This window comes from Burkholderia sp. Ac-20344 (assembly GCF_017104975.1).
Taxonomy (GTDB): domain Bacteria; phylum Pseudomonadota; class Gammaproteobacteria; order Burkholderiales; family Burkholderiaceae; genus Burkholderia.
Map to the genome: position 1 here is coordinate 1 of NZ_JAAGPP010000009.1, position 54,340 is coordinate 54,340.

The window sequence follows — 54,340 nt, forward strand, 5'->3', positions numbered from 1 at the left end:
CGGCGGCAGCGCCCGCACGCGGCGCCAAGAACAGGTAGGCCGACGCGGCAGCCGACGCGACGAACGCGGCCAGCACGAGATACGACACGGCCGAGGCCCGCAACGCAAAGCGCTGCGGACGCCCGGCCGGAGCATCGAATGGACTCGTCAAGCGATTGCGGCGTCAGACGCGCTTGAACACCAGCGTGCCGTTGGTGCCGCCGAAGCCGAAGTTGTTCTTCACGGCGACGTCGATCTTCATGTCACGCGCGGTGTTCGCGCAGTAATCGAGATCGCACTCCGGGTCCTGGTTGAAGATGTTGATGGTCGGCGGCGACACGCTGTTGTGCAGCGCCAGCACCGTGAACACCGATTCGAGGCCGCCCGCGCCACCCAGCAGGTGGCCCGTCATCGACTTCGTCGAGTTCACGACGAGCTTGTACGCATGCTCGCCGAAGGCCGCCTTCACCGCGTCGGACTCGTTCTTGTCGCCCAGCGGCGTCGACGTGCCGTGCGCGTTCAGGTACTGGACCTCGTCGGCATTCACGCCGGCGTCGCGCAGTGCCGCGACCATGCAGCGGCGCGGGCCGTCCATGTTCGGCGCGGTCATGTGGTACGCGTCGCCCGTCATGCCGAAGCCCGAGACTTCCGCGTAGATCTTCGCGCCGCGGGCCTTCGCCGCTTCGTACTCCTCGAGCACCATCACGCCGGCGCCCTCGCCCAGCACGAAGCCGTCGCGGTCCTTGTCCCACGGACGGGATGCGGTGGCCGGATCGTCGTTGCGGGTCGACAGCGCACGCGCTGCCGCGAAACCGCCGATGCCGAGCGGCGACACCGTCGATTCGGCACCGCCCGCGACCATCACGTCGGCATCGCCGGCCTGGATCAGGCGCGCCGCGAGGCCGATGCTGTGCAGGCCGGTCGTGCAGGCCGTGACGGCGGCAAGGTTCGGGCCCTTCAGGCCGAACATGATGCTCAGGTGACCCGAGATCATGTTGATGATCGAACCCGGCACGAAGAACGGCGAAATCCGGCGCGCGCCGCGATCGACGTAGGTCTGGTGCGTATCTTCGATCATCGGCAGGCCGCCGATGCCGGAACCGACCAGCACGCCGATGCGTTCCGCATTGGCTTCGTTCACTTCCAGCCCGCTGTCCCGGATGGCCTGGACACCGGCGGCGATGCCGTAATGGATAAACGTATCCATGTTCCGGGCCTCCTTCGCCGGGATGTACTCCTCGGCGCTGAAACCCTTCACTTCGCCCGCGAAATGGCAGGCGAGGTTCGACGCATCGAACTTCGCGACGGTGGCAATACCGGACTTGCCGGCGACGAGATTGGCCCAGCCGTCGGCAACATTATTGCCAACAGGCGAAATCAGCCCCAGGCCTGTAACAACAACACGACGGCGGCTCACGGTAACCTCTTTTCCATTATTGGATGACAAAAGCAAAAGCCACAGTGGCCACAGGAACCAGCCCTGCGAGCCCTGTGGCTGTTAGTCCGTCCGGCGCGAAGCCGGCAGGATGGCGCGTCAATCGCGAAGATCGCGGCGACGTGGCGGACAAGCGCGAAAGGCGCTCGTTACGCCTTGACGTTTGCGCGAGCGTAATCGATCGCTTGCTGAACGGTCGTGATCTTCTCTGCTTCTTCGTCCGGGATTTCCATGCCGAACTCGTCTTCCAGAGCCATCACCAGTTCGACGGTGTCGAGCGAGTCGGCGCCCAGGTCGTTCACGAACGAAGCTTCGTTCTTGATCTCGGCTTCCGCGACGCCCAGTTGTTCAGCGACGATCTTCTTGACACGTTGTTCGATGTTGTCCATTACCCCTCCGAGGGAAAGTTCAGATTTACAAGTGCGCGCATTTTATCAGGTTTGCTGACGCCAAAACGCACGTTGGCTTGATGGTCGATCAAGCGCCGATCCGCCTGAAAAACGGGATACGGCGCGGATGGTAAACGAAAATCGTTACGACATGTACATGCCGCCGTTCACGTGCAGCGTCGTACCGGTGATGTAACCGGCCTGCGGCGATGCAAGGAACGCGACGGCATGGGCGATGTCTTCCGGGCTGCCGAGGCGGCCGAGCGGAATCTGGGTCTTGAGCGCGGCCTGCTGTTCTTCCGGCAGCGTCTTCGTCATGTCGGTGTCGATGAAGCCCGGCGCCACGCAGTTCACGGTGATACCGCGGCTGCCGATTTCGCGCGCGAGCGCACGCGTCATGCCCGCCACGCCGGCCTTTGCGGCCGCGTAGTTGACCTGGCCGGGATTGCCGGCCGAGCCGACCACCGACGTGATGTTGATGATGCGGCCGCCGCGTGCCTTCATCATCGGGCGCAGCACCGCGCGCGACAGACGGAACACCGACTTCAGGTTGGTGTCGATCACCGCGTCCCAGTCCTCGTCCTTCATCCGCATCGCGAGCTGGTCCTGCGTGATGCCCGCGTTGTTGACGAGCACGTTCAGCGCGCCGAATTCCTTCACGGTCGCGTCGATCAGCGCCTCGGCGGCTGCCGCGTCGTTGACGTTCAGCACCGCGCCGCGGCCCGTGACGCCCGCTTCCGCGAACGCCGCGGTGATCGCGGCGGCGCCCGATTCGCTCGTCGCCGTGCCGATCACCGTCGCGCCCAGGCGCGCGAGTTCGAGCGCGATCGAACGGCCGATGCCGCGCGACGCGCCGGTGACGATCGCAACCTGTTTATCGAGAGTCTTGTCCATGAATCGAATATCCGTCTCTTGGGAAAAGGCGCCGCGTCAGGCGGTCACCAGCTTGAGCGCTTCGTCGAGCGACGCCGGATCGAACACCGACGCACCCGTCAGGTTGCCGTCGATGCGCTTCGTCAGGCCGGCGAGCACCTTGCCCGGACCGCATTCGATCACGTGCGTGACGCCCGTGCCGGCGATGTGCTGCACGCACTCGACCCAGCGCACCGGGCCTGCGGCCTGGCGCACCAGCGCATCCTTGATCGCAGCCGGATCGCTGACCACGGCGACGTCGATGTTGTTGACGACCGGAATCTGCGGCGCCTTGACGTCGACGTTCGCAAGATAGTCGCGCAGCTGGTCCGACGCCGGCTTCAGCAGCGACGAATGGAACGGCGCCGAAACCGGCAGCGGCAGCGCGCGCTTCGCACCCTTCGCCTTCGCGATCTCGCAGGCCTTTTCGACCGCGGCCTTGTTGCCTGCGATAACGACCTGTGCGGGTGCATTGAAGTTCACGGCTTCGACGACGCCTGCTTCCGCGGCTTCGGCGCATACGGCGCGCACCGTGTCGTCATCGAGGCCCAGGATCGCGGCCATGCCGCCCTGGCCCACCGGCACGGCGGTCTGCATCGCCTGAGCGCGGAAGCGCACGAGCGGCACCGCGTCCTTGAACGCGAGCGCGCCGGCCGCGACGAGCGCCGTGTATTCACCGAGGCTGTGGCCGGCGACGATCGACGGCGCCGGGCCGCCTGCCTGCTGCCACGCGCGGTAGCACGCATAGGCTGCGGTCAGCATCACGGGCTGCGTGTTGGTGGTGAGACTCAGCTCTTCGGCCGGGCCTTCGGCGATCAGCTTGCCGAGATCCTGATTGAGTGCATCGGACGCTTCCTGGAGCGTCTCGCGCACGACGGCCAGATCGGCGAATGCGTTGAGCATGCCGACCGCCTGCGAGCCCTGCCCCGGAAATACGAATGCAAATTTCATATCGTCCCCAATTGAATCGATTCGGACGGCGCGCACGAACGGCGCGCCGGCGGGATCCGCGCGCGGCAGTTGCGCGCCGCGGATCAGTAGCGGAAGACCGACGCGCCCCAGGTGAAGCCGCCACCAACGCCTTCGATCAGCACGTGCTGGCCACGCTGGATGCGACCGTCGCGCACCGCGGTGTCGAGCGCCAGCGGGATCGACGCAGCCGACGTATTGCCGTGCTGGTCGACCGTCACGACCATGCGCTCCTGCGGCAGGCCGAGCTTGCGGCAGGTGCTGGTCATGATGCGGATGTTGGCCTGGTGCGGAATCAGCCAGTCGATCTGCTCGGGCGCGAGATTCGCCTTCGCGAGCGCCTCGATCGCGACCTTCTCGAGCACGTTGACCGCGAGCTTGAACACGGCCTGCCCGTCCATGTACAGGAACGCGCTGCCTTCGATCACGCCGCGATTGACGTTGCCCGGGGTGCAGAGGATATGCGAATAGCTGCCGTCCGCGTGCAGCGCGCTGCCGAGCACGCCCGGCTCTTCCGACGCGGACAGGATCACCGCGCCCGCGCCGTCGCCGAACAACACGCAGGTCGTCCGGTCCTTGAAGTCCAGAATGCGCGAGAACGTCTCCGCGCCGACCACGAGCGCGGTGCGGTGCTGGCCGCTGCGGATGAAGCTGTCGGCCGTCGCCATCGCGTATGCGAAGCCCGAACACACGGCCTGCACGTCGAATGCCGCGCCGCCGTTCTTGATGCCGAGCTTGTTCTGCAGCAGGCACGCGGTGCTCGGGAACACGAAATCGGGGGTCGAAGTCGCGACGATGATCAGGTCGATCGACTGCGGATCGATGCCGGCGGCTTCGATCGCGCGACGCGACGCCTCGAGCGCGAGGTCGCTGGTCGTGACGTCCGGTGCGGCGAAATGGCGCGCATGGATGCCCGTGCGCGCAACGATCCATTCATCGCTCGTCTCGATGCCTTCCTGCGCGAGACGATCGGTCAACTGCTGGTTCGTGACGCGGTCAGGCGGCAGGTAGCTGCCCGTGCCGAGCACGCGGGAATAGAGAGTCGATTGGGCCATTTATGCTTTAGAGGATTGCGCAGCGGAAGGTTCGGCGTGATGGCCTGCGGCAGGGCTTGCATGGCCCGCGCCGCCCGCGTCGTGTTCGCCTTCGCCGAGCGACACTGAATTATCCGCCATCGCGCGCGCGAGGCGCTCCAGCACGCCGTTTTTGACGGCATCATACCCGCGTTTGATCGCCCACTCAAACGCGTAGGCGTCGGCCGAACCGTGGCTCTTGATCACGAGGCTCTTCAGCCCCAGCAGCGCCGCGCCGTTGTACTGGCGGTGGTCGACGCGCTTCTTGAAACGAATCAGGACAGGCGCCGCGAGCAGCGCCATCAGCTTCGACATCAGCGAACGGCCGAACTCCTCGCGGATGATGTCTGCCAGCATTTGCGCGAGCCCCTCGGACGTCTTCAGCGCGACGTTGCCGACGAAGCCGTCGCACACGATCACGTCGACCGTGCCCTTATAGATGTCGTTGCCTTCCACGTTGCCGCGGAAATTGAGCGTGCTGGCGCGCAGCAGTTCACCTGCGCGCTTGATCGTCTCGTTGCCCTTGATCATCTCTTCGCCGATGTTCAGCAGGCCGATCGTCGGGCGCTCCTTGCCTTCGAGCGCGGCCACGAGCGCGTGCCCCATCTCCGCGAACTGCAGCAGGTGCTGCGGCTCGCAGTCGACGTTCGCACCGAGGTCCAGCATCATCGTGTAGCCGGTCGGGTTCGGCAGCGCGAACGCGATCGCAGGCCGCTCGATGCCGGGCAGCGTCTTGAGTACGTAACGGGAAACGGCCATCAGCGCGCCGGTATTGCCGGCGGAGATACAGGCCTGCGCCTCGCCCTCCTTGACGCGGTTGAGCGCGACGCGCATCGAAGAATCCTTCTTCTTGCGCAGCGCCACTTCGACAGGGTCGTCCATCGCCACGACTTCGGTGGCGGGAACGATGGTCAGCGCGGGATCGTCGAGAGCTTTCAGCTTCTTCAGCTGAGCGCGGATCGCGCTTTCGATGCCGACGAGCATCAGGTGCGCATCGGGATGCGCGCGGACGAACTTGACTGCCGCGGGAACGGTCACGGACGGGCCGTGGTCGCCTCCCATGCAATCGATTGTGAGCTTTACGGTCATGGAATGCGACGAATTTCAGGCACAAAAAAGCGGCAGTTGAATGCCGCCTTCTTGTTGAGCCAGGAAAGTGTCAAGCGAACCAGTTGTCACGCGAACGGCAAGCGTAGCGCGCAACGCGTGACTTGACGCTTAGTCGTTCTTCGTCTTGACGACTTTCTTGCCGCGGTAGTAGCCGTTCGGGCTGACGTGGTGACGCAGATGCACTTCACCCGTGCTCGGCTCGACTGCCAGCGGCGCTGCCGTCAGGAAATCGTGCGAACGATGCATGCCGCGCTTCGACGGCGACTTCTTGTTTTGCTGGACTGCCATGACTAACTCCTAAATAATTTTCCGGATTCTAACACAGCCCGATCCGGCGCTTAACTACCCTGGCCCAAAGCCTTTACGCCTTCCCGCGCCACAACTGCTTAGTGTTTCTTGGTGCCGTCACCGTCCTTCTTCAACGCTTCCAGCGCTGCGAACGGATTCGGCCGTTTGCCTTCGTCCCCGGCTTCGTCGGACTCTTCGTCCGCCTCTTCCTCGGGACCGCTCGCACCCGACACGAGGCTTTCGTGAACTGCCGGGCAAACCTCGTGCTTGGGCACGAGCGGCAACGAAAGCAGCAATTCCTCTTCGATCAAGTCGACGAGATCGAACTGGCGTGAGCCCACGATCACATCGGCTTCATCGTCGTCGAGCGGAAATTCTTCAGCTTCTTCTTCGGTCGCGACGACCCGGTACGTCATGTCGACGTCGAACGTCTGGTCGTACGGGGTCATGCAGCGCTGGCACGTGAGCCACGCATGGCCGTGCACCGCAAGGCGCAGATACGGCTGCTGCCCGTCGGCGCCATCGTCCTGCAATTCCTTCTGGGTGAACCCTTCCGCCTGCCATGTGAAGACCGTGTCGCGATCGGGCGCGTCCGCGGGCACTTCGTTTAACATGCGCGGCAGTTGCGAGAGGCGCACCGCCCCTGCTGCCTGCCGCCCGCTGCGGGCGAACTCGAACAGGTCGATCGCGTGCGGATCAAGCGCCGCCGCAGGTTTGCCAGAAGAAGTGTTCATGTGCGCTCCTGCCTACAGGCTGACTTGCGGATCCGGCTTGGTACCGCTCGCGTACGGCTCATCCGCAGATGACGTACTTTACTTCCGAAGACCCGGCAGGCACCACTACAACGGAAGCCTGCCGACGAAAAGCGGGAAAGCATACCTGTTTTACCTTTTGCGGTCAATCACTTAAGCTTGCGTCCGCGCCACGCTGCGCAATACCCGACGACTCACCGATCCAACCGACCATGCCGGATACCGTTTGCCGCCCGCCGCGGCTGATTCTTGCCTCCAGTTCACGCTACCGCCGCGCGCTCCTCGAGCGCCTCGGCATCTCCTTCGACGTCGTGTCACCCGACCTCGACGAAACCCCGCACGACGGCGAAACGCCGGCCGCGACCGCCCTGCGCCTCGCCGGCGCGAAAGCGCGCGCCGTCGCCGCGACGATCGACGCGCCAGACGGCGTGCTCGTGATCGGGTCGGACCAGGTCGCGACCTTCGACGGGCTCCAGATCGGCAAGCCCGGCTCACATGAGCGCGCGCTCGCGCAACTCGTGTCGATGCAGGGCCGCGAAGTCGAATTCCACAGCGCGCTCTGCCTGTACGACAGCCGCACGGGCGAAGCGCAGGTCGAGGACATCGTCACGCGCGTGCGCTTCCGCTCGCTGCCCGAAGCCGAACTCGACGCGTACCTGCGCGCGGAAACGCCTTACGACGTCGCCGGCAGCGCGAAGTCCGAAGGGCTCGGCATCGCACTGCTCGACGCGATCGACTCGAACGACCCGACGGCGCTCGTCGGCCTGCCGCTGATCGCGCTCACGCGCATGTTGCGCGCCGCAGAATATCCGCTCTTTGCAACCACCCGTGGAGACCGCGCATGACCGCCGGCACGCTTTATCTCGTTCCGAACACACTCGGCGAAGGCGACGAATCGATGCTCGCGGCCGTACTGCCCGCAGCCGTGCAGGCGCGCGCCGGCACGCTCGGCTATTACATCGGCGAGAACGCGAAGACGACGCGCGCGTTTCTGAAGAAGATCGGCACGACCCGCCCGATCCAGGAAATCGAGATCAGCGAGCTCAACGTCAATACACCGGCCGGCGCAATCGACCGGCTCCTCGCGCCCGTGCTGGCCGGTGCCGACGCCGGCCTCGTGTCCGAAGCCGGCTGCCCGGCCGTCGCCGACCCCGGCGCATTACTGGTGCGCCGCGCGCACGAGCGCGGCGTAAAGGTCGTGCCGCTCGTCGGGCCGAGCTCGATCCTGCTCGCGCTGATGGCATCGGGCCTGAACGGCCAGAGCTTCGCGTTCAACGGCTACCTGCCGGTCGACGCGGCCGCGCGCGCGAAACGCCTGCGCGAACTCGAGCAACTGTCACGCAAGGCGCGCCAGACGCAGATCTTCATCGAAACGCCGTACCGGAATCACGCGATGCTCGACACGCTCGTCGCGACTTGCGCACCGTCGACGCAGATCTGCGTCGCGGCCGACCTGACCCTCGCGACCGAGACGATCGCGAGCCGCACCGTGGCGGACTGGAAAAAGGCGCCTGCGCCGAATCTGCACAAGCGCCCTGCGATCTTCCTGCTGCTGGCCAACTGAAGCCTCTCGGCAGGCGGACTGCCCAAGCGACCGGCGGGCCATCGCGGCCCCGCCCGCTTCCTGTCAGCGCAAGCTGACCGACGCGCCGCCGGCCGTCAGCGCCTTCATCGCGGCGCCGCCGACGGCCGCGCCGAACTTGCGCGCGACACGGTTCGTCAGGCTTTCCTTCACCGTATAGTCGACGAGATCGGGCGCCTTCAGCACGTCGCGCGCGACCGTGTCGGTCGTGCCGTAGCCGTCTGCAAGCCCGAGCTCGACGCTCTTCTCGCCGGTCCAGAACAGGCCCGAGAACATGTCGGGCGTCTCGTGCAGCCGCTTGCCGCGACCATCCTTCACGGCCTTGATGAACTGCGCGTGCACCTGGTCGAGCAATGCCTGCGCATGCGCGTCCATCTTCTGCGTTTCCGGCGAGAACGGATCGTAGAAGCCCTTGTTTTCACCCGATGTATGCAGGCGCCGCTCGACGCCGAGCTTGCCCATCAGGCCGGTGAAGCCGAAACCGTCCATCAGCACGCCGATCGACCCGACGATGCTCGCCTTGTCGACGAAGATCTTGTCGGCCGCGGCCGCGATGTAATAGCCGCCCGACGCGCACATGTCGGTCACGACGACGTACAGCGGCTTGTCCGGATGTTTCGCGCGCAGCCGCCGGATCTCGTCGTAGACCATCCCGGCCTGCACCGGGCTGCCGCCCGGGCTGTTGATCCGCAGCACGACGCCGGCCGTGCCGTCGTCGTCGAACGCGGCGTCGAGCGCCGTGTTGATGTCGTCGGCGTTCGCGTTGACGCCGGCCGCGATCTCGCCGTCGATCGTCACGAGTGCCGTATGCCGCCCGCTCGACGAGAACTTCGAATCGCTCGAGAAATCGATCAGCGCGAACGCAAACAGCACGGACACGCCGAGGAACGCGAAGCGGAAGAAGATCTTCCAGCGCCGCGCCGCGCGCTGCTCCTTGACGGCCGCGAGCGCGATCCGCTCGAGCGCCGCACGCTCCCAGTTCGGCTCACGGCTGTCGGGACGGGAGGAGGAATCCGGGGAATTCGGTTGGTCGGCCATGCAATATTGTCGTTAGTCGGTCGTGGCGGAAACGGCGGGACGCAGGTCGGCGTCGGGCACCCAGAATACCGCACGCCCGTCGGACGTGTCGCGCTCGTCGACCTCGACCGGCCGCAGGCGGCCGCCACGGCACGGGCCGCCGACGCATTTGCCGGTGTTCGGCTCGTAGATCGCGCCATGCGTCGCGCACATCAGGTAGAGGCCCGACGATTCGAAGAACTGCCCTTCGGCCCAGTCGAGCTCCATCGGCACATGCGCGCAGCGGTTCAGGTAACCGTATGCGCGGCCTTCGTAGCGCACGAAGAACACGACGGCCTGCTCGCCGCGCAGCGTCGCGTCGACGCGCACGCCGGCGCCGCCGTCCGCCAGCGCATCCGATGCGCACACGCGCACGGCGTCCGGCGCCGCGCTCATGCGTACTCCCGCAGCCACGCGGCCAGTGCGCCGACGTCCGGCGCGACGAAGCGCGGCGTGAGCGCAGCCAGCGCATCGGCCGTGTGCGCACCGTACGCGACGCCGACGCCGGCCGCCCCGGCACTCGCGGCCATCTGCAGGTCGTGCGTCGTGTCGCCGATCATTACTGTGCGCGACAGGTCCTGCCCCAATTCCCGGGACAGCTCCTGCAGCATCGCCGGATGGGGTTTCGAGAAGGTCTCGTCTGCACAGCGCGTCGCATCGAACTGGCTCGTCAGCTTCGACTGGTCGAGCACGCGGTTCAGCCCGACCCGCCCCTTGCCGGTTGCAACGGCGAGCAGATAGCCCGTATCGCGCAGTTCGGCGAGCAGTTCGCGCACGCCGGCGAACAGCTCGATGCGCTGGTCGTCGAGCAGATAGTGATAGCGGTAGCGCTCGGCGAGCCGCGAATAGTCGGACGGATCGAGGGTCGGAGCCGTAATCTGCAGCGCATCGCGCAGGCCGAGGCCGATCACGTAGCGCGACGCCTCGTCGGACGGCGTAGGCAGGCCGAGATCGCGGCATGCGGCCTGGATGCTGTGCGCGATATGCGCAGTCGAATCCATCAGCGTGCCGTCCCAGTCGAAGACGATCAGGTCAAATTGCTGTCGAGCCATGCGGTTCAGGCGGTATCGCGCAGTGCGCTGAGTTGGTCGAGGAAGCGCCGGCATTCGTCCGGCAGCGGCGCATCGAACTGCAGTGCCTCGCCGGTCAGCGGGTGGGCGAGCCGCAGCCGGTACGCATGCAGGAACATCCGTTTCAACGACGGCTGCGCATTCGCGCGCGCCAGCGCCTTGTTCAGTGCGAAATCGCCATACTTGGCGTCGCCGGCGATCGGCAGGCCGAGATGCGCGAGGTGTACACGGATCTGATGGGTCCGACCCGTTTTGAGTTCCGCTTCGACGAGCGCGTACTCGGGCCAGCGGTCGACGAGGTTGAACACCGTATGCGACGGCAGCCCGTCGTCCTGCACGCGCACGCGGCGCTCGCCTTCCGGGGTCGAATACTTGAACAGCGGCGCCTTCACCGCACGGCGGCGGCCCCAGTCGGGTTGCCATTCGCCGTGGACGCACGCGAAGTAGCGCTTGTCCATCTTGTTCTCGCGAATCTGTTCGTGCAGGCCCACGAGCGCCGTGCGCTTCTTTGCGAGCATCAGGATCCCGGACGTCTCGCGGTCGAGCCGGTGCACGAGCTCGAGGAATTTCGCGCGCGGGCGCGCCTGGCGCATCTGCTCGATCACGCCGAACGCGACACCGCTGCCGCCGTGGACGGCGACCCCGGCCGGCTTGTCGATGACGAGCATCGCGTCGTCCTCGAACAGCACGTTGAAATTCGCGGGCGGCACGACGGGCGTGTCGGCGCGCGCGAGGTCCGCCGCCGCCACGCGCACGGGCGGCACGCGGACGACGTCGCCATGGGCAAGCCGATACTGCGCGTCGACCCGCCCCTTGTTGACGCGCACTTCGCCGCTGCGGAGGATCCGGTAAATATGGCTTTTCGGCACGCCTTTACAGACGCGCAACAGGAAGTTATCGATTCGCTGACCGGCCGAGTTTTCGTCGATCTCGATCATCGATACCTGGCCGCTTGCGACCGAATTCTGGGATATTTTGCCTAACTCGTTCATACTGAATATAATTTTGCCCAGCCTGACGTTGCGGGCGGCCTCACCGGCCGGCCCGGACTGAGCGGGCAAGGCGCAAGCGCAAACCGTTATTTTACTTGCGCCGGGGGTCTGCTGCTCGCCCCTAATCAAAGAGATGCAGCAAGTTGCACGCACGGCGCCGCCCGTCGGCAAGGATCGCGCCCACAGGCGGATTCGGTCGGCAAGGCGCCGCGGTAACGGAAAGTTGGTTGAAAAGAATTTGATCGGCAGCCCGACGGCGCGAAGTGCGTCCGCGCAGGCTGCCGGTTGCGAAAATTACGGCGTTGCGCCCGATTTGGCTCCGCGAAGCGTGCGGGGCCTGGCGACGTCAAACCAGGGAAGTACACCCCAGGCGGGAAAGTCGGGCTGGATTCGATACTCCCCGCTGCGGCCCAAGCCGCAGCATCTGCCGCCCGTTGGCACGCGCGACGCATGACGACGCGCCCCGCGGCAGTGCCCGGCCTCAGGCTTAGCGCGCTCTGACAGCGTGCGGTGTGTGGACGCCGTGCTTTGAAGCCGTGTTCGCAGGTGCCCTATGGCCGCCGGCCCCGTCTTTCGGGCCCAAGCGCCTCTTCAGGCAATTCTCCCCGCCATCGTTCCCGCTCCAGCGTGCTTGTGACAACACAACAAGGCGCGGCCTGCCGTCGTTCCCGCCCTCGCGACTGACAACCGCGAGGCGCCGCCAGCAGAGCCGCCTGGAGTCGTTCATGAAACGCATGCTGTTCAATGCGACGCAGCAGGAGGAGCTGCGCGTCGCCATCGTCGATGGGCAGAAGCTCATCGACATCGACATCGAGACAGCCGGGCGCGAACAGCGCAAAGGCAATATCTACAAAGGTGTCATCACCCGTATCGAGCCGTCGCTCGAAGCGTGCTTCGTCAACTACGGCGAAGACCGCCACGGCTTCCTGCCGTTCAAGGAAGTCGCCCGCCAGTACTTCAAGGAAGGCATCGACATGCGCTCCGCGCGCATCCAGGATGCCCTGCGCGAAGGCCAGGAGCTGATCGTCCAGGTCGAGAAGGAGGAGCGTGGCAACAAGGGCGCCGCCCTCACCACCTTCATCTCGCTCGCCGGCCGTTACCTGGTGCTGATGCCGAACAACCCGCGCGGCGGCGGCGTGTCGCGCCGGATCGAAGGCGACGAGCGCCAGGAACTGCGCGAGACGATGGCGCAACTGCAGATCCCGGACGGCATGAGCATGATTGCCCGTACCGCGGGCATCGGCCGCAGCGCCGAGGAACTGCAGTGGGACCTGAACTACCTGCTGCAACTGTGGCGCGCGATCGAAGCGGCGTCGCAAAGCGGCAACGCCGGCCAGCCGATGCTGATCTACCTGGAATCGAGCCTCGTGATCCGCGCGATCCGGGACTATTTCCAGCCCGATATCGGCGAAATCCTGATCGATACGAACGAAATCCACGATCAGGCCCGCGCATTCATGGATATCGTGATGCCGGACAACGTCGCGAAGGTAAAGCGCTACCACGACGACGTGCCCCTCTTCTCCCGCTTCCAGATCGAGCACCAGATCGAGACTGCGTACTCGCGCACGGTGCCGCTGCCGTCGGGCGGCGCGATCGTGATCGACCACACCGAAGCGCTCGTCGCAATCGACGTGAACTCGGCGCGCGCGACCAAGGGTGCGGACATCGAGGAAACGGCGACCCGCACGAACCTCGAAGCAGCCGACGAAGTGGCCCGTCAGCTCCGCCTGCGCGACCTCGGCGGCCTGATCGTGATCGATTTCATCGACATGGAATCGGCGAAGAGCCAGCGTGAAGTCGAGCAGCGCCTGAAAGACGCGCTCAAGCATGACCGCGCGCGCGTCCAGATGGGCAAGATCTCCCGTTTCGGCCTGATGGAACTGTCGCGTCAGCGCCTGCGTCCGGCCCTGTCGGAAGGCAGCCACGTGACCTGCCCGCGTTGTAACGGCACCGGTCACATCCGCGACACCGAATCGTCCGCGCTGCAGGTCCTGCGGATCATTCAGGAAGAAGCAATGAAGGAAAACACCGCGGCGATCCACTGCCAGGTGCCGGTCGAGGTGACCGCCTTCCTGCTCAACGAAAAGCGTCAGGAAATCAACAAGATCGAGTCGCGCTTCAAGGTCGGCATCGTGCTGATCCCGAACAAGCACCTCGATACGCCGCACTACAAGCTCGAGCGCCTGCGCCACGACGACGCCCGTCTCGACGATCCGCGTGCGTCCTGGAAGATGGCCGAGGAAGCGGCCCGCGAACTCGAGTCGGAAACCGGCTACAGCAAGCGCGCAGCGGAAGTGAAGCCGAAGCAGGAAGCCGCGGTCAAGGGCATCACGCCCGAGCGTCCGGCACCGAGCCCGGCACCGCAGCGCCCGGTCGAACCCGTTGTCGCACCCGCGCCTGTCGCACCGGCAAGCGGCGGTTTCATCGGCTGGCTGAAGGGCCTGTTCGGCGTGTCGCCGGCGCCGGCGCCCGCACCGGTTGCTCCGGCACCGGCGAAGGAGCAGGCAGCCCGTCCGGCTCGCGGCGAACGCACCGAGAAGTCCGAGCAACGCGGCGAACGCGGCGGCGATCGTAACCGCAACCGTCGCGGCGGCGCCCAGCAGGCACAAGGCGGTCGCGACCAGGCAGCAGCAGGCCGTGGCCAGCCGCAACGCCAGGAACGCGAAGGCAAGGAAGCACGCGAACCGCGTGAGGCTCGTGAGCCGCGTGAAGGCCGCGAACCGCGCGAGGGTCGTGAACCGCGCGAGGGTCGTGAACCGCGTGAGGGCCGTGAACCGCGTGAAGGTCGCGAGAACCGAGAAGGCCGTGAGGGTCGCGAGGGCCGTGGCCCGCGCGAAGGCCGCGAGCCGCGTGAAAGCCGTGAGCCGCGCGAACCGCGTGAGAACCGCGAACCGCGCGAGCGTGCCGAGCAGCCGGAAGGCGTCGAAGCAGCCGGTCGCGGCGAGCGCCAGGAACGCGGCGAACGGCGCGAGCGCGGCGAGCGCCGCAAGCCGACCCAGCATGCGGCTACGCTCGAAACCGTCACCCGTGGTGAAACCCATCCGGAACCGGAAGCCGAAAAGGACGTCGCAGAAGCCCTGCCCGGCGCCGAACTGGCAACCGATGCGGAAGCCGGCGCACGTGACGGCGAGGAACGTCGCCGTCGCCGCCGCGGTCGTCGCGGCGGTCGTCGCGAGCGCGAGGAAGACGGCGCAGGCGTCGACCACGCCGAGCAAGACGCCGAGGGTGAAGTCACCCTGCAAGCCGTGACGCCGGAAGCACCGGCTGCTGCCGAACCGGCAGTCGTCGTGGCCGCGGCTGCGGCAAGCGCCGCCGTCGTCGAAGCAGCGGTCGAGCACCATGCTGCCCTGGTCGCACCGGCCGCAGTCGAGCCGCAACCGGCACCGGTTCACGTCGAAGCAGCTCCGGCCGCTCCGGTCGAGCCCGCGGTTGTCGCCCACGCAGCAGAACCGGCACCGGTCGCACCGGCCGTCGATACGGAAGCCGGCCCGGCTCCGGTCGCGGTTTCGCCGACCGACGCGTTCGAAGTGCCGGTAGCGCCTGCCGCTGTCGAGGCACCGCAGCCTGCCGTCGTCGAGCAAGCCGCACCGGCCGTGACGACCGAAGCCGCTCCGGTGGCTGTCGAGCCGGCCCATGTCGAAGCAGCGCCGGTCGAGGCCGTCGCAGCACCGGCACCAGCTCCCGCACAACCGGCCGCCGCGCCCGCTTCGGCGAGCCTGGATGTCGTGCTGGAGCAAGCCGGTCTCGTCTGGGTGAACACGGACGCCGGCAAGTTCGCTGCTGCGCAGGAAGCCGCGTCGCAACTCCCGCGCCCGGCCCGCGTGCCGCGCGAACGCAAGGTGCTGCCGCCGGCCGATACGGCCCCGATGCAGCAGGTCGAAACGACGCACCACTAAGTCGCATCGACTGACCAGGAAAAGCCCGCCTCCGGCGGGCTTTTTCATGTTCGCGCTGCGGGTTTCCGCCCACCGGACCGGCCGGCCGCTTGCGGCTAAAATAGAGGCCTGGTTCGCACTTCTTTCAACATGTCCCGACGCATCATTCCTCTCGCCGACGTCAGCGGGATGCCGGACGTCTCCGGCGTCGCGCACGCCCCGGACGGCACACTGGCCGACACGTTCGCCAGGCCGCTTCGCGACCTGCGCATTTCGGTGACGGATCGCTGCAACTTCCGCTGCGTGTATTGCATGCCGCGCGCCGTATTCGACAAGGACTACCCGTTCCTGCCGCACAGCGCGCTGCTCACGCACGAGGAAATCGAACGCGTGGCGCGACTCTTTGTCGCACACGGCGTCGAGAAGATCCGCATCACGGGCGGCGAGCCGCTGCTGCGCAAGAATCTCGAGTTCCTGATCGAGCGCCTCGCACGCCTGACCACGCATGACGGCCGCCCGCTCGACCTGACGCTCACGACCAACGGTTCGCTGCTCGCGCGCAAGGCGCGCGCGCTGAAGGACGCCGGGCTCACGCGCGTGACGGTCAGCCTCGACGCGCTCGACGATACGTTGTTCAAGCGCATGAACGATGCCGAGTTCGCGAGCGCCGACGTGCTCGACGGCATCTTCGCCGCCCAGGCCGCGGGCCTCGCGCCGGTCAAGGTCAACATGGTCGTGAAGCGCGGCACCAACGACAGCGAGATCCTGCCGATGGCCGAGCGTTTCCGCGGCACCGGCGTGATCCTGCGCTTCATCGAATACATGGACGTCGGCACGTCGAACGGCTGGAACATGACCGAGGTACTGCCATCGGCGGACGTTATCGCACGGATCGCCGAACACTTCCCGCTCGTGCCGCTCGAGCCGCACACGGCGGCGGAAACCGCGCAGCGCTGGAGCTATGCGGACGGCAGCGGCGAGATCGGCGTGATTTCGAGCGTCACGCAGGCCTTCTGCGGCGACTGCACGCGCGCGCGGCTGTCGACCGAAGGCAAGCTGTACCTGTGCCTGTTCGCGTCGACGGGCCACGACCTGCGCGCGCTCGTGCGCGGCGGCGCGAGCGACGCCGAGATTGCGACCGCGATCGCCCGCATCTGGCAGGCCCGCACCGACCGTTATTCGCAACTGCGCGGCAGCGCGTCTGCCGACGCCTTGCCCGACGGCGGCGGAAAACGGGTCGAGATGTCATATATCGGCGGCTGACGCGCGCTGCCCTTCCCGGCCCTCTCACGATGCCCGCTTCCGTCTCTCCCTCGATCGCCGGCCTGCTGCTCGCAGGCGGGCGCGCCACGCGCATGGACGGCGTCGACAAGGGCCTGCAGTTGCTCGACGGCACGCCGCTCGCGCTGCATGTGCTGCGCCGGCTTTCGCCGCAGGTCGACGAGACGCTGATCAGCGCGAATCGCCATGCCGATCGCTATGCCGAACTCGGTGCGCCGTTCGACGCGCGCATCGTCGCGGACGAAACGCCCGACTTCCCCGGCCCGCTCGCAGGCCTGCTCGCCGGCATGCGGGCGGCACGCGCGCCACTCGTCGCGTGCTCGCCATGCGATACGCCCTATCTGCCCGCCGACCTCGTCGCACGGCTGCAGGCGGCGCTCGACGCGCAGCAGGCCGACATCGCGATGGCGGTGACCGTCGACGCGCAGCAGGCGCGCTCGCCGCAGCCGACGTTCGCGCTACTGCGCACGTCGCTGGCCGACGATCTCGCCGCCCGGCTCGCGGCCGGCGACCGCAAGGTGCGTGCGTGGTACGCACGCCACAAGACGGTCGAAGTCGAGTTTCGCGACGAGCGTGCGTTTTACAATGCCAACTCCTGGCAGGAACTCGCCGCGCTGGCCCGCCGCTGACGGTGCCCGTGCGGTTCCCGCCCGCCGCACGCGACACCCGCGCCCAGGCACCCTCCTCGCGCCACCGGCCACGAACCCGATACGCCTTGCGGCGCAGTCCGACTGATGATCACGCAATCCTCGCCCGCCTCCCGAACCGCACCCGATTCCGACGCCCCGCTGTCGCTCGCCGATGCGCAGGCGCTCGCGTGCCGCTTCGCGGTGCCTGTCGAGGCCTGTGACACGGTGACACTGCGCGATGCGCTCGACCGCGTGCTCGCGGCCGACGTGAACGCGCCGTTCGACATCCCCGCATACGACAACTCGGCGATGGACGGCTATGCATTCGACGGCAGCGCCGGCACGCACGCGTCGCCAGCCGACGTCGCGCTGACGGTCGCCGGCACCGCGCTCGCCGGCCATCCGTTCGACGGCGCCGTGTCAGCCGGATCGTGCGTGCGCATCATGACGGGCGCGCCGATGCCGGCGGGCTGCGACACGGTGATTCCGCAGGAACGCGTGCGCGTCGACGGCGACATGATCCACTTCGCCGCTCACGACATCGCGCGCGGCGCGAACTGCCGCAAGGCCGGCGAGGATCTCGCGCGCGGCACCTGCGCGCTCGCCGCGGGCCGCATCCTGCGACCGTCCGATCTCGGCCTGCTTGCGTCGTTCGGTATCACCGAGGTCACGGTGCGCCGCCGCGTGCGCGTCGCCGTGTTCTCCACCGGCGACGAACTGCGCGAGCCCGGCGAGCCGCTCGGCCCCGGCGCACTGTACGACAGCAATCGCGGGATGCTGATCGCGATGCTCGAAAGGCTGCATGTCGATGCGGTCGATCTCGGGATCGTCCACGACGACCCGGCTGCGCTCGAAGCCGCATTGCGCGACGCCGTCGCTGCACGGGCCGACGCGGTGATCACGTCGGGCGGCGTATCGGTCGGCGAAGCCGACTTCACGCGCGACGTCATGGCACGGCTCGGTGACGTGACGTTCGCCAGCCTCGCGTTACGTCCCGGCCGGCCACTCGCGTGCGGCACGCTCGCACGCGCGGCCGATGGTGCCGGTCACACACTGTTCTTCGGGCTGCCCGGCAATCCGGTCGCGTCCGCCGTGACGTTCTACGCGATCGTGCGCCCCGCGCTGCTGACGCTGGCCGGCGCGCAGGCCCAGCCGCCGGCCATGCATACGGCACTCAGCACGCAAGCACTCAAGACGCGCCCGGGCCGCACCGACTACCTGCGCGGTATCGCGACACGCGCCGCCGACGGCCACTGGCACGTCGTACCGGCCGGCTCGCAGAGCTCCGCGTCGCTGAGCGGCCTCTCGGCCGCCAACTGTTTCATCGTCCTGGGCCACGATACCGCGGCAGTCGACGCGGGCACCCCGGTCGACATCCTGCCGCTCGACGGCCTGATCTGAATTCCACTATCGGTATATCTCTACGGGGGCAATCCGCACATGAAGAAACAAATTTCGTCGATCGCCGCGGGACAGACCGCCAAGGCGCTGATCCTCGTCTACCTGACGTTCAGCGTGCCGATCGTGCTGCTCGGCATTCTCGTCGCGTACGTCCGCTACGGGATGGTCGAACTGAGCACGATCCTGAGCGCGCTGCTGCTGAACGCGATCCTCGGCTTCGTGCTGCTGTGGATCGCGTGCCACGCGTACAACTGGGTCGCATCGCGCTTCGGCGGCATCGAGATCGTGCTGTCCGATCCGCCGGAGGAAGCGTGAGCGGCACACCGCTGATCCGCGCGGCCCAGGCACGCGACGTCGGCGCGATCCTCGCGCTGATGCGCGAGCTGGCCGAGTTCGAGAAGCTCACGCACCTGTTCGTCGCGACCGAGGCCGATCTCGCCGACGCACTGTTCGGCGCGCAGCCTGCTGCCGAGGCACGCGTGGCCGAGCACGACGGCGCGATCGTCGCGTATGCGCTGTTCTTCCACAATTATTCGACGTTCCTCGGCCGTCGCGGCCTCTATCTCGAGGATCTGTACGTGCAACCGTCGCAGCGCGGCACGGGCCTCGGCACTGCGATGCTGCGTCACCTCGCGGCATTGGCCGTCGAACGCCGTTGCGGGCGCTTCGAATGGTCGGTGCTCGACTGGAACCAGCCTGCGATCGATTTCTACGAAAAGATGGGCGCAACCGTGCTGCCCGACTGGCGCATCGTTCGCGTCACGGGCGACGCGCTGGACACGCTCGCCGGGCACTGACCGCTGGCCGGTCACTCCGGCCAGCGCGTCAAAAGAACACGGGCGCCGCGGCGCCCGTGTTCGTTCCAGCCGGTGTAGCAACACGCGTCACGCGTCGTCCGCATCGGCGCCGTCGACACCTTCCGCGCCGAGCAGTCCCGCCGCCGTGTCGCCCGGCAGCGCCTCGACCTGCTTCAGCTTGCGGTTCATCACGCGCGTGCGCTGCTCGGCGGCCTCGATCGAGCGCGTGACCGTTTCGAGCTGCGACTTCGTGCGCGCGAGTACGTCGCCGAACTTGCCAAACTCCGTCTTCACCGCGCCGAGCACCTGCCACACCTCGCTCGACCGTTGCTCGATCGCGAGCGTGCGAAAGCCCATCTGCAGGCTGTTCAACAGTGCGGTGAGCGTCGTCGGGCCGGCGACCGTCACGCGATAGTCGCGCTGCAGCAGGTCGGTCAGCCCCGGTCGACGCAGGATCTCCGCATAGAGCCCTTCGGTCGGCAGGAACAGCAGCGCGAAATCGGTCGTGTGCGGCGGCGCGACGTACTTCTCGGCGATCGTGCGCGCCTCCAGCCGCACACGCGCTTCGAGCGCACGGGCCGCTTCCTCGACCGCCACCGCATCCGCACGCTCCTGCGCGTCGATCAGCCGCTCGTAGTCCTCGCGCGGGAATTTCGCGTCGATCGGCAGCCACACGGGCGGCGCGTCGCGCGTGCCGGCCTCGCGCCCCGGCAGCCGGATCGCGAACTCGACGCGCTCGCTGCTTTTCGGCACCGTCGCGACGTTCTTCGCGTACTGCTCGGGCGTCAGCATCTGCTCGAGCAGCGCCTCGAGCTGCACCTCGCCCCAGGTGCCTCGCGTCTTCACGTTGGTCAGCACCTTCTTCAGGTCGCCGACGCCAGCCGCGAGCGTCTGCATCTCGCCGAGCCCGCGGTGCACCTGCTCGAGCCGGTCCGATACGAGCTTGAACGATTCGCCGAGCCGCTGCTCGAGCGTCGCATGCAGCTTTTCGTCGACGGTGCGGCGCATCTCCTCGAGCTTCGCCGCGTTGTTCGTCTCGATTTCCTTCAGCCGCTGTTCGAGCGTCGCGCGCACCTCGCCGATCCGGCGGTCGTTCGCTTCGGTCAGTTGCGTGAGTTGCCGGTTCAACGTGTCGCCGAACAGCCTGAGCGCACCCGTCTGCTCCTCGCGCGCCTGCTGCGCGTTGCGCTGCACGCTTTCGCGCATCGCGTCGAACTGCTGCGCATTGCCGGCGACGAGCTTGCCGAGCTGCTGTGCGAAACCCTCGATCTGGTTGTTCTGCACGGTCGCCACGCTCGTCAGTTGCGCGGCGAGCGTCTGCTGAAGCTGCGTGAAGCTGCCGGCCAGCTCGGTGCGCGAGCCGCGCGCGTTCTCGACGATCTCGCCGCGCAATTCGCGTTCGAGCCGCTCGACTGCACGCGCCTGCGCATGCGCGGCGTCCTCGATCTGGTCGCCCAGTACCGCAGCATCGTCGTGGCGGCCACCGCCACGCACGAGCGCGACGATCGCCACCGCCAGTGCGACGGCCAGCACGACGACCGTCGCAAGCAACAACGTCATCGTCATGCGCGCGGCTTCCCGATCACGTCAGGGTTGATCGGATTCGGCGGCTGCCCCGCGCGCGGCCCCTCGCCCAGCGCGGCGATCAGGTTGTCGGCGGCGAGGTTCGCCATCGCACGGCGCGTTTTTTCGGTCGCGCTCGCGATATGCGGCGTCAGCACGACGTTCGGCACCTCGAGCAGCGCCGGATGGACCGTCGGCTCGCCTTCGTACACGTCGAGACCGGCCGCTGCGATCGTCCCGTCGCGCAGCGCGACGGCCAGCGCCGCGTCGTCGACGATCCCGCCGCGCGCGATGTTGGTCAGCGTCGCGGTGGGCTTCATCTTCGCGAGCTCGGCCGCGCCGATCGTGTGATGGTTCTCCTTCGTGTACGGCAGCACGAGCACGACGTGATCGGCACGGGCGAGCAGCGCATCCTTCGACACGTATTCGGCATTCAGCTCGGCCTCGATTTCGGGCGCGACCCGCGACCGGTTGTGATAGATCACCTGCATCCCGAAGCCGCGCGCGCGGCGCGCGAGCGCCTGGCCGATGCGCCCCATCCCGATGACGCCGAGCGTCGAGCCGTAAATGTCGCTGCCGAGGAAACCGTCGTACGCCCACTTCTGCCAGTGGCCGGCGCGCAGCCAGTGCTCGGATTCGGCGATCCGGCGTGCTGCGGCCATCATCAGCGCCCAGCCGAAATCGGCGGTCGACTCGTTCAGCACGTCGGGCGTGTTGGTGCCGAGCACGTTCGCCGCGTTGAACGCGGCCATGTCGAAATTGTTGTAGCCGACCGCCATGTTCGCCACGACGCGCAGGCGCGGCGCCACCGCGAGCTCGGCAGCACCCACCGGGTCGCCGGCCGTCAGCGCGCCGTCCTTGTCGGCCAGACGCGCGGCGAGCGCGCCGGGCGCGAGTGCATCGCCGTTGTTCCAGTCGACGTCGAAATACTGTTTGAGCCGCTCGATCACGTCCGGAAAGATCGGACGCGCGACCAGGATCTTCTGCATCGCCATCTCCGCATGCCGCGGACGGATCGCAGCGCGCCGTGCGCCGCCGAAACCGCCCGCTCCAAGGTTGAAAATCGTCAGCTTACGCCGTGAAGAAGATCCACGACGTCAGCAAGAATACCGGTATCAGCACGACCAGTGCCCAGCCGAGATACGCGAAGAAGCTCGGCATCTTCACACCGCGCGATTCGGCGATCGCCTTCACCATGAAGTTGGGTGCGTTGCCGATATAGCTGTTCGCGCCCATGAACACCGCGCCCGCGGAAATCGCGGCGAGCGTGGACGCGCCGGTCGTCATCAGCGACTGGGCATCGCCGCCCGCGAGGTTGAAGAACACGAGATAGGTCGGCGCGTTGTCGAGGAACGACGACAGGATACCCGTCGCCCAGAAGTACATCGCGTCGACCGGCTTGCCGTCCGGCCCCGTGACGAGATGGACGATCTGCGCGAACGCGCCATCGGCACCGGCGCGCAGGATCACGATCACCGGTGCGATCGTCACGAAGATCCCCGCGAACAGCTTCGCGACTTCCTCGATCGGCGCCCAGTTGAATGCGTTTCCCTCGCGCGCAGAGCGCGGCGTCAGCGCGAGCGACGCGAGCGTCACACCCACGAGCGCGACGTCGCGCACGACGTTCTGCAGCGCGACGTGCGTGCCCCATACGTCGAACGCGATGCCCGGCTTCCACACGCCGCTCATCAGCACCAGGCCGATCACGGCCGCAAGCAGCACGAAATTGATCTTGCCGTCGATCGACAGCGCTGCGCCGTCGGGCGTCGGGTCGAGCGCGGCCGGCCGCTCCTCCCCGCCCTTCCGGTAGAAGTACGTATCGAGCACGAAGAACAGCGCCAGCAGCACACCGCAGATGAACAGCATCGGCAGCGCGAGGTGCGTGGTCGTCCAGAAGAAGCTCACGCCATTCAGGAAACCGAGGAACAGCGGCGGATCGCCGAGCGGCGACAGCGACCCGCCCGCGTTCGCGACGAGGAAGATGAAGAAGATCACTACATGCACGACATGCTTGCGGTTGTCGTTCGCGCGCAGCAGCGGCCGGATCAGCAGCATCGCGGCGCCCGTCGTGCCCATCACGCTCGCGAGCAGCGTGCCGAGCGCGAGGATCGCGGTGTTCAGCTTCGGCGATCCATGCAGGTTGCCGTTCACGCAGATGCCGCCCGCGACCGTATAGAGCGCGGTGAGCAGCACGATGAACGGAATGTATTCCTCGAGCAGCGCATGCACGAGCGTGCCGAACGCGGTGCCCGCGCCGAACGCGAACCCGAACGGGATCAGGAACACGACCGCCCACGCGGCTGCAATCTTGCCGAAGTGGTGATGCCAGAACACGGGGGCGACGAGCGGGAACAGTGCGATGGACAGCAGGATCCCGGCGAACGGGATACCCCAGAGGGCAGACAGCGTGGCACCGTCGAGCGTTGCGGCCGATGCAAGCGCAGGAACGGCGCCAAGCGCGATCCCCGACGCCATGCCCGCCCAAGCGGCATGTCGTTTCATGCAGAACTTCCTTGTTCGAGTGGTAGTGGATGCGGCGGGCGCGTCATGCGCCCCGTACGACGATCACGTGAACGCGGTACGGGCCGTGCGCGCCCAGTACGATGGTCTGCTCGATATCGCCCGTGCGCGACGGGCCCGACACGAAATTGACCGCGCGCGGCAATTCGCCGCGCTCCGAGCGGATCAGCGCAAACGCGTCTTCATGACCGGCGACGATCCGCGACGCGGGAACGATCGCGACGTGTGTTTCCGGCAGCAGGCCGGCAGACGCATAGGTGTCGGGGCCGGACAGCAGCACCAGCGAGCCCGTTTCGGCCGTCGCGCAAAAACAGCCGGTGAGGCCGACCAGATCGCCGTCGCGCGGCTTGCGGCATTCGACCGACAAGCCTGCGCCCGCCCAGTCGAAATCGGCCAGCGTACGCCACGCGACGGCCTGCGCCGGCAGGCCGTGAGCGGAAAGGTAGCGGGCGGCGGCGGCCGGTACGTCGGCCAGCGTCGCGACTTCGTCGACCGTCGTCGACAGACGTGCCGCTTCGTCGACGAATGCCGCGACGAGGTCGGCCGGCGCCGGCGGGCGCGGGCCCTCCGGATGACGGGCGAGATAATCGGCAACGCCGTCGCGCTCGGCCGCATCGGGTTCGGCCGCACGCCCCTGCGCCGCGCGAATGCGCGCGAGGATCTGGCGGCGGGCAGCGGAAGTGTCCATGAACGGTCCTCGTGACGTTGGCGGGCGATACCGTCGGATTATACCGGCCGACCTCGCCGCGACGCGGTATTGGCCGTTCGGCCGACGCCTACTTCGACGCGTCTTCCTCGACCGGCTGCGCGATGCCGAACACCTGGCGCAGGTACGCGAGATACGCCTTGTCGTCGCACATGCTCTTGCCCGGCGAATCCGACAGCTTCGCGACCGGCTGGCCGTTGCAGCGGACCATCTTGATCACGATCTGCAGCGGCACGTAGCCGAGATCGTTGGTGAGGTTCGTGCCGACGCCGAACGCGAGCTTGCAGCGGCCGCGGAACCGTTCGTACAACTGCATGACCTTCGGGATGTCGAGTGCATCCGAGAACACGAGCACCTTGGTACGCGGGTCGCAACGGTTCGACTCGTAATGGCGCAGCATCCGCTCGCCCCAGTCGAACGGATCGCCCGAATCGTGGCGTGCGCCGTCGAACAGCTTGCAGAAATACATGTCGAAGTCGTTCAGGAACGCATCCATCCCGTAGACGTCCGACAGCGCGATCCCGAGGTCGCCGCGGTATTCCTTCGCCCACATCTCGAAGCCGTAGATCTGCGAATCGCGCAGCCGCGGGCCGAGCGCCTGGCATGCCTGCAGGTACTCGTGCGCCATCGTGCCGAGCGGCGTGATGCCGTGCTTCATCGCGTAAAGCACGTTGCTCGTGCCCGCGAACTGCGGACCGAGGCCGTCGCGCAACGTGAGCGCGACCTCCTCGTGCCAGACCTTCGAGAAGCGCCGTCGCGTGCCGTAGTCGGCGATCTTGCAGTCGGCGAACTCGGGCTTCGCGCCGAGCAGCGTGATTTTCTCGCGCAGCCGCTCGCGGCCTTCGCGATAGTCGGGCTCGCGCTGCGTGTTGCGGAAATACACTTCGTTGACGATCGCGAGCACCGGGATCTCGAACAGGATCGTGTGCAGCCACGGTCCCGTGATCTCGATGTCGATTTCGCCGTTGCCCTTCGGCGACGGCGTGATCGAGATGTATTTCTCGTTCAGGTGGAACAGCGCGAGGAAATCGACGAAATCGCTCTTGATGAAGCGCATTCGCCGCAGGTAGTCGAGTTCGACGTCGGAAAAACGCAGCGCGCACAGGCCGCGCACCTCGTCGCGGATCTCGTCGATGTACGGCACGAGATCGACGCCGGGCGTGCGGCACCGGAAACGGTATTCGACGCTTGCAGCGGGGAAGTGATGCAGGACGACCTGCATCATCGTGAACTTGTAGAGATCCGTGTCGAGCAGCGAAGTGATGATCATGATTACGGCACCGCCAATATCGTGACAGGGCCCCGGCGCACCGCGCGCCGCCCGGTCTGTCGGCCATGTTACCCGAATGCGGGCCCGACCATCGTGAAACCGCCTGCCGCCCTGCCCCGGTCGCGCCGCCCTACCCGCACACGGTACACGCGCCCCCGATGATGCGCCCCTTCGGCGGCCCCCCGGGCGGGCCCCCATAAACTAATCACGAAACGATATAAGCCGGATAGCCGACCACGGCATGCGGGTTTTGCGCTTCAGTTACAATGCCGGTTTTGGCGCAAACGCCACCCCATATATACCGCCAAGCAGGAGCGTTTTAATGACTCACGTTGTGACCGAAGGCTGCATCAAGTGCAAATACACGGATTGCGTGGATGTGTGCCCGGTGGATTGCTTCCGTGAAGGTCCCAACTTTCTCGCCATCGATCCGGACGAGTGCATCGACTGCGCCGTGTGCGTCGCCGAGTGCCCGACCAATGCGATCTATGCCGAAGAAGACGTTCCGGGCGACCAGCAGCAGTTCACCGCGCTGAACGCCGAGCTGGCGAAGGACTGGCCGTCGATCACGAAGACCAAGCCGGCGCCGGCCGACGCGGACGAGTGGAAGGACGTGCAGGACAAGCTGCACCTGCTCGAGCGCTGATCGCGCAGCGGCCGCAAAAAATTTTGTGCGCCGCGGCTCAAAAGTATTGACAGCCTGATCAACGCCCCATAAAATCTCGTTTCTCTGCTGTTGTTGTTTGTTCCCCGATAGCTCAGTCGGTAGAGCGCCGGACTGTTAATCCGTAGGTCCCTGGTTCGAGCCCAGGTCGGGGAGCCAAAAAAACAAAGGCCCGTTGAAAGTGGACGGGTTTTTTGTTGGAAACAAAACACGCAGATGTACCGATTTATTCCCCGATAGCTCAGTCGGTAGAGCGCCGGACTGTTAATCCGTAGGTCCCTGGTTCGAGCCCAGGTCGGGGAGCCAAATAGCGAAAGGCCCGTCATTCGACGGGCCTTTTGTTTTTCCGGCCCGCCCTTCGGCTTTCATCGCCCGGTCGCGCGCATGCTAGAGTCTCTGTCCCGCATTCGCATCCGGTTCCGTCGATGAAGCACCACCTCCTCCGCTCCGCCCCACTCGCCCTCCTGCTCTCGACGTTCGCCGCGGCACCGCTCGCGCACGCGGAGGAAGTCGGCAGCGTCAACACCCATTTCCGCGTCACGGGCTCCGATCGCGTGGTCGTCGAGGCGTATGACGATCCGGTCGTGAACGGCGTGACCTGCTACGTGTCGCGCGCCCGCACCGGCGGAATCAAGGGCACGCTCGGCGTCGCCGAGGATCCGAGCGAAGCGTCGATCGCATGCCGGCAGGTCGGCCCGATCAGCTTCAAGGAGCCGCTCAAGCAGCAGACCGACGTGTTCAGCGAGCGCATGTCGTTCATCTTCAAGACCCTGCACGTCGTGCGCGTGGTCGACACCAAGCGCAACACGATCGTCTACCTGACCTACAGCGACCGCATCGTCAGCGGCAGCCCGAAGAACGCCGTCACCGCGGTGCCGATGCCGGCCGGCACGACGATTCCGGTCAAGTAAAGCCCGCGCCTGCCGGGCGCGCGAGCGATACACTGTCGGTTCGACCGCTCCCGCGCCCGATCATGTCCGCCCCCCGTCTTCCCGACTCCGCACGCTACTGGCGCACGCCGCTGCTGCCGGATGCGGATCTCGTCACGGCCACCTATCGCGACCACACGTTCGCGCCCCACTGGCACGACGCGTACACGATCCCCGTGATTCTCGAAGGCGCGGAACGCTTCACCTATCGCGGCAGCGGCCACGTCGCCGAAACCGGCTCCGTGCCCGTGATCAATCCCGGCGAAGTGCATACGGGCTCGCGCGCGGCCGACGAGGGTTGGTGCTATCGCGTCAGCTACATGCCGGTCGAATTCATCCGCGAACTCACCAGTGCGATTGCCGGCCGTCCCCAGGACGCACCGTGGTTTGCGCCCGACGTGATTCGCGACGCCGATCTTGCCGCCCGGCTCACGCTGGCGCACCGGATGATGGAGGCCGGCAGCGAGCGGGCACTGCCCGCGCAGGCGCACGGGCGGCCGGCCGATGATCCGGTGAGCGACGCACCGCGCATCTACGATCCGCTCGCCGCCGAAACGGCGATGCTCGATGCGTTGTCGACGCTGATCGTGCGCCATGCCGACGCACTGCCGCGACCGGCGCCGCTCGCGGCGGACGAACCGCGCGTCGATGCGATGCGCGAGCGGCTCGCCGCCGATCTCATGTGCACGGTGACGCTCGACGAAGTCGCGCAGGCGGCCGGCCTGTCGCCGTTCCACGCGGCGCGCCTGTTCACCCGCACGACCGGCATGCCGCCGCATGCCTGGCGCAACCAGTTGCGCCTGCAGCGCGCGCTGGCGCCGCTGCGTGCGGGCGTGCCCGTCGCCGACGTCGCGGCGGCCAGCGGCTTCGTCGACCAAAGCCACTTCACCCGGCATTTCAAACGCATGTTCGGCGTGCCGCCCGGGCGCTGGCAGGCGAGCTGACGCGCAGCGTCCGGCCCGCCACCGCAACTCCGCCGGCACCGGCAAGCGGGCAAGCGCCGGCCCGATCCCGCGAGCGCAAGAACATACAAGCCGGTACACCCCCTGCCCGCTATCCTCCAGTTCATGGAGGAGCACCCTTTGAACCCGACACCCGCATCACCTGCTCGCCGCCCATTGAACGAATGGCTCGACGGCGCACGCGACACGATCCCGATGATGATCGGCGCCGCCCCGTTCGGCGTGATTTTCGGCACGCTCGTTGGCGGCGGCCCGCTCGCCGCATGGCATGGCGCGCTGATGTCGCTCGCCGTGTTCGCGGGCTCCGCGCAGTTCATCGCGCTCGGCCTGATCGCGGGCAGCGCGAGCTTCGTCGTCGTGCTCGCGACCACGCTGATCGTGAACCTGCGTCACCTGCTGTACAGCGCGACGCTCGCGCCCTATGTCGCGCACCTGCCGCTGCGCTGGCGCGCAACGCTCGGCGCACTGATGACCGACGAAGTGTTCGCGGTCGCCTTTGCGCACTACCGGCACTTCCCGCCCGGTGCGATCGGCCCCCACTACTTCTTCGGCTCGGGGCTCGCGATGTACCTGAACTGGCAGGTCTGGACGCTCGCAGGCATCGGCTTCGACGCGGCGTTCCCGGGCCTGCAGTCGCTCGGCCTCGATTTCGCGATGGCGGCCACCTTCATTGCGATCGTCGTCCCGCAACTCGGCACGCTGCGCTATTTCGCGGCGGCCGTGACGGCCGGCACGCTGGCGTACTTCTGGCAGGGCTGGCCATACAAGCTCGGACTGCTCGGCGCGGTCGCCGCCGGCGTCGCGATCGGCATTGCGCTCACGCTGCTGCACGAACGCATGCGCGCCGGCTCGCGCACGGAGGCCGCCTCGTGAGCTACGCGCTGCTGATTCTCGGGATGGCCGCCATCACGTACGCGATCCGCTCGACGCTGTTCCTGTTCGGCGAACGGCTGACCTTCCCGCCGCTCGTGCGGACCGCACTCGGCTTCGTGCCCGTCACCGTGCTGACCGCGATCATCGTGCCGATGACCGTTTCGCCGCACGGCGGCACGGCCGAGCTGACCTGGCGCAATCCGCAGCTCGTCGGCGCGCTGGCGGCCGTGCTCGTGTCGGCCGCAACGCGCCGCCCGCTCGTGACGATCGCGGCGGGGCTCGCGGTGTTCTTTTTCTGGCAAGGAGTCGCGCTGCCCCACTGGCTGCCCGACTGAGCCCCCGCTCGGTCACGCACGCTCAAGTTTCCGCCCGGCACGCCGATATAGGGAGTGAAGACCCGCCACCGGCCTCGGCGCGCACCGGTCAGTCGACGCTGCGCCCGCCCCGGTGCGCCGTGCCGGCCGTCGGCTTGCGCGGGCCGCCATCGAGACGATTCATGGGCCAGATCACCCTTTCCCTCAAGGACGACACGCTCGAGTCCCTGCGCAAGGACTACGACGCATTCGTTCGCGTGTCGCTGAAACTCGACCCGCAGTTCGCGACGCCGTCGTTCGAGGATTTCCTGCGCGCCAAACTGCTCGACAACATGGTGCCGCTGACCGAGCACGCGGTGCAGCGGATGCTGCAGGGCGGCCAGTACGCGTGGGCAAAACGCGCGCTCGACAAGGAATTTCCGGACGTCGTCGCCATCCTGATGCGACAGGCCGGCGAATTCGGCTTCGGCTTCGCGTCGCGCTCCGAATGGACCCCCGACGAACTCGCGAAGGCTTGCCGCGACTGGGCGAAAGCGATCGTCGCCGAAGCGCAGGGCGACCCGTCGCTGATCGACCCGCTCGCATCGCAGATCAAGGCGGCCGCGCAAGACATCCAGACGCTCGAGGAACTGATGCAGACGCCTGCGTGGCGGCTCGCGGAATCGCTGCGACAACGGGTCTACGAAGCCAAGCTCGCGTGCGAGATGAGCGTCGGCAGCACCGCGCGCGACAAGCTCGGCGAACTGCGCGGGCTGCTGCGTCTCGGGCTCGCGCACGGCTCGTTCCAGAAGCAGGAAGCGCAGCAGATCATGGAATACCTGCGGTTGCTGAAGCCGGAGATCTTCGTCGAGGAACCGTACGACGTCTTCGCCCGGCTCGCCGCATGGTTGCGCAGCGTATTCACCCCGGCTGCCGCGCGGCCGGCGCAGAGCCAGGGACAAGGGCAAGGACAGCGCCGGCCGTAACGGCGCGCCCATCTGCATCAACGCATGAAAGCGGCCCGGTTCGCGTTGCGCGAACCGGGCCGTCGGATGGCCGCCGTCGCGACGCGCCGTCCGGGACGAGCGTCGCGCGGCGCCGGGCACCGCTTACTGCGTGGCGCCCTGGGCCGATGCACCGCCCTCCGCGCCGACGGATGCGCCGCCTTCGGTCGCTTCGCCGGCCTTCGCCTTGGCCGAACCGACATGGCTCTTGGCCGACTTCGCGGCATGCTTCGTGTGCTTCTTGGCCGAGTGGACGGCCGACGACGCCGTATCCTTCGCGCCGTCGGCTGCCGCGCCGACCGCATCGGTTGCACCGCCGACCGCATTGCCCGACGCGTTCGCGCCCGCACTGCCCTGCATGCCGGCACCGGCACCCGCCGCCGGCGTCTGCGTCTGCACGCCGGCCCCGGCTGCGCCCTGCACCGCCGTACCCGTCTGGGCAAATGCGGCCGAAGTAGCGAACGCCGTCAGCGCGGCACCGATCAGCATCGTACGAATCTTGGACATGGCAATTCTCCTCAGGAAGTTGTGAGCCCGAACCGCAGCGATGCGGTCCGTTGCGTCCCCCGCCGCAACACGCAGTAGGTACGTCAAAAGACCCGCGGCCCGCACGGCCGGTTCTCGAATCTCTCAGACTGTTACCCACCGTTTCATTTGCTGACGAATGGCTCACATTCCCTAACAACTGCGTGCGGGAGCCGGCCGCGCTCGCGTGCCGGCCCGCGGTGCCGTATGATGCGAGGCGATTCCTCCCGCGCGTCGCGCACCTTCTTCGTCATGCCCAACCTGGATTTCACGCTGACCGGCGAATACGTCGAGCTGCACAACCTTCTCAAGATCACCGGCCTCGCGGACAGCGGCGGCACCGCGAAGCTGATCGTCGCGTCCGGCGCGGTGAAAGTCGACGGCGCGGTCGAACTGCGCAAGACCTGCAAGATCCGCGCGGGGCAGGTCGTCCTGCTCGGCGACACGCGCATTGCGGTGCGCGAAGCCTAGGGATCTGTTCCCCCTGCCTGCGACATGGCCATCGGCGCGCGCGTTCGACACGGTTCGAATAAAGCCGTAAGCTAGCCGTCTCTCAAAATAAATACATATAGCGCGGGCCCGCACCCGCGCGAGCGCCCATTCCATGTCGCACTCCGGTCTTACGCGGACGGCCGCCGCGCCGCCGTCCCTGTCCAGTCACGCCGCCGATACCGCGCGCCTCGCCGCGCCGCTCGCGATCGCACAGCTCTCGCAGATGGCGATGAGCGTCACCGACACGGTGCTGCTCGGCTCGCTCGGCCCCGATTCGCTCGCGGCGGGCGGACTCGGCGCGAACTTCTTCTTCGTCATCGTGACCGTGCTGCAAGGCGTGCTGTCGTCGGTCAGCGTCAGCGTCGCGCATGCGCGCGGCGCCAAGGCCGACGAACGCGTGCCGCACATCTACTGGACCGGCTTCGCGTTGTCCGTGCTGCTCGCGATTCCGGCCATCATCGCGCTGTCGCTGTCCGAACCGATCCTGCTGATGTTCCACGAGCCGCCATTGCTCGCGCATCACGTCGGCGAATACACGGGCATCCTGCGCTTCGCCGCGCTCGGCAGCCTGATCGGCGTCGGGCTGATGCGCGCGTTCCTGCCGGCGATCGGCGCGGCGCGGCGGCTGCTGTGGGTGTCGATCGGCGGCGTCGGCGTCAACGGCGTGCTGAACTACGGGCTGATCCACGGCGCGTTCGGGCTGCCGCGCCTCGGCTTCCTCGGTTCGGCGGTCGCGACCACGATCACGATCTGGCTCACCGCGCTCGCACTGATCTGGCTGCTGCACGGCCGGCAACGCTTCCGTCATTTCGTCACCGCCGCGCGCCCGAAGCTGCCCATGATGGGCGAACTGATCGGCATCGGCTGGCCGGTAGCAATCACGTACGGGGTCGAGTCGACGCTGTTCCTCGCAACCGGCCTGACCATCGGCGTGCTCGGCGCGACGTCGCTGGCCGCACACCAGATCGCGTTGAACGTCGCGTCGGTGGCATTCATGGTGCCGCTCGCGATCGGCCAGGCCGCCAACGTGCGGGTCGGTTACTGGGTCGGCGCAGGCGCCCCCGTCGCCGCGCGGCATGCGGGCTTCGTCGCACTCGGCCTCGGCATTGCGTTCATGACGCTGTCGGGCATCGTGCTGGTCGTCGCGCCGCATGCGATCGTCGGCCTGTACCTGAACCTCGACGATCCAGCGAACGCGGCCACCGTGTCGCTCGCCGCATCGCTGCTCGGCATCGCCGCGGTGTTCCAGATCGTCGACGGCGCACAAACCGTCGGATCGGGTGCGCTGCGCGGCCTGAAGGACACGCGCATCCCGATGCTCGCAGCGACCCTCGGCTACTGGGGCATCGGTTTTCCGACCGGCTACTGGTTCGCGTTCCACGTGGGCCTCGGTGCCCGGGGCCTCTGGTGGGGCCTCGCAGCCGGCCTTGCAAGCGTGGCCGTGCTGATGGCGTGGCGCTTTCACCTGAAGAGCGCGTCGCTCGTTGCGTCGCGACACTGAGCGCGACACGACGCGAAATCCGGGCCGGCGCTATGCTAGTCGGCTGAAGAGCTCGAGACGCCGCGCGAGCGGCGCGACTGCCTCACGATACGTCTGATTACGTCTGATGCCGCGCGACGACGCGCGGCGTTTCCCCTTTTCTGGAGGAGTGGATCATGAACGAAGCAGTTCGGATGGAACGCGATACGTTCGGCGAGATCGCCGTGCCGGCCGACCGGCTCTGGGGCGCACAGACCGAGCGCTCGCTGCAGAACTTCCGGATCTCGACCGAGAAGCAATCGCCCGAGCTGATCCACGCGCTCGCGATCGTCAAGCGCGCCGCGGCGGCCGTGAACCAGTCGCTCGGCGTGCTGGCCGACGACAAGGCGCGCGCGATCATCGACGCGGCCGACGAGATCATCGCCGGCAAGCATCCGCGCGAATTCCCGCTCGCCGTGTGGCAGACGGGCTCCGGCACGCAGACCAACATGAACCTCAACGAGGTGATCGCGAATCGTGCGAGCGAACTGATGGGCGGCGAGCGCGGCGAAGCGCGCAAGGTTCATCCGAACGACGACGTGAACCGCGGCCAGTCGTCGAACGACGTATTCCCGACCGCCATGCACGTCGCGGCCGCGTACGCGATCGTCAATCACCTGCTGCCGGCGCTGCGCACGCTGCGCACGACGCTCGACGCGAAGTCGAAGGCATTCGCCGGCATCGTGAAGATCGGCCGCACGCACCTGCAGGACGCGACGCCGCTCACGCTCGGCCAGGAGTTTTCCGGCTATGTCGCGCAGCTCGACCAGGGCATCCGGCACGTCGAATCGGCGCTGCCGCACCTGTACGAACTCGCGCTCGGCGGCACCGCGGTCGGCACGGGGCTGAACGCGCATCCGGAGTTCGCGGTGCGGGTCGCCGATGAAATCGGCCGGCTCGCGAAGCTGCCGTTCGTGACGGCACCGAGCAAGTTCGAGGTGATGGCTGCCGCCGACGCACTGGTGTTCGCGCACGGCGCGCTGAAGACGGTCGCGGCCGGCCTGATGAAGATCGCGAACGACATCCGCTGGCTCGCGAGCGGGCCGCGCTGCGGGCTCGGCGAGCTGTCGATTCCGGAGAACGAGCCGGGCAGCTCGATCATGCCGGGCAAGGTGAACCCGACGCAGTCCGAAGCCGTGACGATGCTGTGCTGCCAGGTGTTCGGCAACGACGTCGCGGTCAACGTCGGCGGCGCGAGCGGCAATTTCGAGCTGAACGTATTCCGGCCGATGATCGCGCACAACGTGCTGCAGTCGGTGCGGCTGCTCGCCGACGGCGCGCAGAGCTTCAACGACCACTGCGCGGCGGGCATCGAGCCGAACCGCTCGCGGATCGACCTGCTGCTGAACGAATCGCTGATGCTCGTGACGGCGCTCAATCCGCACATCGGCTACGACAAGTCGGCGCAGATCGCCAAGAAGGCGCACAAGGAAGGCACGACGCTGAAGGCGGCCGCGCTCGCGCTCGGCTACCTGACCGAGGCGGAATTCGATGCGTGGGTGCGACCCGAGCAGATGATCGGGTCGCAGTAACGGCAGGAAAACGGGCGCGGCGCGATGCGCGGCGCCCGTGGCGGTCAGACCGCGCCTTTCGCGACTTCTTCCGGTTTCATCTCGACGATCTTGTCGAGCGCCGCCCGCACGTCGGCCGCATATTTCGCGAGCACCTTCTGCTCGTCGGTCTCGGGCACGAACGGCGGCACCGGTACCGGGTTGCCGTTCTCGTCGACCGCGACGAACACGACGAGGCAATCGGTCGTCTGGCGCAGCACGCCGCCCTTCGGATCGCCGGCATGCACGGACACATGGATGTGCATGCTGGTGCGGCCCGTCGCAACGACGCGCGCCTTCAGCTCGACCAGATTGCCGACCAGGATCGGACGCTGGAAACGGATGTTGCCGACGCTAACCGTCACGCAATAGCGGCTCGACCAGACGGCCGCGCACGCATACGCGACCTCGTCGATCCACTTCATCAGCGCGCCGCCATGCACCTTGCCGCCGAAGTTCACGGACGACGGCTCGGCGAGGAAGCGGAATACGGTTTCGGTGCGGTCGAGGGCGGCCGGTACGGGGGACGGTTGGGACATCTTGTTGGCTCCAGGCGGCAGGGGCGCTGTAATCGGGCCATTATACGTTGCACTGCGGCAATGCGTCGCGGGCCGCCCCGCGTGGCGCGGCTGCCGGGGCCGTGCCCAACGCGCACGCGGCCGGCGCCGATCAGCGGCGCACCGTGATGCCCTGATCGATCGTTCCGTACATCTCGAGACTGCCGCCGCGCTCGCCGGTCGCGCCCGCACCGCCCTGCGCACAAGCCGCGCAGACGAGCGCGGCCGCCAGCAAACAGAAAATCGTCTTCATCGCTGCATCGTGTCACGTGCGGCAGCCCGCTGCGGCCGCTTTCGGCCATTCTACGCGCGCGCCGCCAGCGGCCGCAGCCCGGTTCGCCGCACCGACGACGCCTGCGCCACTGCATCCGACATTTCAGCCAAAAGCGAAACATCGAATGCGCGCCCCCACTACACTGAAGATCATCCCGCCTGACGAGACACGACGATGACCGATCAAGACGACCACCACTTTCCGGGCCTGAGCCGCATCGGTTCACTGATCGCCGACCCCGGGCGCGCCGCGATGCTGTGGGTGCTGATGGACGGCAGCGCACGACCGGCAGGCGAACTCACGATGATCGCGGGGCTGTCGCCCTCCGCCGCAAGCGCCCACCTCGCACGCTTGACCGAAGGCGGCCTGCTCGCGCTCGACGTGCGCGGCCGGCATCGCTACTACCGGATCGCATCGGCCGACATCGCGGCATCGCTCGAGGCGCTCGCGAACGTCGCCCGCGCGGCCGCGCCGCATCGACCGGTTCCGTCACCGTCCCGCGCGGTCCCGGCCGAATTGCGCTATGCGCGCACCTGCTACGACCACATGGCCGGTGAACTCGCGGTGCGCATCTTCGACGGGCTCACTGCGCGCGGCTGGCTGCTTGCCGACGGCGATGCGATCGAGACCACCGAACTCGGCACCCAGGCGCTCGCGCAATGGGGCATCGACGTCGCGCAGCAGCGCACGCGCCGGCGCCGCTTCGCGTGCGGCTGCCTCGACTGGAGCGAGCGGCGCTCGCATCTCGGCGGCGCACTCGGTGCGGCGCTGCTCGAGCGCTTCTGCGCGCATGGGTGGATCGAGCGCTCCGCACGGCCGCGCGTGCTGCGCGTGACCGTGCCCGGACAGCAGGTTTTCGACGGGTGGCTTACGTCCGCTTGACGCCTGCATTGCGTCTGCACGACAACGGCGCGCGATCGACAGGTTTTGTTACATCGCGTGCCATCCGACTTACAAAACACCGAGCATTGAAACAGGCCGAGCGGATATTGTGAACTCAACGGCACGAATCGACGCGCCGCGATAATGACGAAGACGCTCACCATGGCCCCCCTGTTCACGCTCAAGCGAACCGCCCGCTGCACGCTGCTCGCGTTCGTCGCGCTTGCGGCACTGCCCCCCGCATTCGCCCAATCGGCCGGCGCCCCTCCCTATGCGGCCGCGGCGCGGCAACCCGGCGGCGATCCGCCCAGCCGTGTCGCACGGCTGAATTACCTGTCGGGCGCCGTGACGACCGAGCCGGCCGGCACCGATACGTGGTCGTATGCCGCCGTGAACCGGCCGCTGACGACCGGCGACCAGCTCTGGAACGATGCCGGCGCGCGCTCGGAACTCCACGTCGGCTCGACCGCGGTACGGCTCGGCCAGTCGACGAGCCTGTCGGTGCTGAACCTCGACGACACGACGACCCAGCTGAAAGTGGGTCTCGGCACCGTATCGACGCACGTGCGCGATCTACCGCCCGGCGGAACGTACGAAATCGACACGCCTAACCTCGCGCTCGGCATCACGGGCCCCGGCGACTATCGCGTCGACGTCGCACCGGACGGCGCGAGCACGACGGTCACGGTGCGCAGCGGCAGTGCGACCGTCTACGGCAGTAACGGCCAGTACCCGCTGTCGCCCGGGCAGCAGGTCGTGTTCACGGGCACCGACCTGCAGGTCGCGCAGCAATCGGCCGCCCCGGGCCCCGATTCACTCGACCAGTGGGCCGCCAGCCGCGACGCGGCCGAGGAACGCTCGGTGTCGGCCCGCTATGTGTCCCGCAACATTCCCGGCTACCAGGATCTCGACGCGAACGGCACGTGGCGCGAAACCCCGAATTACGGTCAGGTATGGGTGCCGAACGACACGCCGGCCGACTGGGCGCCGTATCACGACGGCCACTGGATCTGGCAGGCACCGTGGGGCTGGACGTGGGTCGACGACGCGCCGTGGGGTTTCGCGCCGTATCACTACGGCCGCTGGGCATACGTGGACGATAGCTGGGCCTGGGTACCGGGCCCGCTGGTCGTCAGCCAGCCGCCAGCCTATGCGCCGGCACTCGTCGCGTTCGTGGGCGGTGGCGGCGGTCCCGACTGGAGCGTCGCGCTCACGGTGGGCGGTGTCGCCGCGGCCGGCTGCGCGTGGTTCGCGCTCGGCCCGGGCGAACCGTGGCATCCAGGCTGGGGCGGCTGGAGCCCGCACTACTACGACCGCGTGAACCGCAACATCGTGGTGAACAACGTCAACGTGAACAAGACCGTGAACGTGACGAACATCACCAATATCACCAACATCAACAAGACGTACGTCAACTTCCGCGCGCCGCACGCGATTACGGCCGTACCGGCCTCCGCGTTCGTGCACGGCCAGCCTGTCGCCCACTTCTCGCAGCACGTCGACCCGCAGCAATGGCGCAACGCGCACGTCACGCCGGGTACGCCGGGCATTGCGCCGGTGCGCCAGAGCTTCACGGGCGGGCTGCGCAATGCGACCTACCGTCCGCCGTCGGCGATCGCCCAGCACCCGTACGTCGCGACGCGCAATCCTGCCGTGCCGGCCGCGTATCGCGACCAGGCTGCGGCCCATCTCGCGCAGCAAGGCGGGCGCGTGCCGGGTGCCGGCGCGCCTGTCGTGAAGACGAACGTGCCGGCCGACTACACGGCTCGTCCGGTTCGCGTACCGGGCAAGCCGGGCAGCGGCGCGTGGGCGATGCACAACGTGCAGCTCGTGAACCCGCACGGCCCCGTCGTGCAGCCAGCTCGGGCGCCTCGCGAAAGCCAGCCGGCCGCCGCGCAGGCCGGGCGGACGGGAACACCGATGCCGGGCATGCCGAACGTCGCGCGGCCCGCGAACGGCGAGAACCCCAACGCCCCGCGTTTCGCCAACGGCGGCATGCCGCAGGCAGCCGCCACCCCGATGCCGCATCAGGCATTCGGGCCCGGCAACGGCGTCCCCCATCCGCCGGTAGCAAACCACAATCCATCCAGTATCGGCAATGCGCGCGCAGCCGAGGCGCCGTCGCCCGCATGGATGCAGCCGCACGCACCGATGGAAAGACAGCGCCCTGCTCCGCCGACCGCGCTGCACGCGGCGGGACAGAATGCGCTGCCGCCCGTGCGCAGCGCAGCCCTGCCGCATCCGGAGGGCGTGCCGACTCCGCAGGGCGCGCAGCCCGGCAGCCGGAACGAAGCGCCGCGCGCACGGCCGCAACCGCGGCTCGACAATACGGCGCAGATTTCGCAGCCGCGTCCGCGCCCCGATTTCCCGACGCCGGCCCAGCATGGACAACCACAACCGGAACGGGCGGCACCTGCGCCGCAACCGCGCCCCGAATTCGCGCAACCGGCACCGCATCGCGAAGTCGCCCCGCCGCGTGTGAACGAGTACCGTCCGCCAGCCCCGGCCGTGCATGACGTGCCGCGCCCGCAACCGCCGGCGCCGCGCATGGAGCCGCGGCCACAACCCGCGCCTCGCATGGAGCAGAGACCGCAACCGGCGCCACGGATGGAGCCGCGCCCGTCGATGCCCGCACCGCGCATGGAACCGCGGCCGCAACCGGCGCCGCACGTCGAGGCGCCGCACCCGAACAACCCGCCGCCGCAAGGCGGTCACGAAGAGCGGCATCGCCAGTAAGCTCCGCAAGCGTGAAACAAAAGGCCCGACCGGTATCAGCCGGTCGGGCCTTTTATCTGCGGGGCGCGGATGATGCATTCGCGCGGCCCGGGCCGCGCGATCAGACTGCCATCGGTGCGGTCAGCGGCTCATGGTGGCGGTAGCCGACGAGCGAGAAATCGGACGGCTCGATCTGCTCCAGCCACTCGGGCACGTAGACACCCGTCTTCGCGTATTCCGGCACACGCTCGGCAATCTCGAGCCGCGGGCTTTCGTACGGCTCGCGCGTGAGCTGGCGCTGCAGCATGTCGAGCTGGTTCTCGTAGATGTGCGCGTCGCCGATGAAGTACGTGAACCAGCGCGGCGTGTAGCCCGTCAGCCGGCCGACGAGCGACAGCAGCGCAGCTCCTTCCGTCAGGTTGAACGGCGTGCCGAGCCCGACGTCGTTGCTGCGGATGTACAGGCACAGCGAAATTTCGCGCTTCGTCGCATTCGGCAGGAACTGGTACAGCAGATGACATGCGGGCAGCGCGATCTGGTCGAGCACGGCCGGATTCCACGCGTGAAACAGGATGCGGCGATCGGACGGGTTCTCCATGATCGTGTCCAGGCACTGACGCAACTGGTCGATCGCCTTGTACAGCAGTACCTTCGGCGCGCCTTCTTCGTCGAAACGCGTGACGATCCGGAAGCCGCGGCGCGTCGCATCGGCGATCTGTGCGTCGGCACCCGCGTCGAGTACCTTGTAGCCCGGCCACTGGCGCCATTGCACACCATACACGTCGCCGAGATCGTCGACGCCCTGGCGATACGGGTTCGCGAGCCACTGCGCGTTCTCGTTCGCGTTCGCGTCCCACACCTTGCAGCCGAGCGCGCGGAAATCGGCCGCGCTGCGCGACGCACGCAGGAAGCCGACCAGTTCGCCGATCGCGGACTTGAACGCGAGCTTCTTGGTCGTCACGGCCGGGAAGCCTTGCTGCAGATCGAAGCGCAGCATCGCGCCCGGCATGCTGATGGTGCGGATCCCCGTGCGGTTCTCCTGCCAAGTACCGGTATCGAGAATGGTACGAACGAGATCGAGATACTGTTTCATGCGGGTTCCTTCGGCCGCGAGGGCGGCCGTACCCGCCAATTTTAGCAAGCGTGACGTGGAAGCTCCGGCAACTGCGCCGAAAACCCTGCCAGCGGGTCGCCACGATCTCGCATGCCGTGCGCGCACATCAGCCGGTAGAGCGTCACGCGTGACACGCCGAGTTCGCGCGCGGCATCCGCGAAGCGGCCGCGATGGCGCAACAGCGCCTGCTCGATCGCCTGCCGTTCGGCCGCCTCGCGCGCCTCCAGCAGCGACACGGGCGCGAGCGTCGCAAAGTCGCTCAGCTCGAGATCGGCCGCGGTGATCATCCGGCCCTCCGACATGACGATCGCGCGGCGCACGCGATTGATCAGCTCGCGCACGTTGCCCGGCCACGAATAGCCGTACAGCGACGCGACCGCGTCAGGGGAAAAGCCGCGCAGGCGACGATGCGCATCGCCCTTGAATCGCTCGAGCATGTGGCGCGCGAGCACCTCGATGTCCTTGCCGCGCGCGCGCAGCGGCGGCTCCTCGATCTTCAGCACGCACAGGCGATGGAACAGGTCCTCGCGAAACCGCCCTTCGCGCAGCGCCGCTTCCATGTCCACGTGCGTCGCGCAGATCACGCGCACGTCGACGGGCACCGACACATGGGCACCCAATCGCTCGATCTTGCCTTCCTGCAGGAAGCGCAGCAGGCTTGCCTGGCTTTCGAGCGGCAAGTCGCCGATCTCGTCGAGAAACAGCGTGCCGCTGTTGGCAGCCTCGACGCGCCCGATCTTGCGCTGGTTCGCGCCGGTGAACGCGCCACGCTCATAGCCGAACAGTTCGGCCTGCAGCAGTGTCGACGGAATCGCACCGCAATTGATCGCGATGAACGGCGCCTGCGCGCGCGACGACCGCTCGTGAATCGCGACCGCCGTCAGTTCCTTGCCCGTGCCCGATTCGCCGGAAATGAACACCGGCGCGTCGGTGGCCGCGACGCGGCGAATCGTCCTGAAGAGCCCGAGCATCGCATCGCAGGTCCCGACCATTTCGCCTTCGCTGCGTCCGGCGCCGACCGGCGGCGCAACGGGTTCGGTCAGCGCAACCATGCCGTGCGCATGACCAACGGTCTCGACGATCCGCGACGTCTCGTACGGCATCGTCACGTAGTCGAAACAGTAGTCGCGAATGAGATGGCGCAGCGTGGCGTCCTGCAACTGGCCGCGGCGCGTCGCCGCGATCCAGCCGATGTGCTGAATGCTCAGACAGGATTCGAGTTCGCGCAGATCCGAGGGCCTGAAGCCCGGCGAAAAATCGAGCAGCCCGGCCGTCGCGACACCATGCTGCACGACGCGCCGTACGTCTCGCACGGTCTCAGCGAGATCGACACGCCAGCCGCATTCGTCGAAATGGCTGCGCAACGCGTCGTTCGGTTCGCGCGAATAGTAGATCACGTGCCGCAGATCGGCTCCCATATGCTCACCCCGTTCATCAACCGTCTAACGATTGCCGTGCACGCCAGGTCACGTGCGAAAAGGATCGAATCGGGTCAGCCGAAGGCGGCTCGATTCGCCATGCCGATGCGCGGCGACGACAATGCCTCGCATGATGGCGCTTATCTCGCGTCTGTTTATTTTTTTGATAAGACAGCTTGGTTGTAGGCACTGAATACGACAATCCGATTTCAGCGCGGTGGGCGATACGGCCGAATCGCTCAGGAGGTCGATGAATATCAATCGTCTGCACATAGCAACCGCGCAGCGATGCGTTCTGTCATCCACACATGCGACGATTTTCATCCTTGAAGCGAATCGGTTGAATCCGCAGTATTCCCGAGCCCCCTCGTTTCAAGCCTGAAACATTTTCAGCCGTTTTCCGGCACAATTCGCAACGCTTGCGCACGAATCGCAGTATCGACAACGGTCCCGGCGCGATGGCATGCATTTCGCTGAATATGGAAACCGTCGGAGACAGCGACCATGCGAAAACATCTGTTACTTTCTTTCGTGCCGATGACCATTGCGGTCGCGGCCGCCGGCCCGCCCACGCCCGTACGCGCAGACGAAAGCACGAATCCGGATCGCGCCATGCTGCTAGCCGCAAACGCGCCGAGCATGCAGCACGGCAACGGGTTCGGCATCGTGACCGTGTCGTCACCGCACCCCCTGCCTGCCGGCCGCACTTCGGTGACGCTGTGGGACGAGATCCCGTCACCGCCCCTGTTGCCGATGCCGGTCCCGGTACCGCAGCCGGGCGACGTGCAGCACGCGATGGAAGGTACCACGCAAGGCAGTACCCACCAATAAGCATCCGTCGATTCATTTGATAAGGATCACATATTGATTTGAGCGGACCGGACAGCATCGATCGGATGCCGGTATCGGCGATCCCGCAACACGAAACGGTTTTGTGCTCCGTCCCCCGGCGGGCACTCTTTTTATTCATTCCGTCGCCGCGACGCATTGCCTGAAGCGTCGCGGCGCGCAGTGCAGGAAGGCGGATGCGCGCACCCGGAACCGGCACGCGCCGCCGTTCCGGTAGAATCGGCGCCATTCCGGTTTTCCTCTCCCCCGACCTTCATGACGACGTTGACCCTGATCGTCGCGCGTGCCCGCAACGGCATCATCGGCCGCGACAACCAGTTGCCCTGGAAACTTCCCGAGGATCTCGCCTTCTTCAAGCGCACGACAATGGGCGCACCGATCGTGATGGGCCGCAAGACCCACGAGTCGATCGGCCGGCCGCTGCCGGGCCGCCGCAATATCGTCGTCACGCGCGACGCAGCGCGCCGCTTCGACGGCTGCGACACGGTCACGTCGCTCGCCGACGCGCTGGCGCTCGCCGCGCGCGACGGGGTGCCCGAGGCGTTCCTGATCGGCGGCGCGCAACTCTACGCGGAAGGTCTCGTACTTGCCGACAAGCTGATCGTCACCGAGATCGATGCCGACTTCGACGGTGACGCATCGTTTCCGGCGCCCGACGCCGCGCAGTGGCGGGAAGTGTCGCGCGATGCGCACCAGGCGGCCGCGCCGAACACGTTCGGCTATGCGTTCGTCGTCTACGAGCGCAAGCGCGGCTGACGCGGCGCGCGCAATGAAAAAAGCCCGATCGGCGCGCGCCGGTCGGGCTTTTTCGTTTGATGGCGGCCGATGCCGCGCGCCGCTTACTGCCCGGCGATCGTCATCTGCTCGATCAGCACCGAGCCCGTTTCCTTCGTGCCGCGCACGATCGAATCGGCGCCGATCGCGACGATATGCCGGAACATTTCCTGCAGCGTGCTCGCGACGGTGATTTCCTCGACCGGATACTGGATCACGCCGTTCTCGACCCAGAAGCCCGCCGCGCCGCGCGAATAGTCGCCCGTCACGTAGTTCACGCCCTGCCCCATCAGCTCGGTCAGCAACAGGCCGGTGCCGAGCTTCTTCAGCATTGCGTCGAAATCGTCGCCCGGCTGCGTGTTCGAGCTGCGCAGCGCGAGGTTGTGCGAGCCGCCCGCGTTGCCGGTGGTCTGCGTGCCGAGCTTGCGCGCCGAATAGGTCGACAGGAAGTAGCCTTCGACCACGCCATCCTTGACGACGCTGCGCGCACGCGTGCGCACGCCTTCCTCGTCGAACGGTGCGCTGCCCATCGCGCGCAGCACGTGCGGATCCTCGACGACCTGAACGTGCGGCGCGAACACCGGCTTGCCGAGGCTGTCGACCAGGAACGACGTCTTGCGGTACAGCGCGCCGCCGCTTACCGCCTGCACGAACGCGCCGAGCAGGCCGGCTGCGAGCGGCGCCTCGAATAGCACGGGCACCTTGCGGGTATCGAGGCGGCGCGCGCCCATCCGCGCAAGCGCACGCTCGGCCGCGTAGCGGCCCACCGCTTCGGGCGCCGCGAGATCGATCGCGCTGCGCTTCGACGAATACCAGTCGTCGCGCTGCATGTGGCGGCCGCTACCCGCGATCGGCGCGCAGGCGATGTAGTGGCGCGAGTACGGGTAGCCGGACAGGAAGCCGCGCGACGTCGCGAGCACGAACTGCGAATGCTGGGCCGACACGCTCGCGCCTTCCGAATTGCGGATCTGCGGGCTGACCGCGAATGCGGCGTCTTCCGCGCGGCGGGCGAGCTCGACGGCCTCGTCGGCCGTCAGCGCCCACGGGTGGTAGAGGTCGAGGTCGCGCGGATCGGTTTCGAGCAACTCGGCTTCGGCCAGGCCGGCCGCCTCGTCTTCGGCCGTGAAGCGCGCGATGTTGTACGCGGCGGCGACGGTATCCTTGATCGCGCCCGGCGAGAAATCCGACGTGCTCGCGTTGCCGCGCTTCTTGCCGATGAACACGGTCACGCCGACCATCTTGTCGCGATTGTGCTCGATCGTTTCGACTTCGCCGCGGCGCACCGACACCGACAGGCCGTCGCCCTCGGAGATTTCGGTCGCGGCGTCCGTCGCGCCGAGCGCCTTCGCATGGCGAAGGATGTCCGAGGCGATTTCTTTGAGCTGGTCCTGCGTGTGCGGGAAATAGCGCGCTTGTACGTCGAGATTGGCTGCCATCGTCTTGATATCCGGTGGCGGGCGGGCGCCCGCATGGTCAAAATGTTGCGTATCCCGCGATCATAGCAAGGTCCGGGGCCGGACACCGACAAGCTTGGGGTGTCCGCGGCGCGATACAATGCCGTCCATGACACGCAAAACCCGAATCCAGCCGATCGAGCATGCCGTCGAAGACGACGACAATGGCTACGATCGCCCCAGCAAATCCCAGCTAAAGCGCGAGATGCACGAGCTCCAGGTGCTCGGTCAGGCGCTCGTCGATCTGCCGAAAGACGCGCTGAAACGCATGCCGATGCCCGAAAGTCTCGCGGACGCCGTGCGCGAGGCGCGCCGGATCACCGATCACGAAGGCAAGCGCCGCCAGCTCCAGTACGTCGGCCGCGTGATGCGCTCGCTGACCGACGACGAGACGGCTGCGCTGCGCACCGCGCTCGACGCGCAGCGCGGCGTGAACAAGGCCGCGACGGCCCGCCTGCACTGGATCGAACGCACGCGCGACCAGTTGCTCGCGAGCGACGACGCACTGACCGAATTCCTGCGCCAGCACCCGGAAGCCGATATCCAGGAGGGCCGCACGCTGATCCGCAACGCACGCAAGGAAGCGCAGCAAGGCAAGCCGCCGCGCTATTTCCGCGAGCTGTTCCAGTGGATCAAGGCTGCTGGCGGCGCGTCCGCTGCGGACGACGAAGCGGCGGACGACGCCGGAGACGACCATGACGACGACGAAGCGTAATCACCCGGACGAGCTCGTCGTCGGTCTCGTGTCGATCAGCGATCGCGCGAGCACGGGCGTCTACGAAGACAAGGGCATTCCGGCGCTGCAGGAGTGGCTCGCCGGCACGCTGACGTCGCCGTGGCGCGCCGAAACGCGCCTGATCCAGGACGATGCGCCCACGATCTCCGCCACGCTCGCCGAGCTCGTCGACGTCGCAGGTTGCGACCTCGTGCTGACGACCGGCGGCACGGGCCCCGCGCGCCGCGACGTGACGCCCGAGGCCACGCTGGCCGTGGCGACGAAGGAAATGCCGGGATTCGGCGAACAGATGCGGCAGATCAGCCTGAATTTCGTGCCGACCGCGATCCTGTCGCGGCAGGTCGCGGTGATCCGCGAGACGGCCGACCATGCGGCGCTGATCATCAACCTGCCCGGCCAGCCGAAGTCGATCCGGGAAACGCTCGAAGGGCTGCGCGATGCCGACGGCAAGTCGACCGTGCCCGGCATCTTCGCTGCGGTGCCCTACTGCATCGACCTGATCGGCGGCCCGTACATCGAGACCGACGCCGCGGTGGTCGCGGCGTTCCGGCCGAAGAGCGCGCGGCGCTGAGCCTTTACCCAGCGCTGAGCGCGTGCCGGCCCGCTCAGGCGGCCGGCGCGGATTCGCCTGCCGAAGCCGACGCAGCCGGAATCAGGAAATGCTCGCGGTAGTACTTCAGCTCGTCGATCGACTCGTGGATGTCCGCGAGCGCCGTGTGCATCGCGCGCTTCTGGAAGCCCTTGTAGATCGCGGGTTGCCAGCGGCGGCACAGCTCCTTGAGCGTGCTGACGTCGAGGTTGCGGTAGTGGAAGAACCGCTCGAATTCCGGCATCCAGCGCGCCATGAAGCGGCGGTCCTGGCAGATCGAGTTGCCGCACATCGGCGACTTGCCGGGCGACACGTACTGCGCGAGGAATGCCTGCAGTTGCTCGGCGGCTTCCGCCTCGGTCACGGTCGACGCGCGCACGCGGTCAATCAGGCCCGAGCGGCCGTGCGTCGACTTGTTCCAGTCGTCCATCTTCGCGAGCGTTTCGTCGCTCTGGTGGATCGCGAACACGGGGCCTTCGACGGCGATGTCGAGCGTGGAATTGGTCACGACGACCGCGATCTCGATGATGCGGTCGTTATCCGGGTCGAGGCCCGTCATCTCCATGTCGAGCCAGACGAGGTTCAACTCGTTGCGCACGAGCGCGGGCTGGCTGGCGGAAGCGGCGGTATCGGTCATGAGTCATCCTGGAAAATGGCGGACCGGGCTCGCCGATGCGGCGCCGCCCGGGCGGCCGGCATCGCATCAGCGGGCCCGGTCCGCAAGAACATATAATTCTCGCATAGAACCCTTTGGCGCCTTCGATGTCACCCTTTTCGTTCACCCTGCTGTTCGCGCTCGCCGTGCTCGCGATGGTCGTCACCAAGCTGTGGCTCGCGTCGCGGCAGATCCGCTTCGTCGCCGCGCACCGCAACGGCGTCCCCGCGCAGTTCAGCGCGACCATCCCGCTGACCGCCCACCAGCGCGCGGCCGACTACACGGTCGAGCGCACCCGGCTGACGATGCTCGAGATCGTCGTCAGCGCGGCCGTGCTGGTCGGCCTTACGCTGCTCGGCGGCGTCGGCGCACTCGACACGCTGCTCACCGGCTGGCTCGGTCGCGGCTACGGGCAGCAGGTCGCGCTCGTCGCCGCCGTACTCGTGATCACGAGCGTGATCGACGTCCCGTTCGAGTATTACCGCCAGTTCGGGATCGAACAGCGTTTCGGCTTCAACCGGATGACGAAGCGCCTGTTTTTCACCGACATGCTGAAAAACTCGCTGCTCGGCGCCGCGCTCGGCCTGCCGCTGCTGTTCGTCGTGCTGTGGCTGATGAACCAGGCCGGCAGCCTGTGGTGGCTGTGGACCTGGATCGTCTGGGTCGCGTTCCAGATGCTCGTGCTGCTGATCTACCCGACCTTCATCGCACCGATCTTCAACAAGTTCGAGCCGCTGAAGGACGACGCGCTGCGCGCGCGCATCGAGTCGCTGATGAAGCGCTGCGGCTTTGCGGCGAAGGGGCTGTTCGTGATGGACGGCAGCCGCCGCTCCGCGCACGGCAACGCGTACTTCACGGGCTTCGGCGCGTCGAAGCGGATCGTGTTCTTCGACACGCTGCTCGCGCGCCTGTCCGGCCAGGAAATCGAGGCCGTGCTCGCGCACGAGCTCGGCCACTTCAAGCGCCGCCACGTGATGAAGCGGATGCTCGTGTCGTTCGTGCTGAGCCTCGTGCTGCTCGCACTGCTCGGCTGGCTGGCGCAACGCACGTGGTTCTACACGGGGCTCGGCGTCACGCCGTCGCTCGACACGAGCAACGCGGGCGCCGCGCTCGTGCTGTTCTTCCTCGCGATTCCCGTGTTCCTGTTCTTCGCGACGCCGTTCAGCAGCCTCACGTCGCGCAAGCACGAATTCGAGGCCGACGCATTCGCGGCCAGCCAGACCGACGCGCAGGATCTCGTCAGCGCGCTCGTGAAGCTCTATGAGGACAACGCGTCGACGCTGACGCCCGACCCTGTCTACACGGCCTTCTACTACTCGCATCCGCCCGCGTCGCAGCGGATCGACCGCCTGATGCAGCACGCATGAGCCGGCCGACCTCCCGCAAGCCGGCCCCGCGCGCATCGGGCGCGCAACGGGTCGAAGGCCGCGTGATCGCGGCGCACGGGCGCCACTACATCGTCGCGCCCGACGATGGCGGCCCGATGCTGCAGTGCTTCCCACGCGGCAAGAAGAGCGATATCGCCGTCGGCGACCGTGTCGCATACGAACTCGCATCGGCCGACCAGGGCGTCATCGTCGAGATCGGCGAACGGCGCAACCTGCTGTACCGTTCCGACCAGTTCAAGTCGAAGCTGTTCGCGGCCAACCTCGACCAGTTGCTGATCGTGCTCGCGACCGAGCCCTACTTCAGCGAGGACCTGCTCGGCCGCGCGCTGATCGCCGCCGAGGCGAACGAGCTGAAGCCGCTCGTCGTGCTGAACAAGATCGACGTCGAGGCCGCGCTGCCGGTCGCGCGCGAGCGCCTCGCGCCGTACCGCGCGTTGGGTTACGACGTACTCGAGCTATCGGTGAAGGGCTCGCCCGACGACGCGCGTGCGCAACTGATGCCGCACCTCGCCGGGCATTCGACGATCCTGCTCGGCCAGTCCGGGATGGGCAAGTCGACGCTCGTGAACCTGCTCGTTCCCGATGCCGAAGCCGCCACGCGCGAGATCTCGGCCGCGCTCAACAGCGGCCGCCACACGACGACCTTCACGCGCCTCTACCCGCTGGAAGGCGGCGGCGCGCTGATCGATTCGCCCGGCTTCCAGGAATTCGGCCTCTACCACCTGACGGAGGGCCGTCTCGAGCGCGCATTTCCGGAGTTCCGGCCACTGCTCGCCGACTGCCGTTTCTATAATTGTCATCATCTGCACGAACCCGGCTGCGCGATTCTCAAAGCGGTCGCCGACGGCCGCATCGCCCCGTCGCGGCACGCGCTGTACGCGCAGCTCGTGCACGAGGCGAGCCAGATCGTCCGCTGATCGCGCGGCACGCGCGCGGCGGCAAGCCGGTGCCATGCGGGCCGGCCTTCACCGACAGGAGTCGCGATGCGTTTCAAGGCCCCCAATCTCGCGACCGCGCAGCATTGGGCCAACGTGCTTCAGGTGGCCGGCATCGGTTGCGAGCTGCATAACTGCTACGCGACCGGCGCGCTCGGCGGCCTGCCCGCCGACGCGTGCACGCCCGAGTTGTGGCTCGACGACGAACGCGACGACGCGCTCGCGCGCCGGCTCCTCGATGCCGCATCGCACGGCCCGTCGGCCGGCGCCGCGCCGTGGCGCTGCCGGCAGTGCGGCGAGGCGCTCGAAGCCCAATTCACCGCGTGCTGGCAATGCGGCGCCGTACGCGACCCACTCGACGACTAACCCACAGCAAAAAGGCCGGCATCAAGCCGGCCTTTTGCCTTTCATCGGGTAAGGCACTGCCCCGTCACGACACCCAGACGGCGAGCGTCAGCATCAACAGCAGAATCATCCACAGGATCACCGCGCGCCAGACGAGGCCAACCGCGGATTGCAGCGTACGCGGCGTGCAATCATCACCGACCGTCAGCGGACCGCTGTCGCCGACCGCCAGCGCATCGAGACTCGACGGCTCCGCGAGCGGCCCCGCGAGGCGTGCGCCGAGCGCTCCGCTACCGGCTGCCAGCAGGACACCATCGTTCGGATCGGGCCATTGGCGCGCGTGGTTGCGCCACGCGTAGATCGCGTCCTCGAAATTGCCGACGATCGCGAAGCCAAGCGCGGTCAATCTTGCGGGAATCCAGTCGATCACGAAGAACGCGCGTTGCGCGAACGTCGAGAAGGCCGCCGTGCGGTCGTCACCGGGCGTCGACCAGCTGCGCGCGAGGTATTCGGAAATCCGGTACAGCACGGCACCGGCCGGGCCGACCGGCAGCACATACCAGAAGAACACACCGAACACGTGGCGATGCGATGCAACGACTGCATGAATCAGCGTATGGCGGACGATTTCGCCGACCGGCATGTCGACCGTGTCGATGCCCGTCCACTCGTGCAGGATTTCGCGCGCACGCGGCACATCGTCGTTGTTGAGCGCGAGGTGGATATCGGTGAAGTAGTGGCTGAACTGGCGGAAGCCGAGCGTGAAATACACGACGACGACGTTCCAGATGAATGCGAGCACGAAGCTCACCTTGTACAGCAGGAAATAGATCAGCGCGACGATCAGCACCCACGGCAGCACGACCGCGAGCCATGCGAGGATGCCGTGCTTCTGCTTGCCGGCGTCGAGACCATGCGCGACGGTTTCCGCATGAAACTGGAACAGCGCGAACACCGGATTGCTCGGCGACAACGCGCGGACCTGTTCGATGATGAGGGCGAGGAGAACCGAAAAGAAAGTCATGCGTGGCGCCGTCTTCGGAGTTATGTCATTTTTTGCATAACGATAGCACAGCGTAAGCACCGGATGGCTGCCGGTGCGGCCGCCCGGCAGCCGACCGCGCGCGCCAGCCGTCGCGCGCGCCTAGCCGGCGGCCAAGAAGCGGTACAGATTGCGCAACATGCCGGCAGTTGCGCCCCAGATGAAGTAATGCCCGTCGGGCTCGCCATTCGGATAGGGCATCGCAAAAAAACGACGCTCGCCACCTTCCCAGCGGAATACACGGACCTGATGGTTCGCGGGATTCATCAGGAACGCGAGCGGTACCTCGAAAATCTCGGCCACCTCGAACGTGTCGGCCTGCACGGTGAACGGCGGATGCACGAGGCCGACCACCGGCGTCACGCAGAAGCCCGTGCCGGTCAGGTAGTCGGGCAACGCGCCGAGGATCTCGACACGCTCGTCTGCCAGCCCGATCTCTTCCTTCGCCTCGCGCAACGCGGTTGCGGTTGCATCGCGATCGAACGGCTCACGACGGCCGCCGGGGAAGCTGATCTGTCCGGCGTGGTCGTTCAGGTGGTCAGCGCGCTGGGTCAGCAGCATGGTGAGGCCGGACTCGCGAACGACGAGCGGCACGAGGACGGCCGCGCTGCGTGGATCGACGCCCTCCTGCAGCCTCGCCTCGCCGGGCTCGACGCTCCATTCGAGCGTGCGCGCGAAACGGTCGCGCAGGCCGGACGGCGTCATCAGGCTGGAATCGATGGACGGCAGGCCGGCGCCGGTGCCTTCGACCGGCAGGACTTCGGGATCGATGATGGGGCGGCGATTCAATGGGGCTCTCGGGTTTGTATCGTATCGAGCATATTGTCGCGCCAGAATGAAAAAAGCACCCGGGTGGGTGCTTTTTCCTTACAGCTCTTACTCTTGGGAAGCTGCTGCGGCGCGATCCTTCGACACCAGCTTTTCCTTGATACGAGCCGACTTGCCCGAACGCTCGCGCAGGTAGTACAGCTTCGCACGACGCACATCGCCGCGGCGCTTCACGACGATGCTTGCCAGCAGCGGCGAGTACGTCTGGAACGTACGCTCGACGCCTTCGCCCGACGAGATCTTGCGGACGATGAAGTTCGAGTTCAGGCCACGGTTGCGAATCGCGATCACGACGCCTTCGTAAGCCTGAACGCGCTTGCGGTTACCTTCAACCACGTTCACGTTCACGATCACCGTGTCGCCCGGGGCGAATTCGGGGATCGTCTTGCCGGCGAGCGCGCGCTCGATTTCTTCCTGCTCAAGTTTTGCGATCAGATTCATTACTGACTCCTTATGCCATCGTGTCGGCGTTGGCACCCGCCTGCTTCCAGGCCTGGCCCCGATAGAGGATGGATTCACATCAGGCACCGCACACGCATGCACGGCACCGCCAATTCCCGCCCGCGACGCCGCCTCAGGAGGCGTCTTTCGCTTCGCGTGCGAGGTTCGCAAGCCACGCCTCGTCGGCACGGCTCAGCAACTTCTCGCGGCGCGCCCGGACGATCAGGTCCGGCCGCTTCCGCAACGTGTTCCTCAATGCTTCCTGGCGCCGCCACCGCTCGATCTCGGCATGATGCCCGCCGAGCAGCACGTCCGGCACGCGCACGCCATCGTATTCCTCGGGGCGCGTGTAATGCGGACAATCGAGCAGCCCGTCGACGAAGCTGTCCTGCACGGCCGACTGCGAATCGTTCAGCACGCCGGGCAGCAGCCGCACGACGGCATCCATCATCGCCATCGCCGGCAATTCTCCGCCGGACAGGACGAAATCGCCGAGGCTGATTTCCTCGTCGACGCAACGATCGAGCAGACGCTGGTCGATCGCTTCATAGCGGCCGCACAGCACGACGACTCCGGGTTCCTGCGCCATCCGCACCGCACGCTCGTGCGTGAGCGGCGCGCCCTGCGGCGACATCATCACGACACGCGTGCTTGCGATGCCTTGCTCCGCCTGCGCCGCTTTCGCGGCATCGATCGCGGCTTCGAGCGGCTTGGCCAGCATCACCATGCCCGGACCACCACCGTACGGACGATCGTCGACCGTGCGGTAGTTGTCCGTCGTGAAATCACGCGGGTTCCAGGTGCGCAGCCCGAAGCGCCCTTGCTTGACGGCCCGGCTGGTGATCCCCCAGTCGGTCAGTGCGCGGAACATCTCGGGAAAGAGCGTGACGACGTCGAACTGCACCGCGCTCTCGTTAACCTGGTTCATTTCAGTAATCGGCTTCCCAGTCGACGACGATGCGACGCGCCGCCTGATCCACCGTTTTGACGTATACGCCGACGAACGGAATCAACCGCTCATCGGTGGTCGGCTGACCGTCTTTGCCGGTCGCCGGATACTCGACACGCATGATCGAATGCACGCCGTTGTCGATCATCCCGCTCACCTTCCCGAGCGCCACCGATTGCTCGTTGACGACATCGAGACCGATCAGGTCGACCCAATAGAATTCGTCCGCGGCCAATGCCGGGAAATCTTCCCGGCGCACGAACACGCGAAAGCCGCGCATGGCCAGCGCGGCATCGCGGTCGCTGACGCCCGCGGGTTGCGCAACGACGGTGTCGCTGTGCGTCTTCGACTGCATGATGCGGACGGAAAGCCGCCCCGCACCGCGTTCCAGCCACCAGCGGCGCGCGTTGAGCAGCGCATCGCCACCGCGACCGGCGTCGGCATGCGTCGCCACCTTGACCCAGCCCTTCAGGCCATAGGCGTCGACCACCGCCCCGACCTCGACGGCATCGTCAGGCCAGGCTTGCGCCACTTCGAGACTGCCCTGCTCGGCAGCCTGACCGGCGTTCGCGACAGCGTCGCGCTCGACCGGCTTGCGGACGAATGCGCCAAACGACGCACGCCCGCGCCTTGCATTACCGGAATCGTGACCCGCCATCAATGCACCTCACAGCCGGCACGACCGGCACACCGTGCCATGTTAGGCAGCCGGTTGCGCCTTTTGCGCTTCCTTCACGAGACGCTGGACGGTCGGCGACAGTTGCGCGCCAACGCCTTGCCAGTACGTCAGGCGATCCTGAGCGATACGCAGCGATTCGCCCTTCGTGGCGACCGGGTTGTAGAAGCCGACGCGCTCGATGAAGCGGCCGTCACGACGGTTGCGCGAATCGGTAGCAACGATGTTGTAGAACGGGCGCTTCTTCGAGCCGCCACGAGCCAGACGGATGATAACCATATGATGTCCTTCGGAAAACCGGGTTCGAAACTACTGAAACACGCGATTATAGCCGGAAACCAGAGGTACAACAAACACTTACGCGTAAAAAATCCGCGGGCGGCCTATCCGCCGGGCATACAATCGTCGTGTCCGGGTCGTTCCACACCGTCATGCCGCCCCTACGCGCCGCCTCGACGCGCCGTGCTCAGCACCGTTTCACGGCGCTGCTTGCCGGCCTTGCCTGCCTCGCGTCCGCACTGGCGTTTGCCGCGCCGTTGCCGGTGGGCGAACTCGTCGTGCCGCCGAGCTTCCACGTCGAAGTGCTGACCGACACGGTACCGACCGCGCGCGAAATGGCGTGGTCGCCGCGCGGCATCCTGTATGTCGGCACGCGGGAAGGCCGCGTGCATGCGTTCGTAATCCATGAGGGCCGGATCAGCGCGCACTACGTGATCGCGTCCCGGCTCGATATGCCCGTCGGCGTCGCCTACCGTGGCGGCACACTCTATATATCCGCCGTATCGCGCATCCTGCGCCTCGATCATATCGACGACCGGCTCGCCACGCCGCCCGCACCCGCCATCGTTACCGACGCGCTGCCGACCGAACACCATCACGGCTGGAAATTCATCGCGTTCGGCCCCGACGGCAAGCTGTACGTGCCGACCGGTGCACCTTGCAACGTCTGCCTCGCCGATCGCAGCCGCTACGCGATCATCGCGCGCATGAACGCGGACGGCAGCGGAAGCGAGGTTGTCGCCCGCGGCGTACGCAATACGGTCGGCTTCGCGTGGCACCCCGATTCGGGCGAGCTGTGGTTTACCGACAACGGGCGCGACATGATGGGCGACGACGCACCCGACGACAAGCTGAGCCGCGCCCCGCGCGCCGGCCTCGACTTCGGCTTCCCATACTGCCATGGCGGCGACACGCCCGACCCCGAATTCGGCAGCGCCAACGTATGCCGCCGCTATGTGCCGCCTGTACTGAAACTC

Annotated in this window: 57 protein-coding genes and 2 tRNA genes (1 of these 59 cut by a window edge); 29 read left to right on the top strand and 30 right to left on the bottom strand. The window is 67.0% G+C overall.

The window, feature by feature from the left end; genetic code table 11:
* Positions 1 to 163: 163 nt before the first annotated feature.
* The 8 genes from fabF to G3N64_RS04555 all read right to left on the bottom strand — a co-directional run bounded on the left by fabF (position 164) and on the right by G3N64_RS04555 (position 6,889).
* Complete coding sequence (gene fabF / locus G3N64_RS04520) at positions 164 to 1,396, bottom strand: beta-ketoacyl-ACP synthase II (RefSeq protein ID WP_205782584.1); 1,233 nt, start codon at positions 1,394 to 1,396, stop codon at positions 164 to 166.
* Between the two features lie 167 nt (positions 1,397 to 1,563).
* Positions 1,564 to 1,803: an acyl carrier protein gene (gene acpP, locus G3N64_RS04525; RefSeq protein WP_004197638.1), complete on the bottom strand. Its 240-nt coding sequence runs from the start codon at positions 1,801 to 1,803 to the stop codon at positions 1,564 to 1,566.
* A gap of 144 nt (positions 1,804 to 1,947) precedes the next feature.
* Positions 1,948 to 2,697 carry a 3-oxoacyl-ACP reductase FabG gene (gene fabG, locus G3N64_RS04530; protein WP_006476504.1) on the bottom strand — a complete coding sequence of 250 codons (750 nt, stop codon included), beginning with the start codon at positions 2,695 to 2,697 and terminating at the stop codon, positions 1,948 to 1,950.
* 36 nt (positions 2,698 to 2,733) lie between these two features.
* On the bottom strand, positions 2,734 to 3,666 hold the full coding sequence (fabD, locus tag G3N64_RS04535; RefSeq protein ID WP_205782585.1) for an ACP S-malonyltransferase: 933 nt from the start codon (positions 3,664 to 3,666) through the stop codon (positions 2,734 to 2,736).
* 83 nt (positions 3,667 to 3,749) lie between these two features.
* Positions 3,750 to 4,739 (bottom strand): beta-ketoacyl-ACP synthase III, encoded by a 990-nt coding sequence (locus G3N64_RS04540; protein WP_205782586.1) that lies wholly within the window; start codon positions 4,737 to 4,739, stop codon positions 3,750 to 3,752.
* The gene (gene plsX, locus G3N64_RS04545; RefSeq protein WP_205782587.1) at positions 4,740 to 5,846 is read right to left on the bottom strand and encodes a phosphate acyltransferase PlsX; all 1,107 of its coding nucleotides are present in this window, start codon (positions 5,844 to 5,846) and stop codon (positions 4,740 to 4,742) included.
* Positions 5,847 to 5,975: 129 nt separating this feature from the next.
* Entirely contained in the window at positions 5,976 to 6,155 is a 180-nt protein-coding gene (gene rpmF, locus G3N64_RS04550; RefSeq protein ID WP_006051932.1) for a 50S ribosomal protein L32, read from the bottom strand.
* A 98-nt stretch (positions 6,156 to 6,253) separates the two neighbouring features.
* Entirely contained in the window at positions 6,254 to 6,889 is a 636-nt protein-coding gene (locus G3N64_RS04555; protein WP_205782588.1) for a DUF177 domain-containing protein, read from the bottom strand.
* Positions 6,890 to 7,119: 230 nt separating this feature from the next.
* On the opposite strand from G3N64_RS04555, the gene G3N64_RS04560 reads away from it, so the two are divergent.
* A complete protein-coding gene (locus tag G3N64_RS04560; RefSeq protein WP_205782589.1) occupies positions 7,120 to 7,752 on the top strand; it encodes a Maf-like protein in 633 nt (210 codons plus the stop codon).
* Positions 7,749 to 8,471: an SAM-dependent methyltransferase gene (locus tag G3N64_RS04565; protein ID WP_011544932.1), complete on the top strand. Its 723-nt coding sequence runs from the start codon at positions 7,749 to 7,751 to the stop codon at positions 8,469 to 8,471. Before G3N64_RS04560 ends, G3N64_RS04565 begins: the two co-directional genes overlap by 4 nt.
* Positions 8,472 to 8,534: 63 nt before the next feature.
* Here the strand turns inward: G3N64_RS04565 and G3N64_RS04570 are convergent, their stop codons facing one another.
* The 4 genes from G3N64_RS04570 to G3N64_RS04585 are packed head-to-tail and all read right to left on the bottom strand — an operon-like array spanning position 8,535 to position 11,607.
* Complete coding sequence (locus G3N64_RS04570; protein ID WP_205782590.1) at positions 8,535 to 9,527, bottom strand: S49 family peptidase; 993 nt, start codon at positions 9,525 to 9,527, stop codon at positions 8,535 to 8,537.
* Between the two features lie 12 nt (positions 9,528 to 9,539).
* Positions 9,540 to 9,941: a Rieske 2Fe-2S domain-containing protein gene (locus G3N64_RS04575; RefSeq protein WP_069256139.1), complete on the bottom strand. Its 402-nt coding sequence runs from the start codon at positions 9,939 to 9,941 to the stop codon at positions 9,540 to 9,542.
* A complete protein-coding gene (locus tag G3N64_RS04580) occupies positions 9,938 to 10,597 on the bottom strand; it encodes an HAD-IA family hydrolase (protein ID WP_205782591.1) in 660 nt (219 codons plus the stop codon). The genes G3N64_RS04575 and G3N64_RS04580 overlap by 4 nt, the downstream gene beginning before the upstream one ends.
* Before the next feature lie 5 nt (positions 10,598 to 10,602).
* The gene (locus tag G3N64_RS04585; RefSeq protein WP_205782592.1) at positions 10,603 to 11,607 is read right to left on the bottom strand and encodes an RluA family pseudouridine synthase; all 1,005 of its coding nucleotides are present in this window, start codon (positions 11,605 to 11,607) and stop codon (positions 10,603 to 10,605) included.
* Between the two features lie 725 nt (positions 11,608 to 12,332).
* On the opposite strand from G3N64_RS04585, the gene G3N64_RS04590 reads away from it, so the two are divergent.
* The 6 genes from G3N64_RS04590 (at position 12,333) to G3N64_RS04615 (ending at position 19,593) form a co-directional block, all read left to right on the top strand.
* Complete coding sequence (locus tag G3N64_RS04590; RefSeq protein ID WP_205782593.1) at positions 12,333 to 15,506, top strand: Rne/Rng family ribonuclease; 3,174 nt, start codon at positions 12,333 to 12,335, stop codon at positions 15,504 to 15,506.
* 129 nt (positions 15,507 to 15,635) lie between these two features.
* Positions 15,636 to 16,748: a GTP 3',8-cyclase MoaA gene (gene moaA / locus G3N64_RS04595; RefSeq protein WP_205782594.1), complete on the top strand. Its 1,113-nt coding sequence runs from the start codon at positions 15,636 to 15,638 to the stop codon at positions 16,746 to 16,748.
* A gap of 29 nt (positions 16,749 to 16,777) precedes the next feature.
* The gene (gene mobA, locus G3N64_RS04600; RefSeq protein WP_205782595.1) at positions 16,778 to 17,395 is read left to right on the top strand and encodes a molybdenum cofactor guanylyltransferase MobA; all 618 of its coding nucleotides are present in this window, start codon (positions 16,778 to 16,780) and stop codon (positions 17,393 to 17,395) included.
* Between the two features lie 105 nt (positions 17,396 to 17,500).
* Positions 17,501 to 18,796 carry a gephyrin-like molybdotransferase Glp gene (gene glp, locus G3N64_RS04605; RefSeq protein WP_205782596.1) on the top strand — a complete coding sequence of 432 codons (1,296 nt, stop codon included), beginning with the start codon at positions 17,501 to 17,503 and terminating at the stop codon, positions 18,794 to 18,796.
* Positions 18,797 to 18,835: 39 nt separating this feature from the next.
* The gene (locus G3N64_RS04610; RefSeq protein ID WP_006401288.1) at positions 18,836 to 19,111 is read left to right on the top strand and encodes a hypothetical protein; all 276 of its coding nucleotides are present in this window, start codon (positions 18,836 to 18,838) and stop codon (positions 19,109 to 19,111) included.
* Positions 19,108 to 19,593: a GNAT family N-acetyltransferase gene (locus G3N64_RS04615; protein WP_205782597.1), complete on the top strand. Its 486-nt coding sequence runs from the start codon at positions 19,108 to 19,110 to the stop codon at positions 19,591 to 19,593. The genes G3N64_RS04610 and G3N64_RS04615 overlap by 4 nt, the downstream gene beginning before the upstream one ends.
* A gap of 87 nt (positions 19,594 to 19,680) precedes the next feature.
* On the opposite strand, the gene rmuC is transcribed toward G3N64_RS04615, so the two are convergent.
* The 5 genes from rmuC to pncB form a co-directional block, all read right to left on the bottom strand.
* A complete protein-coding gene (rmuC, locus tag G3N64_RS04620; RefSeq protein ID WP_205782598.1) occupies positions 19,681 to 21,159 on the bottom strand; it encodes a DNA recombination protein RmuC in 1,479 nt (492 codons plus the stop codon).
* Positions 21,156 to 22,145, bottom strand: coding sequence for a D-glycerate dehydrogenase (locus G3N64_RS04625; RefSeq protein ID WP_205782599.1), 990 nt, complete (start codon positions 22,143 to 22,145; stop codon positions 21,156 to 21,158). The genes rmuC and G3N64_RS04625 overlap by 4 nt, the downstream gene beginning before the upstream one ends.
* Before the next feature lie 82 nt (positions 22,146 to 22,227).
* Complete coding sequence (locus G3N64_RS04630) at positions 22,228 to 23,658, bottom strand: sodium:proton antiporter (protein ID WP_205782600.1); 1,431 nt, start codon at positions 23,656 to 23,658, stop codon at positions 22,228 to 22,230.
* 43 nt (positions 23,659 to 23,701) lie between these two features.
* On the bottom strand, positions 23,702 to 24,364 hold the full coding sequence (locus G3N64_RS04635; protein ID WP_205782601.1) for a lactate utilization protein C: 663 nt from the start codon (positions 24,362 to 24,364) through the stop codon (positions 23,702 to 23,704).
* An 88-nt stretch (positions 24,365 to 24,452) separates the two neighbouring features.
* On the bottom strand, positions 24,453 to 25,652 hold the full coding sequence (gene pncB / locus G3N64_RS04640) for a nicotinate phosphoribosyltransferase (protein WP_205782602.1): 1,200 nt from the start codon (positions 25,650 to 25,652) through the stop codon (positions 24,453 to 24,455).
* Positions 25,653 to 25,974: 322 nt separating this feature from the next.
* Between pncB and fdxA the strand changes: the two genes are divergently transcribed.
* The 8 genes from fdxA to G3N64_RS04680 all read left to right on the top strand — a co-directional run bounded on the left by fdxA (position 25,975) and on the right by G3N64_RS04680 (position 30,359).
* Positions 25,975 to 26,298, top strand: coding sequence for a ferredoxin FdxA (gene fdxA / locus G3N64_RS04645; RefSeq protein ID WP_011351384.1), 324 nt, complete (start codon positions 25,975 to 25,977; stop codon positions 26,296 to 26,298).
* Positions 26,299 to 26,399: 101 nt separating this feature from the next.
* Positions 26,400 to 26,475 (top strand) — tRNA-Asn (locus G3N64_RS04650).
* Positions 26,476 to 26,546: 71 nt separating this feature from the next.
* Positions 26,547 to 26,622, top strand: a tRNA-Asn gene (locus tag G3N64_RS04655).
* Between the two features lie 119 nt (positions 26,623 to 26,741).
* Positions 26,742 to 27,227 (top strand): CreA family protein, encoded by a 486-nt coding sequence (locus G3N64_RS04660; RefSeq protein ID WP_205782603.1) that lies wholly within the window; start codon positions 26,742 to 26,744, stop codon positions 27,225 to 27,227.
* Positions 27,228 to 27,289: 62 nt separating this feature from the next.
* Entirely contained in the window at positions 27,290 to 28,189 is a 900-nt protein-coding gene (locus G3N64_RS04665) for an AraC family transcriptional regulator (protein WP_205782604.1), read from the top strand.
* A gap of 123 nt (positions 28,190 to 28,312) precedes the next feature.
* Positions 28,313 to 29,080, top strand: a complete 768-nt coding sequence (locus G3N64_RS04670) for an AzlC family ABC transporter permease (protein ID WP_205782605.1) — start codon at positions 28,313 to 28,315, stop codon at positions 29,078 to 29,080.
* Complete coding sequence (locus tag G3N64_RS04675) at positions 29,077 to 29,415, top strand: AzlD domain-containing protein (protein WP_205782606.1); 339 nt, start codon at positions 29,077 to 29,079, stop codon at positions 29,413 to 29,415. Before G3N64_RS04670 ends, G3N64_RS04675 begins: the two co-directional genes overlap by 4 nt.
* A 161-nt stretch (positions 29,416 to 29,576) precedes the next feature.
* A complete protein-coding gene (locus tag G3N64_RS04680; protein ID WP_205782607.1) occupies positions 29,577 to 30,359 on the top strand; it encodes a DUF4088 family protein in 783 nt (260 codons plus the stop codon).
* 123 nt (positions 30,360 to 30,482) lie between these two features.
* Here G3N64_RS04680 and G3N64_RS04685 read toward each other — a convergent pair whose 3' ends face one another.
* The gene (locus G3N64_RS04685) at positions 30,483 to 30,884 is read right to left on the bottom strand and encodes a hypothetical protein (protein WP_205782608.1); all 402 of its coding nucleotides are present in this window, start codon (positions 30,882 to 30,884) and stop codon (positions 30,483 to 30,485) included.
* A gap of 270 nt (positions 30,885 to 31,154) precedes the next feature.
* On the opposite strand from G3N64_RS04685, the gene G3N64_RS04690 reads away from it, so the two are divergent.
* From G3N64_RS04690 to fumC, 3 genes are all read left to right on the top strand, one after another.
* The gene (locus tag G3N64_RS04690) at positions 31,155 to 31,373 is read left to right on the top strand and encodes an RNA-binding S4 domain-containing protein (RefSeq protein ID WP_006486208.1); all 219 of its coding nucleotides are present in this window, start codon (positions 31,155 to 31,157) and stop codon (positions 31,371 to 31,373) included.
* 133 nt (positions 31,374 to 31,506) lie between these two features.
* Positions 31,507 to 32,895: a multidrug efflux MATE transporter NorM gene (gene norM, locus G3N64_RS04695; RefSeq protein ID WP_205782609.1), complete on the top strand. Its 1,389-nt coding sequence runs from the start codon at positions 31,507 to 31,509 to the stop codon at positions 32,893 to 32,895.
* Positions 32,896 to 33,050: 155 nt separating this feature from the next.
* Positions 33,051 to 34,445, top strand: coding sequence for a class II fumarate hydratase (gene fumC / locus G3N64_RS04700; protein ID WP_205782610.1), 1,395 nt, complete (start codon positions 33,051 to 33,053; stop codon positions 34,443 to 34,445).
* Between the two features lie 44 nt (positions 34,446 to 34,489).
* On the opposite strand, the gene G3N64_RS04705 is transcribed toward fumC, so the two are convergent.
* Both G3N64_RS04705 and G3N64_RS04710 read right to left on the bottom strand, forming a co-directional pair.
* Positions 34,490 to 35,002 (bottom strand): acyl-CoA thioesterase, encoded by a 513-nt coding sequence (locus tag G3N64_RS04705; protein WP_012328135.1) that lies wholly within the window; start codon positions 35,000 to 35,002, stop codon positions 34,490 to 34,492.
* 130 nt (positions 35,003 to 35,132) lie between these two features.
* Positions 35,133 to 35,273, bottom strand: a complete 141-nt coding sequence (locus G3N64_RS04710; RefSeq protein WP_205782611.1) for a hypothetical protein — start codon at positions 35,271 to 35,273, stop codon at positions 35,133 to 35,135.
* 195 nt (positions 35,274 to 35,468) lie between these two features.
* Here G3N64_RS04710 and G3N64_RS04715 point away from each other — a divergent pair, with 195 nt between their 5' ends.
* Together G3N64_RS04715 and G3N64_RS04720 are read left to right on the top strand one after the other, a co-directional pair.
* A complete protein-coding gene (locus G3N64_RS04715; protein WP_205782612.1) occupies positions 35,469 to 36,176 on the top strand; it encodes a helix-turn-helix transcriptional regulator in 708 nt (235 codons plus the stop codon).
* Positions 36,177 to 36,338: 162 nt separating this feature from the next.
* Positions 36,339 to 38,912, top strand: a complete 2,574-nt coding sequence (locus G3N64_RS04720) for a DUF6600 domain-containing protein (RefSeq protein WP_205782613.1) — start codon at positions 36,339 to 36,341, stop codon at positions 38,910 to 38,912.
* A gap of 100 nt (positions 38,913 to 39,012) precedes the next feature.
* Here G3N64_RS04720 and G3N64_RS04725 read toward each other — a convergent pair whose 3' ends face one another.
* Together G3N64_RS04725 and G3N64_RS04730 are read right to left on the bottom strand one after the other, a co-directional pair.
* On the bottom strand, positions 39,013 to 39,984 hold the full coding sequence (locus G3N64_RS04725) for a thymidylate synthase (protein WP_205782614.1): 972 nt from the start codon (positions 39,982 to 39,984) through the stop codon (positions 39,013 to 39,015).
* A gap of 41 nt (positions 39,985 to 40,025) precedes the next feature.
* Positions 40,026 to 41,423, bottom strand: a complete 1,398-nt coding sequence (locus G3N64_RS04730) for a sigma-54 dependent transcriptional regulator (protein ID WP_205782615.1) — start codon at positions 41,421 to 41,423, stop codon at positions 40,026 to 40,028.
* A 504-nt stretch (positions 41,424 to 41,927) separates the two neighbouring features.
* On the opposite strand from G3N64_RS04730, the gene G3N64_RS04735 reads away from it, so the two are divergent.
* Positions 41,928 to 42,254: a hypothetical protein gene (locus tag G3N64_RS04735; protein WP_205782616.1), complete on the top strand. Its 327-nt coding sequence runs from the start codon at positions 41,928 to 41,930 to the stop codon at positions 42,252 to 42,254.
* A 273-nt stretch (positions 42,255 to 42,527) separates the two neighbouring features.
* Positions 42,528 to 43,028: a dihydrofolate reductase gene (locus tag G3N64_RS04740; RefSeq protein WP_205782617.1), complete on the top strand. Its 501-nt coding sequence runs from the start codon at positions 42,528 to 42,530 to the stop codon at positions 43,026 to 43,028.
* An 83-nt stretch (positions 43,029 to 43,111) separates the two neighbouring features.
* Here G3N64_RS04740 and pmbA read toward each other — a convergent pair whose 3' ends face one another.
* Positions 43,112 to 44,482 (bottom strand): metalloprotease PmbA, encoded by a 1,371-nt coding sequence (gene pmbA, locus G3N64_RS04745; RefSeq protein ID WP_205782618.1) that lies wholly within the window; start codon positions 44,480 to 44,482, stop codon positions 43,112 to 43,114.
* A 127-nt stretch (positions 44,483 to 44,609) separates the two neighbouring features.
* On the opposite strand from pmbA, the gene yjgA reads away from it, so the two are divergent.
* On the top strand, positions 44,610 to 45,215 hold the full coding sequence (gene yjgA, locus G3N64_RS04750; protein ID WP_277399089.1) for a ribosome biogenesis factor YjgA: 606 nt from the start codon (positions 44,610 to 44,612) through the stop codon (positions 45,213 to 45,215).
* A complete protein-coding gene (gene mog, locus G3N64_RS04755) occupies positions 45,196 to 45,807 on the top strand; it encodes a molybdopterin adenylyltransferase (protein ID WP_205782620.1) in 612 nt (203 codons plus the stop codon). The genes yjgA and mog overlap by 20 nt, the downstream gene beginning before the upstream one ends.
* A gap of 34 nt (positions 45,808 to 45,841) precedes the next feature.
* Here the strand turns inward: mog and orn are convergent, their stop codons facing one another.
* Entirely contained in the window at positions 45,842 to 46,462 is a 621-nt protein-coding gene (orn, locus tag G3N64_RS04760) for an oligoribonuclease (RefSeq protein WP_046545212.1), read from the bottom strand.
* A gap of 125 nt (positions 46,463 to 46,587) precedes the next feature.
* On the opposite strand from orn, the gene G3N64_RS04765 reads away from it, so the two are divergent.
* From G3N64_RS04765 to G3N64_RS04775, 3 genes are all read left to right on the top strand, one after another.
* Positions 46,588 to 47,847 carry a M48 family metallopeptidase gene (locus G3N64_RS04765; RefSeq protein ID WP_205782621.1) on the top strand — a complete coding sequence of 420 codons (1,260 nt, stop codon included), beginning with the start codon at positions 46,588 to 46,590 and terminating at the stop codon, positions 47,845 to 47,847.
* Positions 47,844 to 48,785 (top strand): ribosome small subunit-dependent GTPase A, encoded by a 942-nt coding sequence (gene rsgA / locus G3N64_RS04770; protein WP_205782622.1) that lies wholly within the window; start codon positions 47,844 to 47,846, stop codon positions 48,783 to 48,785. Before G3N64_RS04765 ends, rsgA begins: the two co-directional genes overlap by 4 nt.
* Positions 48,786 to 48,851: 66 nt before the next feature.
* Positions 48,852 to 49,169: a DUF2007 domain-containing protein gene (locus G3N64_RS04775; RefSeq protein ID WP_111017559.1), complete on the top strand. Its 318-nt coding sequence runs from the start codon at positions 48,852 to 48,854 to the stop codon at positions 49,167 to 49,169.
* A 64-nt stretch (positions 49,170 to 49,233) separates the two neighbouring features.
* Here G3N64_RS04775 and G3N64_RS04780 read toward each other — a convergent pair whose 3' ends face one another.
* The 6 genes from G3N64_RS04780 to rpsP form a co-directional block, all read right to left on the bottom strand.
* Entirely contained in the window at positions 49,234 to 50,172 is a 939-nt protein-coding gene (locus G3N64_RS04780; RefSeq protein ID WP_205782623.1) for a CobD/CbiB family protein, read from the bottom strand.
* A gap of 120 nt (positions 50,173 to 50,292) precedes the next feature.
* Positions 50,293 to 50,979 carry a CoA pyrophosphatase gene (locus tag G3N64_RS04785; protein ID WP_205782624.1) on the bottom strand — a complete coding sequence of 229 codons (687 nt, stop codon included), beginning with the start codon at positions 50,977 to 50,979 and terminating at the stop codon, positions 50,293 to 50,295.
* Positions 50,980 to 51,066: 87 nt separating this feature from the next.
* Positions 51,067 to 51,459 carry a 50S ribosomal protein L19 gene (gene rplS, locus G3N64_RS04790; RefSeq protein WP_006753174.1) on the bottom strand — a complete coding sequence of 131 codons (393 nt, stop codon included), beginning with the start codon at positions 51,457 to 51,459 and terminating at the stop codon, positions 51,067 to 51,069.
* 133 nt (positions 51,460 to 51,592) lie between these two features.
* A complete protein-coding gene (gene trmD, locus G3N64_RS04795) occupies positions 51,593 to 52,387 on the bottom strand; it encodes a tRNA (guanosine(37)-N1)-methyltransferase TrmD (protein ID WP_205782625.1) in 795 nt (264 codons plus the stop codon).
* Position 52,388: 1 nt separating this feature from the next.
* Positions 52,389 to 53,066, bottom strand: coding sequence for a ribosome maturation factor RimM (rimM, locus tag G3N64_RS04800; RefSeq protein WP_205782626.1), 678 nt, complete (start codon positions 53,064 to 53,066; stop codon positions 52,389 to 52,391).
* Positions 53,067 to 53,108: 42 nt separating this feature from the next.
* Complete coding sequence (gene rpsP / locus G3N64_RS04805; protein ID WP_006476550.1) at positions 53,109 to 53,363, bottom strand: 30S ribosomal protein S16; 255 nt, start codon at positions 53,361 to 53,363, stop codon at positions 53,109 to 53,111.
* Positions 53,364 to 53,515: 152 nt separating this feature from the next.
* Between rpsP and G3N64_RS04810 the strand changes: the two genes are divergently transcribed.
* A protein-coding gene (locus G3N64_RS04810) for a PQQ-dependent sugar dehydrogenase (protein ID WP_205782627.1) crosses the window boundary here: on the top strand, positions 53,516 to 54,340 show its 5' portion. 315 nt of this gene lie beyond the right edge of the window; 825 of the gene's 1,140 nt are visible here — the first part of the coding sequence; it begins with the start codon at positions 53,516 to 53,518; its stop codon lies off the right edge, out of view.

Excerpts from the sequence above, each read along its gene's own strand:
- acpP (WP_004197638.1), bottom strand. The coding sequence starts at position 1,803 with ATGGACAACATCGAACAACGTGTCAAGAAGATCGTCGCTGAACAACTG.
- fabG (WP_006476504.1), bottom strand. The coding sequence starts at position 2,697 with ATGGACAAGACTCTCGATAAACAGGTTGCGATCGTCACCGGCGCGTCG.
- fabD (WP_205782585.1), bottom strand. The coding sequence starts at position 3,666 with ATGAAATTTGCATTCGTATTTCCGGGGCAGGGCTCGCAGGCGGTCGGC.
- G3N64_RS04540 (WP_205782586.1), bottom strand. The coding sequence starts at position 4,739 with ATGGCCCAATCGACTCTCTATTCCCGCGTGCTCGGCACGGGCAGCTAC.
- plsX (WP_205782587.1), bottom strand. The coding sequence starts at position 5,846 with ATGACCGTAAAGCTCACAATCGATTGCATGGGAGGCGACCACGGCCCG.
- rpmF (WP_006051932.1), bottom strand. The coding sequence starts at position 6,155 with ATGGCAGTCCAGCAAAACAAGAAGTCGCCGTCGAAGCGCGGCATGCAT.
- G3N64_RS04555 (WP_205782588.1), bottom strand. The coding sequence starts at position 6,889 with ATGAACACTTCTTCTGGCAAACCTGCGGCGGCGCTTGATCCGCACGCG.
- G3N64_RS04560 (WP_205782589.1), top strand. The coding sequence starts at position 7,120 with ATGCCGGATACCGTTTGCCGCCCGCCGCGGCTGATTCTTGCCTCCAGT.
- G3N64_RS04565 (WP_011544932.1), top strand. The coding sequence starts at position 7,749 with ATGACCGCCGGCACGCTTTATCTCGTTCCGAACACACTCGGCGAAGGC.
- G3N64_RS04570 (WP_205782590.1), bottom strand. The coding sequence starts at position 9,527 with ATGGCCGACCAACCGAATTCCCCGGATTCCTCCTCCCGTCCCGACAGC.
- G3N64_RS04575 (WP_069256139.1), bottom strand. The coding sequence starts at position 9,941 with ATGAGCGCGGCGCCGGACGCCGTGCGCGTGTGCGCATCGGATGCGCTG.
- G3N64_RS04580 (WP_205782591.1), bottom strand. The coding sequence starts at position 10,597 with ATGGCTCGACAGCAATTTGACCTGATCGTCTTCGACTGGGACGGCACG.
- G3N64_RS04585 (WP_205782592.1), bottom strand. The coding sequence starts at position 11,607 with ATGAACGAGTTAGGCAAAATATCCCAGAATTCGGTCGCAAGCGGCCAG.
- G3N64_RS04590 (WP_205782593.1), top strand. The coding sequence starts at position 12,333 with ATGAAACGCATGCTGTTCAATGCGACGCAGCAGGAGGAGCTGCGCGTC.
- moaA (WP_205782594.1), top strand. The coding sequence starts at position 15,636 with ATGTCCCGACGCATCATTCCTCTCGCCGACGTCAGCGGGATGCCGGAC.
- mobA (WP_205782595.1), top strand. The coding sequence starts at position 16,778 with ATGCCCGCTTCCGTCTCTCCCTCGATCGCCGGCCTGCTGCTCGCAGGC.
- glp (WP_205782596.1), top strand. The coding sequence starts at position 17,501 with ATGATCACGCAATCCTCGCCCGCCTCCCGAACCGCACCCGATTCCGAC.
- G3N64_RS04610 (WP_006401288.1), top strand. The coding sequence starts at position 18,836 with ATGAAGAAACAAATTTCGTCGATCGCCGCGGGACAGACCGCCAAGGCG.
- rmuC (WP_205782598.1), bottom strand. The coding sequence starts at position 21,159 with ATGACGATGACGTTGTTGCTTGCGACGGTCGTCGTGCTGGCCGTCGCA.
- G3N64_RS04625 (WP_205782599.1), bottom strand. The coding sequence starts at position 22,145 with ATGCAGAAGATCCTGGTCGCGCGTCCGATCTTTCCGGACGTGATCGAG.
- G3N64_RS04630 (WP_205782600.1), bottom strand. The coding sequence starts at position 23,658 with ATGAAACGACATGCCGCTTGGGCGGGCATGGCGTCGGGGATCGCGCTT.
- G3N64_RS04635 (WP_205782601.1), bottom strand. The coding sequence starts at position 24,364 with ATGGACACTTCCGCTGCCCGCCGCCAGATCCTCGCGCGCATTCGCGCG.
- pncB (WP_205782602.1), bottom strand. The coding sequence starts at position 25,652 with ATGATCATCACTTCGCTGCTCGACACGGATCTCTACAAGTTCACGATG.
- fdxA (WP_011351384.1), top strand. The coding sequence starts at position 25,975 with ATGACTCACGTTGTGACCGAAGGCTGCATCAAGTGCAAATACACGGAT.
- G3N64_RS04660 (WP_205782603.1), top strand. The coding sequence starts at position 26,742 with ATGAAGCACCACCTCCTCCGCTCCGCCCCACTCGCCCTCCTGCTCTCG.
- G3N64_RS04665 (WP_205782604.1), top strand. The coding sequence starts at position 27,290 with ATGTCCGCCCCCCGTCTTCCCGACTCCGCACGCTACTGGCGCACGCCG.
- G3N64_RS04670 (WP_205782605.1), top strand. The coding sequence starts at position 28,313 with ATGGAGGAGCACCCTTTGAACCCGACACCCGCATCACCTGCTCGCCGC.
- G3N64_RS04680 (WP_205782607.1), top strand. The coding sequence starts at position 29,577 with ATGGGCCAGATCACCCTTTCCCTCAAGGACGACACGCTCGAGTCCCTG.
- G3N64_RS04685 (WP_205782608.1), bottom strand. The coding sequence starts at position 30,884 with ATGTCCAAGATTCGTACGATGCTGATCGGTGCCGCGCTGACGGCGTTC.
- G3N64_RS04690 (WP_006486208.1), top strand. The coding sequence starts at position 31,155 with ATGCCCAACCTGGATTTCACGCTGACCGGCGAATACGTCGAGCTGCAC.
- norM (WP_205782609.1), top strand. The coding sequence starts at position 31,507 with ATGTCGCACTCCGGTCTTACGCGGACGGCCGCCGCGCCGCCGTCCCTG.
- fumC (WP_205782610.1), top strand. The coding sequence starts at position 33,051 with ATGAACGAAGCAGTTCGGATGGAACGCGATACGTTCGGCGAGATCGCC.
- G3N64_RS04705 (WP_012328135.1), bottom strand. The coding sequence starts at position 35,002 with ATGTCCCAACCGTCCCCCGTACCGGCCGCCCTCGACCGCACCGAAACC.
- G3N64_RS04710 (WP_205782611.1), bottom strand. The coding sequence starts at position 35,273 with ATGAAGACGATTTTCTGTTTGCTGGCGGCCGCGCTCGTCTGCGCGGCT.
- G3N64_RS04715 (WP_205782612.1), top strand. The coding sequence starts at position 35,469 with ATGACCGATCAAGACGACCACCACTTTCCGGGCCTGAGCCGCATCGGT.
- G3N64_RS04720 (WP_205782613.1), top strand. The coding sequence starts at position 36,339 with ATGGCCCCCCTGTTCACGCTCAAGCGAACCGCCCGCTGCACGCTGCTC.
- G3N64_RS04725 (WP_205782614.1), bottom strand. The coding sequence starts at position 39,984 with ATGAAACAGTATCTCGATCTCGTTCGTACCATTCTCGATACCGGTACT.
- G3N64_RS04730 (WP_205782615.1), bottom strand. The coding sequence starts at position 41,423 with ATGGGAGCCGATCTGCGGCACGTGATCTACTATTCGCGCGAACCGAAC.
- G3N64_RS04735 (WP_205782616.1), top strand. The coding sequence starts at position 41,928 with ATGCGAAAACATCTGTTACTTTCTTTCGTGCCGATGACCATTGCGGTC.
- G3N64_RS04740 (WP_205782617.1), top strand. The coding sequence starts at position 42,528 with ATGACGACGTTGACCCTGATCGTCGCGCGTGCCCGCAACGGCATCATC.
- pmbA (WP_205782618.1), bottom strand. The coding sequence starts at position 44,482 with ATGGCAGCCAATCTCGACGTACAAGCGCGCTATTTCCCGCACACGCAG.
- yjgA (WP_277399089.1), top strand. The coding sequence starts at position 44,610 with ATGACACGCAAAACCCGAATCCAGCCGATCGAGCATGCCGTCGAAGAC.
- mog (WP_205782620.1), top strand. The coding sequence starts at position 45,196 with ATGACGACGACGAAGCGTAATCACCCGGACGAGCTCGTCGTCGGTCTC.
- orn (WP_046545212.1), bottom strand. The coding sequence starts at position 46,462 with ATGACCGATACCGCCGCTTCCGCCAGCCAGCCCGCGCTCGTGCGCAAC.
- G3N64_RS04765 (WP_205782621.1), top strand. The coding sequence starts at position 46,588 with ATGTCACCCTTTTCGTTCACCCTGCTGTTCGCGCTCGCCGTGCTCGCG.
- rsgA (WP_205782622.1), top strand. The coding sequence starts at position 47,844 with ATGAGCCGGCCGACCTCCCGCAAGCCGGCCCCGCGCGCATCGGGCGCG.
- G3N64_RS04775 (WP_111017559.1), top strand. The coding sequence starts at position 48,852 with ATGCGTTTCAAGGCCCCCAATCTCGCGACCGCGCAGCATTGGGCCAAC.
- G3N64_RS04780 (WP_205782623.1), bottom strand. The coding sequence starts at position 50,172 with ATGACTTTCTTTTCGGTTCTCCTCGCCCTCATCATCGAACAGGTCCGC.
- rplS (WP_006753174.1), bottom strand. The coding sequence starts at position 51,459 with ATGAATCTGATCGCAAAACTTGAGCAGGAAGAAATCGAGCGCGCGCTC.
- trmD (WP_205782625.1), bottom strand. The coding sequence starts at position 52,387 with ATGAACCAGGTTAACGAGAGCGCGGTGCAGTTCGACGTCGTCACGCTC.
- rimM (WP_205782626.1), bottom strand. The coding sequence starts at position 53,066 with ATGGCGGGTCACGATTCCGGTAATGCAAGGCGCGGGCGTGCGTCGTTT.
- rpsP (WP_006476550.1), bottom strand. The coding sequence starts at position 53,363 with ATGGTTATCATCCGTCTGGCTCGTGGCGGCTCGAAGAAGCGCCCGTTC.